We start from the raw sequence: 57671 nt of genomic DNA, 5'->3' as shown, positions 1-57671 counted from the left end.
TTCCGCCATAGATCCTGCTCCTATAAAGGCTACTTTCTTTTGATCAAAGATCGGTAACATCTCCTTTGTTCGCTTTTTTGTTCGCATTTTCACACGTTTAAAATGTTACCACGTGAGGAAATGATGTCAAGTTTGAAGGTCATCATTGATTTGTATTGTTTCTTTTCGACAAATATGTATAATGAAAAGCAGAAAACACCCGGTTCACACTGCTGCGCCGGGTGTTTGTTTCTATTAAAAATTATCTGAGAGAGCTTTTTCAATCAGTTTTTTACAGCGATCCAGCTCTACCTTCAGCTGTTTTTTATATAGCTTGGCAGCTTCGTAATCTTTAAATTGATAGAGGACGACTTCCTGGAGCTTAGCCCCTTCTTTTTTTACTTTAATTTGTTTTAATATCCCGTCATCAAGAAGCTCATGCAAAGACCGGTATACTTCTGTATGATTTGGTTTAAAACCAATCTCTTTAAATTCAGACCGAAGTACTTCAAGCAGCTTTAACCCATAGAGTCTCTCTTGCTCTGTCATCGTTATCATATAAAGCTTCAAAAATGCGCGCTGTTTCACTAAAAAGCCTGTTGAACTCCTTTTTTCTTCTTTCATCATATGCACTCCTTCTTCTGTCACTGACAACACTATGTACTAAATATTCAATTTTCTTTTATTGTTTTCCTTCTTTATATTAAAGACTGATAGTCCAGTCATTTCATGTTTACTGATTATAGGTGTAGCGGAAAAAATAAATTTCGACTGAACATTTGGTACATAGTTTTCTTAGTTCTATTATAGCCTGCATTCACTGCTATCTTCAATTTAAACGATTGCCAGGGTTTACATATCTCATTTTACCGGTACGGATTTCACTCAAATAAACAAATAAAAAAACCTGTCGAAAGACAGGTTTTCATTTTTAAGGATTTGTTGACCATAATCCCGCTGTTTTGATGAAAATACGAGGATCTAATTTCAATTGTGCCACCATGTACTCAGCAAGATCCTCAGGCTGCATCACTTTTTCAGGATTACCGTCTGTTAAGTTCAATTCGATAGACATATCACTAGCGACAGTGCTCGGCGTTAACGCGCTGACTCTGATATTATGTTTTCTCACTTCTTGCATAAGAGACTCTGTTAACCCGAGAACGGCAAATTTAGAAGCGCTGTAAGCACTTGTTACAGCAGCTCCTCTTTGACCCGCTGTAGACGAAATATTAATGATGTCTCCGGCTTTGCGTTCGATCATTTCCGGAAGCACCGCGCGCGTGACATGGTACACACCCATTAGGTTGACTTGAATAATATTTTCCCACTCATCGGCTGACAGATCTAAGAAACCGCCAAATTTGCTGATGCCGGCATTATTAATGAGAATATCGATATCACCGAGCTGTTCCTTCACTTGAGCTACAGCTTGGTTAACCTGATCGGCATCTTTTACATCTGCAGCAGCAAATGCAGCTTTTACACCAAGCGCTTTGACTTCTTCAGCCACTTTTTCTACATTAGCGGAAGTCCGGCCAATTAATCCGATATTCACGCCTTCTTTGGCAAGCGCCAAAGCAGTAGCGCGGCCAATTCCTCTGCCTCCGCCTGTGATTAGTGCAGTTTTATGTTGTAAATTTTGCAATTGAAGCACCCTTTCTTTGTTTACATATGTACGATATCACATTATAAGTACAATACATCCAATACGCAAATCAAACGAACTGTGTAAATATCATTTCTTCTGATTAAAAAAACGGATACAGGGTAATGACATAAGAAAAGGAGTGAACATATGATTATTGTTTATATCAGTCTTGCAGTATTAGCAGTTTCTATTATCTTCTTAGGAGTTACCGTGATTCAAAACAAGAAAAAAATGGACCCTGCACTAAAGGAGCTTTCCTCTGTTACGCAGGCTATGCAAAAACAAATCGAAGGATTAAAAACAGAAACAGAGCTGCTGACGCAAAAACAAAAGAAGATTCAGCAGGATGTCCAAATGAAAAAATCCGCGTTTCAGCAGACCGCAGCTGAAGTAAAAGAAGTTCCTAAAGCTGTTAAAGAGGTGTGGCAGGCTGGTCATTTAAATAGCAGGTCATGATGAATGATATCCCGTTGTTTCGATCAGAATGGACAATGGGATATCATTTTTTGAGGAGGCTTTCGCATGATTGTAAACCACAGTTGCTTAAAGGAGTTCGCAGAAAAACTACATTCTCTTCCCTCTTCACTTACAAAGTCGGATTTACTTATTTCTCCATTTCATCTCCATCAAGAAAATGAACTTGACATCTACTATTCACCTCATAATGAATATATCAATCGGACTGCTACGATTGTGATTGCCGGGATCACGCCGGGTTTTTCCCAGATGAAAACAGCGTACGAAACAGCAGTCGAAAGTCTGCGGCAAGGCCGCACTCTTGAGCAAATGGCGGTAGATACAAAAATAGCAGCGGGTTTCTCCGGGTCGATGAGACATAACCTTATCACCATGCTGGATTTATGCGGGCTGCCGCAAGCTTTTGGCATTCAAAGCGCCGCAAAGCTTTTTGGAGAATTACGGCATATGCTCCATACAACTTCCGTTATTAAATATCCTGTCTTTATCCAGCAAAAAAACTATACCGGATACAAACCGGCTATCACTCATTCTCCTATCCTAAGCACCTATGCTTTTGGGCACTTCCCTGCGGAGCTTAATCATGTGACGGGACCAGCTCTTCTCATTCCGTTAGGAAAAGCGGCCGAAACAGTATGTGAAACATTGATCAGACAACACAGCCTCCAGAATTTGATTTGCCTTAACGGCTTTCCCCATCCATCAGGCGCGAACGGCCATCGTTTGAAACAATTCAGCAAAAACAAAGAGCAACTAGAAACACAAATTCGTTCCTTTGCTGCATTGGTTGATTTCGCTATAGAAAAGAGGAAATAAAAGGGATATGATAAACAAAAACACAAACGCGGGGAGTGGTTGAATGTTTCCTATATTAGAAACGGATCGGCTTATACTTAGGCAAATCACAGATCAGGACGCGGAAGCCATTTTTGCTTGTTTCTCAAACGATGAGGTGACACGCTATTATGGGCTTGAAAACATGGAATCTAAAGAACAGGCCATTTCAATGATTCAAACGTTTGCTGCCCTCTATCAAGAAAAACGCGGTATACGGTGGGGAATTGAAAGACTGGACACTAAAGAACTGATCGGAACAATAGGCTTTCACGCTCTGGCCCAAAAGCATAGGCGCGCGGAAATCGGTTATGAAATCATCCCGGAGCATTGGCAAAACGGATTTGCATCAGAAGTCCTTTCAAAGGTCGTATCTTACGGATTTTCTGCCCTTGGACTGACGCGTATTGGCGCAGTTGTATTTATCGCTAATGAAGCATCAAATCGTCTGCTTCTAAAAATGGGGTTTCAAAAAGAAGGTGTTTTAAGACAGTACATGTATCAAAATGGGACTCCATATGATACAAATGTGTACTCTATTGTGAAACCAAGAGAATGACGGTATTCTCTTGGTCTGTGCCACATCCCTTTTCCTTTAAAATGTCCGATTCATGACCTGCATCAGCTATGACGTTTTGATTCTTGATCAATCCCTACAAGATTTTCATCTCTTAAAACAATGCTAATAACTTTTTCCCCTACTCATAAATCCCTTTATTGGTTCTTCTTCTTGTGATAAAATCCCCAAGGAAACAAAACGCAGCCGACCACATCAAAATATAAATAACCTGAGTTTTGTATTCCCACATTGAATCCCCCATTTCTACCCCGTGAATGAAAGTCATATACGCTTTTTGTGGCAGTATCGCACAAAGAGCATTTAATATTGGATGATGTGGAGCAAAAGAAATAAAACAGCCTGACAATACACACGTGATCACACTGATACCACTCGTCATCAAACTGATGTTTCGATCCATCACAGAAGCCATAAAGATAGCGAATGCTGTTGCAAGCACTGTAAGAACACCCAGTAACCCAGCAAGAATATTTAAACGGAAACCAATTTCAGCATGAAAGAGTACATTTGTAATTAGGATGGCCAAGTAAGTGGGTATGTATAAACATAAAAAAGTAAAGATAAACTGAACCAACAAATATTTCCCCACATGCACGGGAGACACTAAAATCCTTTTGAAGGTTTTGAGCATCCGGTCTTCTGGATATAACGCAGCTAATGCCACACCTTGCATCAATACAAGCATCATGATAAAGCCTAATATATTCGTTCCCGTTCCCCGTTCAGTCCTTAATTCATCCTCTCCCCGGTAGCTGCCTGGCATTTCTCCAGTCTCAAAAAATTGCTGAATCATTTTTTGATCCGCTTTACTTTTCAACGTGGTTACTTTGTAATCAAGTTGATTTTTTTCTACAATGGCTGCATATTTCCCTAACATCAGATCAGAAAACTTCGGCTTCTGATCTACCGTTACCACTCTAAATGCAGAATCACTCGGCAAATGATGAACTTCGTCCAGTTCTGTAACAAAAGCGATTGTTTCTTTGAAAACCGGCTTCCCGGAAAACATAATCGCAACGCCAATCATCAGAGGGATAATGATTAATGCAATGATAATAATGTCTTTTTTGGTCAGGATTCGCTCCCACCTGTTTTGGAATAAACTCAGCATATATATCCCTCCGGCTTAAATACAACATGAGAAACGGCAATACAAATGATTGAAGCCAATATTAGTCCTGACATAACAGGCTGCAGCATACTGAAATCATGATCATAAATGAGACGAAATGAACATTCTGTTACCCATTTAATCGGAGAAAGAATCGATATCTGATTGACGGTATCTCCAAATCTATGAATTCCGAAAAATACGCCACCAAAGAAAACAAAAAAAGCTATCGGAATTTGCATAATCCCATTCGCCTGTTCTTCATTCTTGAACAAACTGCAGAACATTGTGCCTAAACAGCAACCGAAAAATAAAAATACATACAATAAAAGCATGAAATACGTAAGATATTGTCCTCCAAAGTTCAAATGAAAAATCGTTTGGGCTATCAACACATTCATGCTGTACATAATGACACTGAATATAAAGGTTGATAGTAATTTAGAAAGATAAATACTAGTTGTCGAAACCGGCGCATACACAATACGAAGGTTCGCTTTCTTCACCTTTTCCTCCATAAACGTATTAGAGGTCGTCATAGCAATCAGAGCTGCAGTGAAAATCATCATATTCACTCCGTAATAATCATAAGAACTTACCCCGCCTGCTCCAAAGCTGCTTTTCGTAACAAAGCCCATGACCAGAATGAGAACGAAAGGAAAGGCCGTATTGGCTATTACAAGAACCGGATTCCTTAAAATATTCATAAAATCAAATGTTATCAATTTTAACAAACTCATTTTGCTCTCCTAATCTCTTAAATTTCTTCCCGTCAGCTCTAAAAATACCGTTTCTAACGATGCCTCTTTTTTGTTCATGTTTAGGATGCTGCAGCCTTGGGCACTCAATTCTAATATGATTTCACTCAAATGATCTTGGTTCTTTTGAACGGTAACATTTAGTTGATGGTCAGAGAAATCCACTCCTGTCACTCCTATGATTTCTCTAATCGAGTTTTTATTTAATCGCTGAACATGCGCCAGTTGAAAAGCGTATGTTATTTCTTTATTGACTTCTCTGTACAGCTCTTCTTTTGTTCCATTGGCAATAATTCTTCCTTCATTCATGATCATAATACGATCTGAAATTGCCTCGACTTCTTCCATATAGTGTGTAGAGTAAATGATGCTTGCGCCTTTTGTTTTCAGCTCTTTTATCGATTCCAAAATGTGATGCCGGGATTGCGGATCGATTCCTACCGTGGGCTCATCCATGATAATCAGTTTCGGCTGATGGGCAATGGCGCACGCAATGTTTAATCTTCTTTTCATCCCGCCTGAAAACGTCTTTGGCTTGTCATCTTTCCGGTCATATAGCTGTACGAGCTCCAAAGCCTCTTTGACTCGGGCTTTCAGTTCTTCTCCTTTAAGAGAATAAAGACTGGCAAAAAAACGAACATTTTTCTCAGCGGAAATCTCCTCATAAATCGCGATATCTTGAGGCACAATCCCGATGCCTTTCTTCATTTCCTTGGACCCTTTTTTCACACTATGGCCCAATATCGAAACATTTCCGGAACTGGCCGACAATACTCCTGATAAAATATGAATGGTTGTGCTTTTCCCTGCACCATTTGGACCTAGTAAGCCAAGCACTTCCCCCTCTCTCACTTCGAACGAAATCCCATCTACTGCCGTTTTGTTTTCATACTGCATTTTCAAGTTTTCTACTGTTGCTACGTTGTTCATAGTTGGTTCTCCTTTTTACTTTCTCCGTTTTGCGAATTCCTGCAATAAATTTGTTTTCAAATTGTCTCGATTTTGTTCAATGTCAAAATCAGCAGCGTCTTCTTCAAAACCATCCTGTTCTTCTCCGTCAAAACTGTACAGTTTCTTCAATAAAACCCACAATGTTTCCAGCTCTTCCGTCGAAAAGCCTTTAAATAGATCGGCCATAAAATACACCGCTTTTTCACCGCATTCCTCCATGACACGCTTTCCTGAATCAGTAATCTTCACATTAACTGCACGCTTGTCGTGTTTACTTGGTACAGTGATGACATAACCTCTTTTTTCAATACCGCTGACAAGTCTGTTGATGTTTTGTTTTGATGTGCCTAATTTTTTTGCAATGTTGTTGAATGTCGTTTCCTCTTCCGGTAAATGCAGTATGGCAACCATTGTCATAAATTGCCTCGACGTTAAGCTTTCATAATAATCGTCTCCACGTGATTGAATTTTGTTTAAAGTGGAAAAAAGTGTAGCATAAGACTGTTGCATTAAAAATAAATCTTTCAGTTCCTTAGAATAATCCACGATGTTCCCTCCTCAAATAGACAACTTATTGTCTATTCATCATAACATTTCTCATTATATTGTCAATATGTTGTCTATTTTTCTTTAGAATCCCTCGATTATTCATAGAATAGTAATATACTGATCGATTCAGAAAGAGGTAATGTTGATGGCTCGTCATCGAGAATTCAATGAAGAATAAAGCGTTATGAATCTGTTTTGAGTGAACATTCATGACGAGCTAAGACGTGAAATTAACGTGGAACAAACGGCTCAGACTTATTTTCTGTTTCTTATCGGCTGACTGTGATGGTGAAATCCCGTTCAGATCAATCATTTTTGCGTCATTCCGTATCGGAAATCCTTACATTGCTGAACAAATGATAAAAAGCGCCCCGGAAAATGGGCGCTTTCTAATTAAGATGCATATTGAGGAGATGTTTCCTCCTTAACTGCTTTTTCCTCAGGTATATGAATACATTTCGTCAAGACCGCACTTGCAAGGTAAAGGGCCGCAAAGATCCAGACGACACCTTGCGCGCCGACGAGACCAATGAACAGCCAAGCGAGTGCGGGGCCGACAAACGCTGATAAACCTGCAGCCAAATTTAATACAGACATGGCTGCCCCTTTATCTTTTCCTGCCACCGTCGGCACAATTGCACCAATCGGCACATAGCCTGCCAGCAAACCGCCCCAAATAAAGCCGATCACGCTGACAACCGCTAAGCTTCCGCCGGAGAAAACAGGTGCGTAGTATAATAAGAGGGTGAAAATGCCGCAGCCGACTCCGCCGAACCAAATAACAGTATTTTTCCAGCCGAATTTATCGCCGACAATACCAAAGATAAGGTTAAACACAATGTTCCCCAGGAAAATCGTTCCCCAAATTTGCAGCCACACATTGGTTGAAATTCCATGCTGGGCCATGTGCATCGGCAAAAAGACTGGAAAACCATATGTACCAATGCTGTTGATGATTCTGATGATTCCGCCTGTAAGCACGCGCGGATTTGTAAATAGAATCGTAACCCCTTTTAAAAGCTCCTCGGCTGTTTCTGATCTTTTTCTTTTCTTCTTTTCAAAACGGTCTTTATTGATAAACAATGCAAAAAATGCACCGAGACATACCCAGAAAATAGAGCTCCAAAGCGTATTCAAATAACCGAACGCTTTGATCGCGTAGCTTGAGTACCAAGCGCCGAACACAAACATGCCGAGGCAATATGCAATCCAAAACCAGCCGACAGCAGTGCTCAGTTTGCTTTGCGGTGTTCTGTAAATGACCCATGTCAAGAAAGAGTAAGCAAAAAGCGGGTAACCTAACCCTTTTACGAAGTAAGTCACATACATCACTGGCAGGTTCAGCTGTTCAAATCCAAATACGATAAAAGCAGCTGTACCGATCACATAAAACAACAGCCCCATAAACATCGTTCGTTTTGCGCCAAATGCTTCGAGACATACACCCGAAAACCAGGAAGCTATGGCAAGCGCAATTCCGTATATACTAAAAATGGAAGCGGACTGCTGAACGGTGAGCCCGTTTTCGATCAAAAAAGGACTGAGCCAGCCTTGTTCAAGGCCATCTCCCATCATAAACAAAACAACCCCTAAAAATCCCCAGGCAAGCCGCTTCGGTATTCCTATTTTATCCAACATATCTGTCTCCTCCTTAGATGCTTATATTCATTACCGTATTACCTTATTAAAGTTGAAAATTAAATGATTCCTCAAAACAGCAAAAATGCCGCCTTAAATCAATACTTTGCTTTCTGAACCTGAAAAAAAGCGCTGTGTTTGCTTCCATTTCTCATATAAAGCCAATTCTGTCTGACAGTCCTTCGGTTCGATCACCCGGACATTTGCTGACATCTCCTCCGTTAATTGAAAGGTTTCATTGCAAATGACTGCAGCTCCAACAACAGATGCCTGATGATATCCCTCTTGGACATAGACCTTTTTTTGAAGAAGATCCGCGATATATTGAGTGAGCGCTTTGCTTTGGAATCCCCCTCCGCACACCCAAACATAGTCACGTTCAAACGGAGTAACCTCTGTTAAAATGTCAAAGTTCCATTTAATTGAAAATGCGATCTCTTCTAGCGCTGCACGTACAAAATGTGCCCTCTTTAAATGTGCTGACAGCGGGGCATCAAAAAGAAAACCGCCTCTCGTTAACGCATTCTTTTCAGCCGATAAATAAGAGCCGAGAGCCGCTACACATGCATGGTCTTCTTTTGCAAGTGCAGAAATCTCCTCCTCCATTACTTCGTACGTTTCATTCGGATAAAAAATCTGTTTTAATTTTTGATAATTCAAGCCGGTAATTCCCGGATTCGTTTCCACAAGCCAATGCCCTTGATCCGTATGACAGTTCAGCCAGGCTTTATGTTTTGTGTCGCCATGATCCGCAGTAATTTTGGTTATTGGCGTTGTTGTCCCTGATACAATGACAATGTCCTCAAGTCCAGCTCCGGTGCTTTTGACAGCTAGCTGTGTATCCCCGCCCCCTGCTATAACCTTAGCATCTATTGAAAGGCCTAATTCGGATGCATATTCATTTGCTATCGTTCCAATTGCTGTTCCCGCTCTTACAAGAGGCGGAAGGATAGATGGAGAAAAGCCGAATATGTCGCACATCTCTTCTGACCAAGTGTTTTGCTTCACATCAAACAGCAGGGTTTCTGTTGCCTGTGATGGTTCATATGTTAATATTCCGCTCAGTTGGTACGTCACCCAATCACTGATGCTAGTAAAGCTTGCAGTCTTTTCCCATAAAGAGGGCTGGCGCTGTTTTAATCCATAAAGCTTGAGCGCGGAAAAAAGTGCGGTTGGCAGGCGGCCTGTGCGGCTGTATATCTCTTCCCGATCGGGAATGCTCGCCTCCCACTCTCGACCGCGGTTATCGATGTTCGGCAGCCCAAGAAAAGAATCGCCGTTTTGATCGATCAGAACAATCCCCTGTCTTTGACTCGTCGATGTCAAACCAATGATGTCAATATCACACGAACGGGATAGCACACGTTTTGCCAAATTCATCACCTGCTTCCACAGCACCTGAGGAGAAAAATAACGGCTGTCCGGGTAAAGCGTCTCTGTGGAATACACGATGTCCTCCCGTTCAACTGTTAGAACACTGCCAGTTACACTCACGACCGCTACCCTCGCATTGCCTGTGCCAATATCAAAAACGAGATAGCCTTTTTGTTTTTTCATTCTGTTAGCCTCCTTTCTTATACCCCTGTTTTCAGTTCGTCCTTGTTATACATTGTCGGAATATTAAGAGTTTTTTCACCCTTCCACTTTTTGAGGGCTTTATTCAGTATCGTCACGTGATGATCCTCCACTTCAAATGTTGCTCCAGCGAGATGCGGTGTTGCCAGAACATTAGGCAATGAAATCAATTCATAATCTGATTCCTCTGGAGGTTCATGATAAAAAACGTCTAATATCGCACCTCTGATTTTATGTTCTTTTAATACAGATAAAAGATCTTCACGGTTTACAACAACTGCTCTTGAAGTATTGACGAAAATCGCACTCTGTTTCATCAGATCAAAATACTTCCGATCAATAAGTCCAAGTGTTTCCTCAGTACGAGGCAGATGGACAGAAACGATATCACTGTCTGAAAACACCGTTTTAAGAGATACTTTTTCATACAGCGGATGATCGTCTTGAATGAATGGATCGTAATACTTTATTTTACAGTCAAACGCAGTCAGCAGTTTTGCAATCCTTTGACCAACCGCCCCGAACCCAATCATGCCAACCGTTTTTCCTGTTAATTCATTTCCTTTAAATTTGACATAAGCCTGCAGGTAATCACTGTTCCACTTTCCATCCTTCAGCCATTGATTCGAGGCGCTGGTATGGCGCAGAAAGGAAATCACATTTCCAATAAACATTTCAGCAACGGCTTGTGCATTCCGCCCTGGTGTATAAAAAACAGGTATGCCTCTTTTTGAGGCAGCTGCCACATCCACATTGGAGGGCATTCCCCTGCAAACACCGACAAATGAAAGTTCGGGAACAGAAGCAAATACGCTGTCTGTTACCTGATCAAGTTCAGTAATCAAGCCTGTCGCATTTGTTGCTTTTAGCAGCTGAATGAGTTCATCCTCCCGATATGCCCGGCCTTGTTCCTTCCAAGATTGATAAGCAACTGAGTCAAACAAGTTTTCTAGCTCTTTTCGTCCTTCTTCGTTGTACGGTGCTGTAACCAAAACCGTCATGGTGCAAAACATCCTTTTCATCGTATTTTTTCATAAAAAAAATCTCTTTCCGCAGATGGAAAGAGATTCATATATAGGCGCGCTCTGTTACAGGCAGACGCCGGTATAAACCTTGCTTTCCTATCTTTCAAGCTGACGCTTGCTGGAATTGGCACAATAATGTTGCCGAGGTTTCATAGGGCCAGTCCCTCCACCTCTCTGGATAGAAAATGTTGAGTATGTAATTTTCAGAATGAAGAATACGTTTATCATAAAGAAGTCTCAGATTGATGTCAATCTCTTTTTTCAGAATTGACGTTATCATCCGAAATGTTATAATTCTTACAAAATATCTAACTAGAGAGAGGAACTGGGCCATGAAATCTTTTGCCACACAACAAAACGGCATTTTCAAATCCGTTTGCTCGCTGGACTGCCCGGATCAGTGCGGATTGTTAATACATAAAAAAGACGGGAAAATCGTAAAAATGCAAGGAGACCCTGATCATCCTGTCACAGCCGGAAACATATGCAACAAAGTCCGGAATATGACGGAGCGCATATATGATGAAAAGCGGCTGACTACACCGCTCAAACGAACAGGTGCGAAAGGCCAAGCGATATTTGAACCGATTTCCTGGGAAGAGGCAATCGATACGATCACCTCCCGCTGGAAACAGCTGATTGATGCAGAGGGAGCTGAAAGCATACTTCCTTACAGCTTTTACGGAAATATGGGGAAATTGACAGCTGAAGGAATGGACCGCCGCTTTTTTTACCGCATGGGGTCAAGCCAGCTTGAACGGACGATTTGCAGCAAAGCGGGATCTGAAGGCTATAAATATACAATGGGCATAAGCGCGGGAATCGATCCTGAGGAAACCGTTCATACAAAACTATTTATTTTTTGGGGAATCAACGCGGTCAGCACAAATATGCACCAAATTACGATCGCCCAAAAAGCGCGAAAACAAGGTGCCAAAATTGTCGTGATCGATGTGCATAAAAATCAAACAGGACGTCTTGCAGATTGGTTTATCCCAATAAAACCGGGAACCGACAGTGCACTTGCTCTTGGCATCATGCACATTTTATTTAAAGAAAACCTTCATGATGAAGCATTTCTGTCCGAGTACACGGTTGGCTATGAAGAGCTCCGTGAACACGTGAAACAATATGATCCTGAAAAGGTATCGACGATCACCGGTGTCAGTACCGAAGATATTTACCGACTGGCAAAAATGTACGGGAAAACCTCCCCTTCTTTTATCAGAATCGGAAACGGACCCCAGCATCACGATAACGGCGGGATGATTGTAAGGACGATTGCCTGTCTTCCGGCGATTACCGGCCAATGGCTGCACACAGGGGGCGGCGCAATTAAGCATAACAGCGGAATTTTAGAATATAACACAAATGCCTTGCAGCGGCCCGACTTATTGAAAGGGCGCACCCCGAGGTCGTTTAATATGAATCAGCTTGGCAGGGTGCTTTTGGAAACAGACCCGCCGATTCGCTCTCTATTTATTTACGGAACGAACCCTGCCGTCGTCGCGCCCGAAGCAAACAAAGTCAGACATGGATTACTGCGGGAAGACTTGTTTACTGTGGTTCATGATTTGTTTTTAACGGAAACGGCTGCATATGCGGACATTGTACTGCCTGCAACATCCGCTTTTGAAAATACTGATTTTTACACCTCCTACTGGCACCATTACATTCAGCTTCAGCAGCCGGTGATTGAGAGATATGGGGAAAGCAAGTCTAACACTGAGGTTTTCCGATTACTGGCTGAAGCCATGGGATTCACAGACCAGGAGCTTAAAGATTCAGATGAAGAATTAATCCGCCAGGCGCTTGACCATCCAGATAATCCACATTTGGCAGAGATTGATTACGATGCACTTGCTAAGCATTCATTTATGAAAGCGAAACGCGAAAAGCGACTGTTTCCGGGCGAACTTCCAACGCCAAGCGGAAAAATAGAATTATATTCAGAACAAATGAAACAAGACGGCTTCCCTGCTTTACCGACATATACACCTCTTGTAACCGATAATGAACATCCGTTTATGTATGTTCCGGGGCCAAACCATAATTTCTTAAACTCAACATTTTCCAATAATGAAAAACACATCAAGCTTGAAAAGACGCCAAAGCTCTTTATCAACACAAAAGATGCTGAAGAGCTCGGAATCGTTGATGGGGCACCTGTACGAATTTGGAACAGCCGGGGAGAATGCCAGCTGACCGCTGCAGTTGGAGAACAAGTGCTGCCAGGTGTCGTTGTCAGCCAAGGATTATGGGCGGATGAACAAGGAAAAAAACAGCTTGTAAACGCGCTAACCCCAGACCGATTGTCCGATATGGGCGGCGGCGCCACCTTTTTTTCAGGACGCGTGCAGATTGAAAAGGTTTGAAAAAATAATGAAACCCCTAGTATGCCAAGCCCGTATAACATAACATCGACATAATGGAGGCATACACATGGACGTTTTTTTAGGAATTGGTATTGCTTTGGCTGGATATTTTATCGGTGAAGGCTTAAAGCAGATGAACCATCCAAAAGCATATGAAAAAAGTGATACCTTGCTTATAAAAGAACGAGATATTTACTTTTACATCGGACATTTTTTAGGAATAACGACAACTGAGGCAAAACAGTTAGCCGGAGACATGACAGACCTGCCTTACATTAAAATCAACGGGAAAAAGTATGTGCAAAAACAAAGTTTAATAGAATGGATATTTGCATTAGTCAAAAAGCAACAGGATGAAGTTAGTATTAAGAAAAACGGGATTTGCTAGTTGTTTAATGGAAAACATTTGAAAGTAAAGGCTTGCTTCAAAAGCAACGCCTTTTTAATCATAATAAAAGAGAGCGTTTACATATTTATTTCTCCTTTGCCCGATGATGCTTTTCGAACACCTTGATTGCTTCTAAAGTCGTTTTCAAGCTCTTCTAGAGTACGACCTTTTGTTTCCGGCAGATACTTTTTCACGTAAAGAATCGCAGAAGCCCCCAGAACAACGAAGACGAAGAACGTTGACGACATCCCCAATTGATCTAGTAACACAGGAAACGTTAAGCCGATAAGAAAATTCATCATCCAAAGGAAAAACACTGAAATCCCCATTCCGAGCCCTCGCAATCTGAGCGGGAATATTTCTGAAATCATGAGCCACGTAACCACGGATACCGCTGACTGCTGAAAAGCCAGGAACGTAATTGTCAGGCCAATCACGATAAACGGCAGCACGGGAGTTCCTTGAAGTGTGATGGAACAAATCGCTATAAGCAAAATAGAAGCTGTTGTGCCTGCAAGTCCTGTAAGGAGAAGAGGCCGCCTCCCGACTTTACCTACAATCCAGATGCCGAATGTACAGGCTATCACTGAAATAACGCCATTTCCAATGTTTGCGACAAGTGCTGCGTCTCTGGCAAAACCAGCTTTCTGCAAAATTTGCGTGCCATAGAACATAATGGAGTTAACACCGGTTATTTGCTGCACTACAGCGATTCCTATTCCAAGACCTACAAGTCGGCGAATCCATGGGACTGACAAGTCTTTCAGTGTCGCCCGATTTATTTCAGTCTCTCGATTGATTGAAGCTTTGATTTCAGTCAGCTCAGCTTTGGCACAATTTTCTTCCCTTACATACTTAAGAACTCTGAACGCCTCCCCCACCTTCCCTTTCGATGCCAGCCAGCGCGGGCTCTCTGGTACAATAAGCATCCCGAACCACAGAAAAATGGCCGGCAGTGTTGCCAAGATAAGCATAAATCGCCAAACGTGCGCATATTCACCCATTGATGTACCAATGACTGCATTACATGTAAATGCAAGAAGCTGACCTAAAATAATCATCAGATCGTTCTGAGTAATTGTTTTGCCCCGCTGTTCCGCTGGCGACATTTCAGCTAAAAAGGCCGGTACCGTGACAGATGCTGCCCCTACTGCAAGACCAAGTAAACTTCGGCAGATTATCATAACAGATGTGTTTGGTGCGAACGAACAACCAATCGTAGCAATTAAAAACAAGAAAGCTAGATTTAAGATGGTTTTCCGCCTGCCAATACGATCTGCTAACCGTCCTCCAGCCAGGGAGCCAAATGCGGCTCCGAAAAGGAGGGAACTTGTGATGAGACCTTCGGTGAAGGGAGTTAGATCAAGCTGATCTCTTTGTGCCATAAAAGGCAACGCTCCATTGATTACTCCAGTGTCATAACCAAAGAGAAGGCCTCCGAATGTAGAAATGATGGTAATCTTGCGGAAAAATTTTTTATGTTTACACGAGGTATTTCCGCCTGCAGTATCCATTTTTTCACGCTGGTCCATTTTTCTCCTCCTTTTAAAAGGACTTACAATCGCTACATGTTATTGATAGTCCACCCATACTGCGCCTTTATCCGCGGATCGAACGCAGTTTTCCACCCAGCGTACACCTCCCACACCCGCTTCAATTCCTGGATACCACATGTGCTCCAATTCTTTCCCTCGATCAGCAGCTTCCATAGCAACAGCGAATCGGGAATAAAGATTCGACCACGCTTCAAATAGACCTTCTGGATGGCCGCCTCCAATACGGTCATCTTGTAATGCTTCTGGGTATAAATATCCCATTCCGCGCTCTAAAATCTGTACAGGTTTTCCCTGTATTTCAAAACGCAGCTGGTTAGGCTGTTCATCCCACCATTCAATACTTGCTTTGGAACCGATCACACGAATTTTCTGGCCATGCATTGATCCGGCATTTACACATGAAGACCACACCGTGCCGACCGCCCCATTATCGTATTCCATAATCGTATAAGCATTATCTTCAAGAGGCGCTCTGCTTTTTACAAAGCTCTGGCGAGTACATAACAGTTTGTTTATTTTCAGTTCCGGAATCATGATTTCCGATAAAAATAACGGATGAGTTCCTAAATCTCCTAACACGTAGCTCGGACCGGCAAATTTCGGGTCTACACGCCATTTCGTGCTTGGATTATTCATTTCTACAGGATCTGAGTGAAAACCATGTGCAAATTGCATATTAATAATTCTGATGTCACCCAACTCTCCATTTGCGATCATCTGGCGCGCCTGTTCAATCATTTGATGCCCAGAATAACCATATGTAATGCCGACAACTCTGTTCTTTTTCTTTGCCAAATTCTCAAGCTCTTTTGCTTCTTCAAACGTGAAACAAAGAGGCTTTTCACATACAACATGCAAACCGACATTCAGGGCCGCCTTACAAATTTCATAATGAGTGCCGTTTGGAGTTGCGATAGAAACAGCTTCAATACCGTCTTCTCGTTTTGCTTCTTCTTCAAACATTTGCTGGAAATCCAAGTAGCAGCGTTCCGGAGTAACATGAAGATTCATCCCAAAATCTTTTCCCCGTTCCGGATTGATGTCAAATGCCCCTGCAACCAACTGAAAGTGATGATCACGCAAGGCAGCCGAGCGATGAATGTATCCAATTTGACTTCCCCGGCCGCCTCCTACCATTGCCCAGCGTATCGGTCTATCTACCTTTTTTTCACCATTAATCATTTTTGATTCCTCCCTCACTAGTAACCAACATTTTTTAAATAGGCAAGGCTTTGACTGACATCTCTTAAACTAGTATCAGAGTTTCTCGGATCACGTTCTTGCTCAATCGTAATATAGCCGTGATAGTGAATGTCTTTTAGCAACTTGTAAATCGCTTCATAATCAATAATTCCTTGGCCTATCGGACACATGACTCCCTTTGCGCAAGCATCAAAAAAGCGGATATGCTCACCCATTACTTGTTGATAAACATGTTCATCAATGTCTTTAAAATGGATATAGTCTACACGGTCCGCATAGTCCCGCAGCCATTGTTCCGGATCCATCTTTGAATAATATAAATGTCCTGTATCAAGACAAAGCCCCGCAATATCGTATGGTATATCTTTTAGTAATTGCTGAATCTCATCCTCGAATTCAATATATCCCCCTGCATGAGGATGGATGACGGCTCGTACGCCATATTGCTTCCACGCCCGTTCCGCAATTGTCCGAATATGAGACATCATACGGTTCCATTCCTTTTTAGATAACCGTTTCGCTTGATCAGGACGCCCCGCCTTATAATCTCTTTCGTCATGCCCCCAGTCAATCAGGACCAAATAAGGAGGTGAAAAGCGAAAGCGCTCCTCTTTATCCTGAAAAGAGAAAGGTAGTTTTGTAATCAGAGAACAAATCTCATCAACTTGCTCCAGCAAATTTCCTAAGTGCGACTCTGATACTAAATCATCAAAAATCGTACCGGCAATAATGGATAAATTGTTTTTCAAAAGCTCTGCTTGGACACGTTCGATATCCATCGGAATATAGCCGTATGGACCTAACTCAATCCCTTTATAACCAGCTTGTGATGCTTCTTGCAGCACTCTCTCCCATGGAGGAAGATAAGGATTTTTCGGATCGTCAACGCCCCAGCAGCACGGCGCGCCAGCAATGTGAATACTCATCCAAGACACCTCTAATCAAATGAATTATGAATCGCAACCAAAAAATAAAGCGCTTTCTTTTAACTGGATTTAAAAGTACGTTTATTTCGGTTCTCCGAGTTGATCTTCTCTTCTTAATCGTGCACTTTATCTAAAACCGGAAACAAATCATATAAAGCGCTTTACACTCCGTTTTTAAAAGCAAATAGATTTCTTTTTTACTAATTATATCCCTGCATATAGAAAGCGCTTTATATTTTGTGAGTTGATTGTATAATATTCAATATATTTTGTAAACGTTTTTTTGAAATTCCTTTCAGAAAATAATCAACAATATACCAATATATATACACCTTCCACTTTAAAAAAGGATATTCCGACCTATCAATGTTGTTTTTTGAGTTTTTCTTGCTTCCCTTTTGTCATTCTATGGTGAAACACAAAAAAGCAGCGGGGACTTTCCAGCTGCTAAACAAATATTATTGATTTGGAACACACGTCTTTAATGAAAACGGCTTGTTGATTTTCGGACAATTAATTTCGGCAATACTAAAATTTTTTGTTTTTCAGAGGCTTTTCCTTCTATTTCATCAATTAGTAAATCCACTGCCTGTGAACACATGCTTTGCACAGGCACTTCAACTGTTGTCAAAGGGGGATCACTACTTTTTGATATCAGTGTATTATCAAAGCCTGTGATAGAAAGTTCTTCAGGAACCAACACATGTTCCTCCCTTGCTGCAAGGAGCGCACCAATTGCTAAGATATCATTACAACAAATCATAGCTGTGGGCGGATTTGAAGATTGTAATAATGAAGAGGCCAAAGACTGTGCAGACTCGGCCGTTGAATCTGTTACAACAATCAGATCTTCGTGAATATCAAGATCAGACTCTTGTAATGCCTGTGAATATCCGCGAATTCGTTCTCTGCTGCTTGAATTGTCTTCTGCAATCACCGCAATCCTTGAGTGGCCAAGCGAAATTAAATATGCTGTTAATTCATACCCTCCCAAGAAATTATCAACTGTAACCGTTGTAAGAGATGAGTATGGCTGTGATTCCGAAAGAAGGATAACAGGAATGTTATCGCTGATTAACTCATGAATAACCTGTTTATTCCTAAACCCCCCAGCTAAAATAAACCCGTCAACACGCTTCTGCCTTAATAATGAGACGTATCTCTCTTCCTTCTCTGACTTGAAATCCGTACTGCAAATGACGACATTGAATCCATATTCGTGTGCCCGATCCTCTACTCTCCGTGCCATTTCTGCAATCAGAGGATTAGCTATGTCCGGTAAAAGAAATCCTATTGTCGAAGTCCGTTTCCCTGTTAATGCTGAAGCGAGCACACTTGGTTTATAATTCAGCTCTTGCATGGCATCTAGCACTTTTTGTTTCGATTTCATCCCGACCGGCTGATGATTGATCACTTTTGAAACTGTTGAAATGGACACGCCGGCTTTTTCTGCAACATCGTAGATTGTAGTTTTCATTTTGCTAAAAACCTCTTTCTCCATACAAGTAACCAGCTAAAAAATGCACGATTTGGAAAGCGCTCTATATAGGCTATTGTAAAGATAACTGTGAAGATTTCAATAATCTTTTTTAACTTTATGAAGCATTGCAATATCTTGTCCAGCCCCTATCTAACCCATTAACGGATAAAGACACATTAAGCAAATAATATCGCTGCTAATCCTCTCAATCAAAACACCATTTTCTATTTTAAGTAAACTTGCAAAGATACATGACGATTGATGTAAGACCAAACGGTGTTTTCAATTTTGAGGTTCTGGCTGAATGTTTCGATTCATACCTGTTTTGAGTGTAATAAAGCAGACAGCTGCGCTGAGTTAAGCTCAACTTCTTCAATCTGTTCGTTTTTTTGAAACACAAATACAACCTTTATCGAATCTCCATTTTTCACCAGACTCATCTCCCATATCTCCCCTTTATGATAAGAAAGAATGTTACTCACCTTAACAAATTTGTTCCCAGTTCTATACAGCCTCTTCATATACGCAATATACTAACAAAAGGTTTCAAAAATCAAATGCACGCCTGGCATAACTGGCTCTTTTCCTAATGGGGAAGAGTCAACGAAAAAAAGCGAATGAATACCTGCCTAACAGACAGAATAAGAAGAGTTGATATTCAACACTTTTCGTAAAGGAGTGAAACCAATGAGTAAAAAGGGAATTCAAAATTCAAGTATTGAACAAATAAGAAATGACCATGAGACTGAAACAGCTTTTAAAGCAGATGATCCTAAAAAACATGGTTCTGATCCTAAAAGAACGAAATAAGTTCTTACCCCCACTAAAATATCAATAATCTGGAGGAAGTAAAGTGACTCAAAAAAACGGTGCAGACAGACCTGATGATTATAAAAGATTTTCTTCATTAGACAAGGAATATGATTTTCAGCAATCTATAAGCAGCAATACTGAGACAGAAAGTGTAAACACTGAAACACAAACTCATAACAAAGAAAACAAAAATGACACAACAGATGTAGCCGGGAAATACTTTGAGCCCTCAGATTATAAAGGAAGCACGCAATTGGAAAAAGGATTGGCTGAAACTCATGAACAGGTGAGCGATGACTATTTTGAAGGAACGATCGATCAAAATTTGGACTAGCCATACAAACGGAGCTAACTTAAAAGAAGTCAGTTAGCTCCGTTTGTAGAAACAACCACAGTAAAAGTAGCCAACCCCCACCGAATAAGATGGGGGTTGCACGTAAGTAGCCTGTTTAATATTTAAAACGATTAATGACGGTTTGAAGCTCTTCTGCCAACTGAGATAGAGATTCTGCGGCATAGGAGATTTCCTCCATTGAATGTAGCTGTTCCTCTGATGATTTTGCAACCGCTTCTGTATTTGCTGACGTTTCTTTTGTACCAGCAGCCAATGTATGAACTGTGTGCTGAATCACTTCAACGCCTGAAGTAAGCTGTTGAGTTGCTGCTGCAACTTCTTGTATTTGAGAAGTGACCTGTTCCACCAGGTTCAGTATTTCATTGAAATTTCCTGTTGTCTCTTGAGAAAGAACAATACCTGAGCTCACATTTTCTTGAACAACTTTAATATTATTTACCGTTTCTATCGATTCGTTTTGGATGGTCGCTACCACCGATTGGATGTGGTTTGCTGATTTATTTGTTTCATCCGCTAATTTCCGAACTTCTTCAGCCACCACGGCAAATCCTTTTCCTTGCTCTCCGGCTCTGGCCGCCTCGATCGCTGCGTTTAGGGCCAGCAAATTGGTCTGCTCTGAAATCGTCGTGATAAGCGAGGAAATATCACTGATTTCTGCTGTGCTCGCTACCAATGCCTGTAATCCATTGCCGGCTGAATCTACAGATTTATCAATGAATTTCATCTGATCTAACATCTTGTTGACGGACTTAGAGCCTATTTCAGCCTTGTCTCTCATCGAAGAAGAGAGATCCGCTATGTTCCCTGTATTTGAAGCAACAGATGATATACTGTCTAATAATTCAGTAATGGATTCCGCACTCTTTTCTGTCATTGAGCTTTGTTTCACATTGCTTTCGGCAGCCATCTGCATGGCTCGGGAAATATGTTCAGATGTTGATTTTGATTCTTCTGCGCTTGCCGATAATTCTTCGGAGGAAGCGGCGACTTGTTCAGATGAACTGCTGATTTGCTTCACAATTTGAGATAATGAATGAGTAAAAGAATTAAAAGATTTGGCAAGCTGGCCAAATTCATCTTTATTTTTCACTATGACTTTTTTGGTTAAATCAGCCTCGCCATGAGCAATTTCCTCTAGCTGCTTATTTATGCTTCTTAGTGGCACCATAATGGACTTTAACAGCATTATGCTTAGAACAATGCCTAACATTACTGATATCCCTGTGACAATGATAATGAGCGATTGACTCATTTTCCCATTGCCCCGTATTTCATCCTTTAGATCCTCTACCTCTTGATCCAGGCGATCAGACAGCTTATTGACAGCCGGATCTACGACTTCTTTTCTTAATGTTCTTTCTTCTCCAAAATGGATGGTTTCTGCTTTTTTAGGATTTGAAGAGTAGGCTGTTACTACCTGCTGATTCAAAGCTCTATACTGAGTAAAACTTGTCTTAATGTCTTCAATATTGGATTGATACTTCTCTTCATCAATCAAGTCATTAACCCGGTCAAGGCTCTTTAAGACATCGTCTGCTTTTTCCTTCATACCCTCGTCGTATTCTTTGTCTCCGGTAATCAAGAAGCCTCTTTCATCATTTGATAACCCGGTCAATTCATATTGGATGTGTTTTATCTCTTTTTGGAATTCCATTTTGTCTTTAAGTTCTTCATTCTTTTTCACAGTAGAAGAAATCATAAATACTGAGGAGCCTCCAATTCCAATAATTGAAACAACTAATATTGATATAATCCCCAGCAATTTTGTTTTCACTTTCATGTGTCGTTTTCCCTTTCCGCACAATGTAATGGCTGAAATAAAATATGTTCAAGCGCGTTTGAATCCAATTCGCTTACGCTCATGTCCATAATATCGACACGTGTTATCAAGTTTTATAGTGCTATTTTCATATGAATAAGCAAATTCTTTACGGCTCTAAATCTTCAGAAAGGCTTCACGAAAAATTGACTGTCTTTTGTCGTATAAGTCACTCTTATTCTCATTTTCTATTAGGCATACAAAAAAGGCTTTTCCCACCTCAAATTGGCTGAACCGGCTGTTTTCTCGAAAATATAATACAATACGCAGCATAATATGAAGGAGCGAAACTTAAATGGGGATCATCAATGGTAAAGAATTCATTGACCGATTGAATAAACTAGAAAACGAAATATGGTATGATGGCGAAAAAATAAAGGGTAACATTTCTGAGCATCCTGCATTTAAAGGAATAATCAAAACAAAAAGCTCACTTTATGAATTGCAAACAAAGGATGAGTTAATACATGAAATGACTTATTGCCTTCCTGGAGATCATAATCGAATCGGCCTTTCCTATCTCCAGCCTAAAACCAAAAATGATTTGAAAAAAAGAAGGACCATGATTGAACATTGGGCTAGACATACTCACGGAATGATGGGGAGAAGTCCGGATTACATGAATACGGTTATGATGAGCTTTGCTTCGTCAGCGGAGCTTCTAAAAGATAAAGAGAATTGCTTTCCTGAACATATACTAGATATGTATGAACAAGCTGCTAAGCATGACCTTTCTTTTACCCATACATTCATTACTCCGCAAGTGAACCGGTCACAGTCCTATTTTGGGCTAAGTGAAAAACCGATATCTGCTAAAGTCATTGATAGAACCGAAAAAGGTTTAATGATTCATGGCGCACGACTGCTTGCAACACAAGGCGGATTGACCGATGAAATCTTGGTTTTTTCAGCGCCTAAATTTTTCTTTGAAACAGATGAAGCTTATGCTTTTTCAATCCCTTCTAATACAAAAGGCGTAAAATTCATCACAAGAGAATCATTTGTATTAAGCGACTCTTCCTTTAATCATCCCTTAAGCTCAAGGTATGAAGAAATGGATTCAATTGTGGTTTTTGATCATGTGTTAGTGCCGTGGAATCGTGTGTTTTTTTACGATAATGTGGAAGCAGCTAAAGATTTTATGACAAAAAGCTCTTTTCATGCCTTTACCTTTCACCAGGTTGTCATTAGGCAAATGATAAAAATTGAATTTCTATTAGGTGTTGCACAGCTTCTTGTCGACACCATTAATGTTTCCGAATATCAGCACATCCAAGAAAAGCTCTCAGAAATCATTGTGGGATTGGAAACAATCAAAGCCCTCATTGACAAATCGGAAAATGATGCTCAGTTAGATGAATTCGGCTATATGCGCCCCTGTTTAATTCCTCTTCAAGTCATCAGTACGATCATTCCTAAGCTATATCCTCGATTTACTGAAATCATACAATTAATTGGAGCTAGCGGAATGGTGACACTGCCTACCGAAAATGCATTTGACTCAGAGATACGGGAAGATCTTGACCAATATCTTCAAGCAACCAATACAAATGCTGAAGAACGTGTGAAAATTTTCCGTTTGGCATGGGATTTAACAATGAGTTCATTCGGAACTAGACAAACTCACTATGAAAGATACTTTTTCGGAGATCCTATTCGGATTTCAAGCAGGCTGTATACCAGTTATCCAAAGCAGGAGCAGTTGAACATGATTAAAACATTTTTACATGCAGATGCAGAACAATGAAAAAACAGCGGGAAAAGATCCGCTGTTTCGTATTTTTTATTCAGGAAACTGAACATGGCCCGGTACAGTATAGGCTTTGGACGTTCCGCTTTCAGGCAGCTTTGGAATGGTGTCTTTCACAACTTTTCCGCGGATGTCAGTCATTCTGACTTTGAGAGAGCCTGTACCTAAATTCGTACTCACAAAATGGTTATAGTCCATTTTCTCCATGTTGATCCACTTACCATCCTTTTCATATTCCATTTTCATAACAGGATACTTGTGATTTCTGACTTGGATTGCTGCCCACCACCTGCTGCTGCCTTCTTTGATCCGGTAGGTGAAATTGCCGGTGATTGGGGCTTTGACAACACGCCATTTAATATTGATTTTTCCGTCTTTCATATTGCCGATTTTACGGAAGGCATTAGGTGACAGATCAAGAGCTCCCCGAGCGCCTTCGGGATAAAGATCAGTAACATATACGGTTGTTTTCCCTTTTGGCCCTTCAACTTCCAAATAAGAGCCGGCAAGTGCTGCTTTTACTCCTCCGTAATTGAGATCCGCCGGATTTATTGCAGTAATCTCCATATCGGAAGGAATGGGATCCAGCAGGAAAGCTCCTCCTGAATAACCTGACCCTGTATACGTTGCATAACCTTCATGCAGGTCGTCATATGCTGCCGAAGCTTGCGGGGAAAAACAGAAGATCGTCAACAAAACCATACCAACAAATGCACTCATGATCTTTTTCATATTTGGTCCTCCTCAAACCAGACTTCAAATGAGAATCATTATCATTATAAGACTCAATCCATCTGGTTTGAAAGAGGAAATAGATTCATAGATGATTTTAAGGCAAATTCACTATCATTCATATATCAAATGTAGGTACTTATGAAAAAGCCAATACAAATGAACGAATGTGCACTTCAGCCGAATGTCTTATTTTCCCCTCTCAAAATTCGCACTTCAATAACGAAATGAAACAGGCTGTTGGCCTGATACCAGCTATACAGGAAAAGCTATTTTTCCCCGCTCAGTTTCAACTTAGCTGTCATCATGATGCCAAAGATCAGCACAATCGGAACCCAAATAATGAAGTGATAAAAATCAGGCTCAGCCAGAGCAACAATAATAGCCCCTACACAATACAAAATAATAGCCAGTGCTCTTAACACAGTATCTCTTAAGAAAGTCTTCTTTTGCTTCTTAAAAAACAAACGGCCGGATATATCCTCTAAAAGAGAAGCCAAAGTGCCGGTCAACACAGTTGAAGAAATACCTGCAATCCCCAGTTTTTTTGCTGCTGTAGTTTGAATCCCCATAGAAATGCTCATGAGTATAATCAGAATGTGCACAGGAACAAATGCCCGGTAAAAAGAAAGACAAGCAAAGACAAACAAAATGAATGCTTCAAGTGCGAGGGCTTTTGTCACAGCAGAAGGCCAAAGGGTATTTTCCGCCTTTCCGACCATCAATGTAGCAATGATCACGCCGCATATAAATCCGATTAGCGCAGTCAAGGAATTAAAAACAGTGACCTGAATGGATTTGCCTATAGCTAACCCCAATAATACAATGTTTCCAGTCATATTAGCTGTGAACACATGTCCCAGGCTTAAATACCCGATTACATCCACGATTCCAGCTGTTAAACATAAAAGTGATAGCAAGGTGTTTCGATAAGCTGCTGCAGTCAACGGTGTATCAATCCTTTCTTCTATTTCAATTGTTAGTATGTCTTTTGGCGCAATCTCTATTTTTTAAGTAACCCAACATTAATTAGGAAGATAGAACCTATCATTCCTTTCCATTAACTGTAATAATAATCCCGCAAGGAAATGATTAAAATTGAAAGGAAGCATATTGTGATGAAACGACTTTGTTTATGGTTCACCGTCTTTAGCTTGTTTTTGGTTCTCTTGCCTGGAAAAGCATTAGGTGCAGTCGATTTTCCGAATACCTCAACAAATGGCCTTTTAGGTTTTGCCGGAAATGCCAAAAATGAAAAAGGCATCTCTAAAACGGGCACAACGGGTGGAAAAAACGGGCAGATTGTTTACATTCAAAGCGTAAATGATTTAAAAACCCATCTAGGAGGATCCACTCCGAAAATTTTAGTGCTTCAAAATGATCTTTCCGCATCTGCGAAAACAACAGTTACCATTGGCTCAAATAAAACACTCGTGGGCTCTTACGCGAAAAAAACGCTGAAAAATATTTATTTAACAACTTCATCAGCTTCTGGAAATGTCATTTTTCAAAATTTAACGTTTGAACACAGTCCGCAGATTAACGGAAATAATGATATCCAGCTTTATTTAGATTCCGGTATGAACTATTGGATTGATCACGTCACATTCTCAGGTCATAGCTATAATGCAAGCGGAAGCGATTTGGATAAACTCGTGTATATCGGAAAATCCGCAGATTATATCACGATCAGCAACTCAAAATTTGCGAATCATAAATACGGTTTGATTTTAGGATACCCGGATGATTCTCAGCATCAATATGACGGCTACCCCCACATGACAATCGCCAATAATTATTTTGAGAACTTGTATGTTAGAGGCCCAGGTCTGATGAGATACGGTTACTTTCATGTTAAAAACAATTACAGCAATAATTTTAACCAGGCGATTACAATTGCTACAAAAGCAAAAATATATTCCGAATATAATTACTTTGGGAAAGGCAGTGAAAAAGGCGGCATCCTTGACGACAAGGGCACTGGTTATTTCAAAGACATAGGCAGCTATCCATCACTCAACAAGCAAACCTCTCCGCTGACTTCTTGGAATCCCGGTTCAAACTATAGCTATCGTGTCCAAACGCCGGAATATACAAAAGAATTTGTCACGAAATATGCCGGATCACAAAGTACAACTCTGGTATTTGGCTACTGATATAAAAGAGGCCATGCGTTAAAAACGCTGTGCCTCTTTTTATACTATAGGCTATTTTTAAGCGATCCTTGTAATTCCATCAAGATCCAGCGTCGGTCAAACTAAAAAGCATATGTTCTATTCCACAATAACTTCTTAACTGGCTTTCTTATTATACCAGTTTATCGCAAGTGAAAAGAAATCATTGTTCTGGACCTGTATTAAATGAACGTTCGTCCCACAAACTATTCAAAAACCCCTAAAAAGGATGATGGATATGTGCGGCAGGTTTACTTTGTACTCTGCATTTGATGATATTATTGACCAATTTGACATCGATCAATTTTTTCCTAAAGGTGAATACCAGCCAAGCTATAATGTCGCACCATCACAAAACATCCTTGCAATCATCAATGATGGATCAAATAATCGCTTAGGCAAGCTTAGATGGGGACTTATTCCACCTTGGGCAAAAGATGAAAAGATCGGTTATAAAATGATCAATGCTCGAGCCGAAACAATTACCGAGAAACCGGCCTTTCGAAGACCGCTTGTCAGCAAACGCTGCATCATACCAGCAGACAGTTTTTATGAATGGAAACGGCTTGATTCCAAAACCAAAATCCCAATGCGGATCAAATTGAAATCATCTGCTCTTTTTGCGTTTGCTGGCTTATATGAAAAGTGGAGCACACATCAAGGATACCCTCTTTATACCTGCACTATCATAACAACTGAGCCTAATGAGTTCATGAAAGATATACACGACCGAATGCCGGTTATATTGGCCCATGATCATGAAAAGGAGTGGCTTAACCCCAAAAATACAAGCCCTGATTATCTGCAAAGTTTGCTGCTGCCTTATGATGCTGATGACATGGAAGCATACCAGGTTTCATCATTAGTAAATTCACCCAAAAATAATTCAGCTGAGCTTCTTGATGCAGAAAATCATATGTAGTGATTGAAATTCTCTAGCAAGAACTTGTCAAATAGCTTTGTTCCTTAGGTGCCAATCCCTCTAGTAATTATGAATATTTAGTACATAGATCAATTAGTTATTTTAGCATCAGTTTGAAATAATTTTATTATGTAAACTTAAATAAGCATGTTATCCCTTTCATATAAAATAGTTTACATTTTTATAAAATCGCTTCACTTTTCTATTTTGTCAGTAAAAAAACTGAACCACATTAAACTTATGAAACCTGCCGCACCTGTGATTGCAAATATGATATAAGCCCATAGAGGTAAATCCATACACTTTCCCTCCTAAGAATTAAATGAAATTTCTTTCATCTTACATGAAGGTCTTCTTTCTTTTGTTTATCCAGTGTAATACTTAATAATATGTTGATGAATGCAGCTGGAAAATATATAAATCCCACTCCAAGAATGCCTAGTATCGTACTTAAACTTACTATGTAATTCTTTGTCATCGTTTGACTATCAATCAATATTAGAAGTGAAATCAATCCAGCTAAAACACCTATAAACCAAGCATCGCCAAACAGCATAAGAATCATCCAGCATCCCTAACCATCGCCCCAATATAGAGCTCCCAATGGCAGTCAAACTGGATAAAAATATGAGTGCTTTCATTTCTTGTCCTCCTTTAAAGCCAATCAAACTGATAGAAATCGGCCATTGAATTCCCATTATCGAATGGTTATCATTTCCACATTAACATTTTAAAGCTCATTACAATACGATTCAAGCAGAAAAACCCTACATAACGTATATATAGGGATTTAATAAAACACAGGCCAAAATTCAGCTCTAGTTACTTTAAGACCACTGTGTGATCGGTTCAGTCTTTACGTACCGGGATATTTCACAACAGGCACTTTCTTCTTACGCAGAGAATCAAGCATGACTGATCCAGCATTCAAGTTGCTTTGCACTAATTCTTTAGGCGTCAATGCCATCCACTGATTGAGTGACACATCTGCATAACGGTCACTTTTGAACATTTCTAAAAACCATAATGTTTCTGTACCAGTGTTTTGTATATAGTGTCCAGCATTAGAAGGCACGTATCCAACGTCGCCTGCTCTATAATCAAATGTGCGGGCAGTCCCATTTCCGATAAATACCGTCATTCGTCCCTGTCCTGTTAGATAATATTGCCACTCATCGCTATTGGGATGCCAATGAAGCTCTCTCATCGCGCCAGGCTCAATCTGAACAAGTGCAGCGGCTATCGTTTTTGAAATTGGGAAGTTAGAAGAATCCACAATTCGTACACTCCCCCCTGGCATTTGAATTGGGGGTTGATTTAACAACTCGTGTTTAAAGGTCATGGGGACTTTTCCATATGGTGACTGAATGTCTTCACTGGCGACTGATCCCGGCACATTCCCTTGGTAGATATAGACTTGCTCAGACGGAAGAGAGTTAAAAGCATTCACCGGGACACCGAAATTTGCAGACAGAACGTCTTTTGGTGTGTGTGCAAGCCAATCTGAAATGGTTAACGTTGAAAACTCAGAAAAGTTTCCATCATCGAATACGAGCAGAAACTCGCAGTGTTCCAATCCCTGTATGGAATGCGGAATTCCTGCTGGGAAGTACCAAAGGTCGCCGGGACCAACATCAGCAATGAAATTTCGTCCGTCTTGGTCAACAGCGGTGATACGTGCCCGTCCCAAAAGCATATAAGCCCACTCCGCTTGCTTATGCCAATGAAGCTCACGGACGCCTCCCGCAGTTAAGCTCATGTTTACACCTGCAATCGCAGTTGAAATCGGAAGCTGTCTTACGGTGATTTCTCTTGACCAGCCGCCATGATCTAATTTCATAGGAGCGTCTGAGAATGAAAATCTCAAGTTAGGAATCATACCCTCATCTGTAACAGGCGGAACAAGTATATTCGGATTTTGAATATCCCGCATTATATTTCGCGGGCCTGCATCAATAGCTCCAGCTCCATCACTTCGAATAGGCTGCGGCACGTTTCTGTCTTCATGATTGATTGGTTGTTGTTCCAACAGCATGCACCTCGTTTTAGAAATGAACAAGATTTTATTTCAGCCTATGCAGAATCTTAGATTGCTGTGCCTAGGAATCCGCAAATAAAAAAGTGACCACCAATGTGATCACAAATACATCAAATAAGCTATTTTTTATACCATGGCTTCTTATGTAATTTGATTTCTTCTGTCTGTTTTTTCTGGCCTGTCTTCCACTCCACTTTCACTAATACATCATGTCCTATCACTTCATCTTCAGGCATATAATCAAAGGTGGCAATATGGTCCTCATGCGTCCCCCACCTGGCATTTCATCACCTGTGTATTCTGACAAATCATAATTTTCCCTGTCATCATACATTTTACCATCTATGTATAAGGTGATTTTTTCTATGACAGTCCTCTTTTCGTCCTTCTTACTCCCCTGCCAATATAGATTTAGAAAATAATTAGGTCCAATTGAAGTTTTGTCTGATTTTTCAAGGTTAGACATCCACAGTCCGCTTTTCCCGCTGCCCTCATATTTCACTTTGTTTCCTGATACCATTACAAATAATGTGATGATGCAGATGATCAAGAATCCAGCAATGATCAATAGCCATTTCTTAATATTGTTCTTTTTTCTCATGCTTTTCCCCACTTCCCTAACTCGTTAGTAGGAAAATATGATCAAAATGTTACTAAAAAGAAAATTAAAAACTTCGAATTTAAATTAAAGCTCTTTCAGAGACAAAATTTAACCGTATATCACGCCTTACATACAATTTTGTTTTAAAATGGGCTTTTTATTTTGAAAAATCAAGCTAACAAGAGTTTATTAAGTAATTTTTCAAATTTATTTATACTCATGATCTCGTGAGTCACAAATCTCCCATCAAAAAAAACGCTAAAAGTTGTCCAAATAGCTGGTGACTTTTGTTCCTCTTCTTTCGATGATAACTGAATTGACTGAAATTGAACTGTGAAAATTTCGAAATTAAAGATTTTTAATAATGAAACGGGCTGCACTTGTTTAGGTGTCACTGTCATTATCAGTAAAATGTTACGCTGAAATGCGCAGTCAGTCACAAAGTCTCTATTCGTATTCCATAAAGACTTTGTGATCATCGACAAACATTTCACTCCCATCGGATAAGTGTATCCAAAAAGCCTCCTCTGGTTCTTCTCTATAGTCATAAATCACAGTCACTTTGACATTTGACTCAGCTACAATTGGTTTTCCAACAATTATCCTCGTTTTTTCCTCAGGCAAAGTAAGAGATCGAATCATCAAAGCCATTCTATCTTTACTGTCTAATTAACGCCATCTTCAGTGAATTTAAAGGTCTGTTTTAAATTGCGTCCTTCTTGCCCCTTCTGTGTCCAAATTATAACAACTTCTAATTCAGAGGCTTTATCTGCCAGCATAAAATGATTGAACTTCAGCGGTGAGCCATCATTTAAACTTTCAGCTAACATTTTAGAATCTTCTTTTGGTTTGACACAATTTGCATCGGGACATCCAAAAAGTGAAAACCTTGTGATTGAATCAGGGTCATTTCTATACAATTGCACATCCACTGTAGCTGCTTTTTCCCCTATATTTTTGACTTCCAAGGAATATACTTGATATTCTCCTTTTTGAGGTCTCGCAAATTCCTTTACATTTTTTGCTTCACTTACTTTTACTGACCACTGGTCTGTTTTTTGTGTAATAGGCAACACCGTAAAAGTCAGGGCATGCGCTTTTGATTGGCAAAACGTAAATCCAACTGCTGTAAAAACAATTACAGAAAATAATACCCTTTTCACTTCATTTATCCCTCCTTCCTTTCACTGGCTGCTCCTTAAAGAATTGATTTTGAGCAATCTACAAGCTCTCTTAACCAAAACCTTACCTGAGGTTTTGTCTTTTACTGCTCTGCATTTATTTCTTTCGGTATCCGAGATGGAGCCTTGGGGATTTTTCTCAATTTGCTGTTTATCACATCAGAAGAGTATAGCGTAATAATCATACTTCCCCCATACCTTTTTGCCCGAATTAAGATTGGTTGGTTATATTGGTTTTGAAAGCGAAAGTCAGGACCTCCCCAGCTTACCGTCGCATCCCGTCCGGGCGGTACATATGGTACACTTCTAGTATGAGAATAGCGCTGAACGATCTGCAGTCCTGCACGATCAACGGCATTAAATAGAGTTGAGGACACCTGACAAATTCCTCCTCCTACACCTTCAGACAACTCCCCTTTTACAATAATGGGTGCACTTTTATATCCTTTGTTCCGAGTTCTCATTCCCACAACTTGGTTAAACGAAAACGTCTCATTAGGGAAAACAACGTGATTGTCGATTGCTTTTGCAGAAAGAGAAATATTGTGTGAACGACTTTTATTGCTTGAGTTAAAATACGTCACGTACTGACCAAGCTGCTGCGTACTGATGTGAGCTAGCAGCTCGCTGTCAACTTTCGGATAAATGTTCATTTCTGGCACTTCTATCTTGGAGGGACCTTGGCCATAAAAATACGCATAAAACTTTTCCATAAACGCCTGTTGATACAGTTTGTAGCCAACCCTGCCCGGGACGATGCTTCCATGATCGTTAAGGACAGCATTTATCGGCTCACGGTACACTTTCTGATCAAGCTGTTTGATGAATTTACTGTATTTTTCATAGTCAACCATTGGAGTGCCGGGAAGAGGCATTGTAAAGTCTTCACGGTTAACAGTGGCAATCGTCCGTCCTTGCTGTGTGACCGTTAAACTGTCCTGCGGCTCACTCGGCTGAGCCAATAAAAAAAGACCAGTGATCAAAATTTGTATCATAAGTCGGTTTACCTCCCGATCATTAGTATGAACAGCCGCTTATCCTTTGATGTATTTCTTCCCATCGTTTGTTTGAATCTTTAGACGTTGATAAAAGCCTTCATAAAAGAGCTTAGCTTTATGTTCACACCGATCCCTGAGTTCACTGAGGTACACGGTTCATTCAGTCGGCAAAGTTTAAAATAGTTGAGCATCTCCAGTGATGAGGGATGCTTTTTTGTCTTGTCAAAAATGAAAAGGGTCTCCTATAACAACAACAAATCAATCCATTTCAATATTTTTTTATTGAGAAACGATAACTTTTTTGTTATATTCAATTAGACAACAAATAAATGAGGTGCTTGTTATGAATCGAATGTCGACAATTTTTTTAAAGATAGCTTTGGTTCTTATTGGAATTCCAATTCTTGCTTTATGCATTTTTTTAGTGCCTAAGATAGCCAACTATTCAGCAGAATTATTTCCAAATATCGCTTATATAAAATATCTCGTTTTCATCTATTTGTATGTAACGGCGATACCTTTTTACTTTGCTCTTTATCAAGCGTTCAAACTTTTAAGCTATATTGACAAAAACAAAGCTTTCTCGGGTTTGTCTGTAAGAGCTTTGAAGAATATAAAATACTGCGCAGTCACTATCAGTATCTTTTACGCAGCAGGCATGCCTGTCTTTTATCTGATGGCCGAGATAGACGACGCCCCGGGTATCATTGTGATCGGATTGGTTATTATTTTTGCTTCAATGGTGATTGCGGTCTTTGCTGCTGTTCTTCAAAAACTGTTAAAAGAAGCGATAGATATAAAATCAGAAAATGACTTAACGGTCTGAGGTGATGACATGGCGATTATTATCAACATTGATGTGATGCTTGCTAAGAGGAAAATGAGCGTAACAGAGCTTTCAGAGAGAGTTGGCATCACCATGGCTAATCTTTCGATATTGAAAAACGGAAAAGCAAAGGCTATTCGATTATCAACTTTAGAAGCGATTTGCAAGGCTTTAGAATGTCAGCCCGGGGATATATTGGAATACCGAAGTGATGAAGACACACAGGATTCGCAAAAAAATATGTAAGATCAACAGAAAAATAAAGTGATTGGCGGTGAGCTTTTGGACATAAACTTATATCCATCTAGCTGCTATACTAAGCGTCCCTTCCATACACGAAGAACACAACTATGGAGGAGGCATACATCATGAGAGCAATAAAACAAATCGTTCATTTTGGCTGGGAACAAGCCCTTTCATGTTTGTTTCCTGCCGTTATTTTTGCCTCTTTGGCTATTACGCAAATCATCCCACTGCCCTTCTTGCCGCGATATGACTGGCTGCTCATTATCTGCGTTCTCATGCAATTGTGGATGGTGCGTTCCGGTCTTGAAACACGGGATGAATTAAAAGTGATCACATTATTCCACCTTATTGGGCTTGCTCTGGAACTTTTTAAAGTCCATATGGGCTCCTGGTCTTATCCAGAAGAAGGATACTCCAAAATATTTGGAGTACCTTTGTATAGCGGCTTTATGTACGCAAGTGTAGCCAGTTATTTGTGCCAGGCATGGAGAAGGCTTAAGGTTGAACTGGTTAAGTGGCCGCCTTTTTTTGCAGTTGTTCCGCTTGCCGCAGCGATTTATTTGAATTTTTTCACCCACCATTTTTCTATAGACTTTCGATGGTGGTTATCTGGGCTTGTCATCATTGTCTTTTGGCAAACATGGGTTACATACGAGGTGAATGGAGCTCGTTACCGTATGCCGCTCGCACTTTCTTTTGTACTCATCGGATTTTTTATATGGATAGCGGAAAATATCGCTACGTTTTTTGGAGCTTGGAAATATCCAAACCAAATCGATACATGGAGTCTCGTACACCTTGGAAAGGTAAGTTCATGGCTCTTGCTAGTGATTGTTAGCTTTCTTATAGTAGCATCATTAAAACAAGTTAAGGAGCAGAGTCCCACAAAGGCAGAGATGGATGAATCTTTTTCTTAGCATACGCATACAAGGTCCCAAATAGAGTGAAAAGCAACGTTCAAATGGTTGCTTTTTTCTTTTATGTAACTCTGCCGGTGAGTATTCATCTTCTTCAAATTTCATCGCAACACGATAACTGATTCAGATTACAACTGCTTTCAACACTTTGACAAACTCATGCGCCGCCGGCGTTATCTCTTCAAATGAATGTACGATGACGCCAATATCGCGTGTAACCCTAGGAAAGATGTCCTTTTTAATCAATTGATGCGGGACGGATGAAAGTGTAAAGTTTGAAATGATGCCGATACCCAAGTTATTTTTGACCATATTAATCAAGGTTTCGGCATTTTGCACAGTTAAGTTTTCCTTTAATTCGATGTTGTATTGCGAAAATGCGTTTGACATCGCGATTTCATGACCGCCTTTACAAAAAATGAGGTCATCTTGATATGTTTCAAGGTCGACATGCTTTTCAAGTTTTAATTCGTCACGCTGCGGCGGGATGACGGCCACCATATAGTCGTTACACAATAGCTGATTTTCAAACGGTTCAAATGGAGATGCTGCGATCCCGATATCAACCGTCCGATCTTCAACCCATCCTTTTATTTGGTCAGAGGTTCCTTCGATCAATTCTATGCGGATCAGCGGGTAGTTTGATCTGAATGCCGCAATCGCCTGTGGCATGATATTTGTTGAAACTGCAGGAAATGAACCAATTTTCACCTTCCCGTTTAACAGCTTGTTTTCCCGGTTGGCTACTTGATATATTTTGCTTTCAATTCCCTTCATTTGCCTCGCCAGCAGCAATATTTCTTTTCCGATGTCAGTCAGCATTAAACCATGATGTTTATCCCTGATCAATAATTTGAGCTGCAGTGAGCTCTCCAGGTTTTTTATCGCTTTACTTACCGCCGGCTGAGAGATGAACAATTCTTTTGCCGCTTCTGTAATATTTAATTTCTCCCCGACTTTTACAAATATGTGAAGATGGTTCATGTTCATAACCATTTGGTTATACCCCCAATAATAAAAATGTATTTCAGTTATACATAAATGTAACATATGATAGAAACCAGCACGATATTTTAACAAGAAAGGCGGCTTCATTATGGTAAAAGTTATGCTGGGAATCATATCTGTCACACTTATTTGGGGTTATACTTGGGTTGCGATGAAAGTAGGAATTCATGACATCCCCCCGCTTTTATTTTCGGGTTTGCGCCTGTTCATCGGAGCGGTTCCTTTATTTCTCATTCTCTTCATCCAAAGAAAAAAGCTTTCAATTCAAAAAGAACATCTCAAAAGCTATATCATCATGAGCCTGTTGATGGGGCTGGGCTATATGGGGATTTTGACGTATGGAATGCAGTTTGTCGATTCAGGGAAAACCTCTGTTTTGGTATATACGATGCCTATATTTGTTACGGTGATCAGCCATTTTTCATTAAACGAGAAAATGAATGTGTATAAAACGATGGGACTGGTCTGCGGCCTCTTCGGACTGTTATTTATATTTGGAAAGGAAATGCTCAATATCGATCAAAGTGCTTTATTTGGGGAGCTGTGCGTACTTGCGGCAGCGCTTAGCTGGGGAATCGCGAATGTGTTCAGCAAGCTACAATTCAAACATATCGATATTATTCACATGAATGCCTGGCACCTTATGATGGGAGCCGTCATGTTATTGGTGTTTTCCTTTATATTTGAGCCGGTCCCTTCAGCCGAGTGGACATATCAGGCGGTGTGGTCATTGCTGTTTAATGGCTTGCTTTCCACCGGCTTTACCTTTGTCGTATGGTTTTGGGTGCTCAATCAAATCCAAGCGTCAAAAGCATCCATGGCATTAATGTTTGTTCCCGTATTGGCCCTATTCTTTGGATGGCTGCAATTGCACGAACAGATCACCATCCACATTATCCTCGGCGCACTGCTGATATGCTGCGGGATTTTTATGAATACATTTACATTTTCACGACGGAAAGTGTGAATGTATAAAGATATACATTTCCCCTGTCATTTGGGCTTCATGTGACAGGTGACGACTATTACGAGAAAGTCTTCTAGAATCCTGACGACAGCCTATAAAACAATGGAAAAAGCTAATGTCTGCATGTGAGACATTAGCTTGGCTGGCGTTTAGGCTGGTGAGAATCCAGATTCTTTTTTATTACCATTCTGGCTGATCAAACTGAAAACCGTATAGACCTTTTACTTTAACATCTCCGCAATCTGGATCTTTCGTCAAAATCAAATAATGAGTCTTATAAGGCATCGTCTCAACTCGATCAGTTGCACTCAAATCAAAATGATCCCCCGAGAAGTTTTTTTCACTAACGGTTATTTCATATCCTGACAAAGTCATTCGCATGATTCTTGCGTTAATTGTACATCCTTCAGTATCGAAAATGGTGAATCTGTACCCAAAGTGAGATGTCCAATGGTTTGAATTTAGGTTATCAGACTTCATAAACCATTTTTCATTCTCTGTCATTGTAAAACTCACTTTCTCCTCATCTTTCACGATAACGGCCGAAGCTTCCCCTACATGGATAGTCAAAGCCAAAAGAAATGTAAAAGCTAACATCAACATCTTTTTCAAAAGAGTTCCTCCCGATATCTTTTACTTCAATATATTGGAAGGGTCTTTTCTGATCAAGACAGTCTTCTCCAAATGAATCTTTAGCACCATGAAATGAGCCTTAATAAGAACAGTTTTAACCCAAATCAAACTCTATTCGAAATAAGGCTTACCAATCTATATTCTTTTTAAAAGTTTCTGCATTTCTTTATATAGCTCCTAGACACATATAAAAAATGCTCCCATAAGTTCAGGAGCACTACAAAAAACTGCTAAAGTGTTTTCTATCGATTTATTGTATTCATTAGCTCAAAGAAGTATTCAGGCTTTTGAGTCTTATTCAGCTTATACCATGAACGCAATGTATCTGGTGCAAATACATCTAATTTTTTCAATACTTCTACTGCAAATTCCAGAGGAGCAATTCCTGATGCAGTAACCAAATTTTTATCAGATACTGCTGGTTCCTTTTCATATAGTGTTTCTCCTTTGTAATTAGGGCAGACCATTTTCATATACTCTAGGTCATTGCTTGTGTGCTTTCTCGAATCTAAGTATCCTTCATTCGCGAGGCCCAAGGTTGCCCCACAAATTGCAGCAATAGTCGTGCCGAGCTTTAAAGCGTCGCCAACTTTTTTCAAGATCGGCTGATGAATATCTTCTCCCCAAGTGTTTCCTCCGGGTAAAATGATAAGATCTTGACTCCCAAGAGTACATTCGTCAAGAGAAATATCTGGTTTTATGCTTAATCCTCCCAACGTAGTTATCATTTCTTTATTAACCCCTACTGTAACTACTTTTAAAGATGCTGCATCTTGTTTAAAGTATCTCCCTGAGTTTAGTTCCGCAATTAAATATCCATATTCCCAGTCTGACATTGTGTGAAATACGTAGAGATAAACTTTTCTCGTTTGCATCCAATAACACTCCAATCACAATTGATAAAGCTTTCTAATAGATGACTTTGCTGACAGCCATTGTCAGCTTTTTTGTTGATTCTATTCTTATGTCCTTGTTCTCCCAACTTATAAAAATATAAGATAAATTGATTCTATGTTTACTAGCGCAAAGGGGTTTGTTACACTAACTGTCATGGGAAACATTTCAAAGGTAATACAAAATCATTTGAATGAGGAGGCCTGATGAAGTTGAAAAATAAAGCGTCAATAAAATTCGGAATATGTGTTGGGCTTTTATGTTTAAGCATTACTGGTTTCACACCTTTTTTCAACTCAACACATGCCGAAGCAAAATCCATAGAAGACACAAACATGGCAAGCTGTATAACGAATAAAAAATTTGTTCAACTTGAGAAAAAATTTGATGCCAGGCTTGGTGTTTATGCAATTGATACAGGTTCAAACAAGACAATCGCCTATCGGCCGAATGAACGATTTGCTTACGCATCAACCTATAAAGTTCTAGCCGCAGCTGCTGTCCTGAAGAAAAACTCAATTGAAAAACTTAATGAAGTCATCCACTACAGCAAGGACGATCTTGTTACATATTCTCCAATCACAGAGAAACACCTAGATACAGGCATGAGCCTAAAAGAAATCTCGGAAGCGGCTATCCGTTACAGCGATAATACCGCTGGGAACATCTTGTTGCAACAGCTTGGCGGCCCTAAAGGTTTTGAAAAGTCACTGAAACAGATTGGGGATCATGTAACGAAAGCTAAACGATTTGAGACGGATCTAAACTCTGCGATTCCTGGTGATATTCGTGACACAAGCACCGCAAAAGCACTGGCAACCGATCTTAAAGCCTTCACTTTAGATAACACTCTCACGACTGACAAACGCACGATCTTAACCGATTGGATGCGAGGCAATGCTACTGGTGACGAACTGATTCGGGCAGGCGCTCCAATAGGATGGGAAGTCGGCGATAAATCCGGAGCCGGAAGTTACGGGACACGAAACGACATTGCTATCGTTTGGCCGCCAAACAGAGCTCCTATTGTTGTGGCAATTCTGTCAAACTGCTTTACGAAAGATGCTAATTATGATAATGCTCTTATCGCTGAGGCTGCAAAAGTCGTCCTTAACGATCTCAAATAAATGTTTAGCCTTTTGCCACAAAGGAAAAGACATTACTTTTTTAACTCCTACCGTTCATTTTTTGATGAACGGTTCTTTCATAAGACCTCTAGAATCATATATTTAAACACCACAAAATTAAACGTTATTATAATTAACGGCAAGTTTTCATTTTATGGAACAAGTAAAGTTTGACCTGACAAGAATTAAGATTAAGCACCCTAAAATCCGTTTTCTTTCCTTCCAAGAATATACTCCTTAGTGCAAGCCATTATAAAGAAGTGAACATACAATGCAGACAACTCCCTTAAGTCTCTTATTCTGTGACCAATTTGTAATACTCATGAATATCCGGACTCACTTCCAATATTTCGTCTCGAAGACACTAACATATCAAACCACTTGAATTAACATAACTGAACTTGATATTGGTCACTGGCAGTTTCAATGCAATAGAACAACATTTGTTGACTCAGAGGTTATCTATATGAGAATTCAACAATTTTTTTATAATATTTCATATTTTTGTATCGTTGCACTTGGTGGATTTGACTCTTTTCGTGTATGGAACCACACTTTTATTTTTTCACCTCTTTTGAGATCATCTGTGTTATCAATCTCACTTAATCCTACAATTACTATGTTATTTTTAAACTTGTTCATAAGTTGTCCTTCAGAAAGATCGTAATCTTCTTTTACTGGAGCTTTTGTATCGGTAATGAGAATTGCCCTTTCATTGTCTTTAAGCACGACATAGCCTACTAGGCTCTGCATCTTTGTTTCTTCTCCGTGTTGTTCATTTTTATTGCAGCCTGCAAGAAAAATAATGAGCACTATCAAGCTTACTCCAATTTTCGGCAACCTTTCTCCCTCCCGTCATGTTAAACAATCTCACTCCATAACTACATATCAAAAAACTGTAGTGTAAAAATCTATCCAGAAACTTCTTCATTTTCTCATATTGAATCTTTTACAAGCTGGTAATACACAGACTAAATCGGGTAAAAATTCGTAGAGGTGATTTCATTGAATAATGATCATAAAGTAACTCATTACTCTTCATTTATTTTTTCAACAATCATGGTATTGGCGGTCGCCATCTTTCCACAATATACTTCTTGGTTTGTAACAGTTTTCTTCTTGGGTTTTGCACTTATCTATACATTCCAAAAACATAAAACAAGTTCTTCAAAAGCAATATCTTATATTTCGTATTTTTTATTCATTGTTTCATTGATTTACACTTTAGTTAATATGTAATAGTAATCCTCCCTTTTTGGGAGGATTTTTTGTTTAAGCTTATTTCTAGGCTGCTTTTGGGCCACCTCTATCTATAATGATAAAACTATCTGAACCAATTTTTTCTTCCGATCTTTGTCTTCGTAAATAGCAACATTGTGGCGTGTCATTAATGTAATACCGCCCATTTTAAACTCTTTTTGATCTTTAAAATAAACAACAGGGACATTCACCAAACGGATCTACTTCTTTTTGTTCTTTCTCAAATGTTTATATGTGGTTGCCTTCGAACCATACCCTTACTCTTATTCCGCTAAAATCGAGATTTTTTACTTTTTACGATCCATTATTCACTTTCGAAACAACTTCCAATCACAGCATAATATATGTATAAATTGTAAATGGAGTTGATGTAATTGAAGATTAAGAAAATCTTATTGAGTTCTGCTTTATCCTTTGGCATGCTAATATCCGCGGTTCCCGCATTGGCTGCTGGCACTTCGTCTGAGGTTGCAGTAAAAAGTGATGAATATGATTATGACACTATATACCGCATTAGTCCTCTGCCAATGGACTTCCAGCCAACAATAGAATACAACGGTTATACTTATACGCTTACACGTCATTATTTTGATTACTCAATCGGGTTTTACACGGCTATTTATACAAAAGTTGTTTAAATTTATAAAGGAGCATTTTAGCTCCTTTTTCTCTTGTTTTAAGCACAAATACAAGTTTAAATGCTGGTAATAAACAATTCACTTTAAAGAAGCGCCGCCCGCAAAATGCGGCTTTTGCACACTACGCCAATTTTATATAGAAAAGCCAGACCTCCTCCAAGAGGTTCCAGCTTTTCTTAATGTGCTATCGATCTTCGTTAGTTCAACGGGAACTTTATCATTCGGTACAATTGCAGCCTCCCAACTTCTAGTTAGGGCTGGTGGGGAATATCTGATGGCTCTCTACACACATCAGACATTATAAGATTTCAATGTAGCCTTCTGTACCATGAACGCGAATTCGTTGCCCATCTTTTATCAGCTTGGCAGCATTTTCAACGCCAACAACTGCAGGTAAGCCATATTCACGGGCTATAACAGCTCCATGGGTCATCAGCCCCCCAACTTCGGTGACTAGGCCTTTTATGGATACAAACAATGGTGTCCAGCTTGGATCGGTAAAGGAGGTAACTAATATATCTCCATCTTCTAAATCAGCATCTTCCATGTTTAAAATGACACGCGCTCGCCCCTCTATCACTCCGGAGGAAACAGGTAGACCTACAATCGCTCCGGCTGGGAGATTTTCTCGTTTATACTCACCTGTAACGATTTCACCATCAGACGTGATAACACGTGGTGGAGATAGTTTTTCATATAATTTGTACTCGTCTTGTCGTGTACTGATGATTTGATAATCCAGTTTATGTGTGTGTACGACTTCGTGAAGTTCTTCAAAAGTGAGATAGTATATATCTTCTTTTTCTTGAATAACGCCCGCTTCTACGAGTCGTTCGGCTTCTTCCAGTAAAGCCTGCTTATAAACGAAGTATCGATTAATCATGCCGTATTTTGGATATTCCCTAAACCCGCTGAAATTTCGGATGATATCTATCATTCGTTTTGTTTCTTTGGCTTTTTGTTCACCATCCGGTAATTGCTTCAATCGATCTAATAACTCTTGTTCTTTCTTCAAAGCTTCCTGTCGCCCTTGCTCAAATTTCCGATGGCCGACATTAGGCTCAAAATTTTTAATATTATTAAGAATCATTGGGACAAGTGTAGTTGGTTTTTCGCTCCATCGAGTTCTTGTAATATCAATTTCTCCGGTACATCGCATTCCGTATTTGCTGAGATAATCAGAGATCGCGTCTCGGGTTTTGCTTCCGCCATCAAACTTAGCCAGTTCATCCAAAAAATTATCATCTTTTACATGTTGTAAGTAATCAATTACCTCTGGATAAGGACGAATCACATCTGCGACGTCTAATAGCGCAAGACCCATTTCTGAAGTAATATTATGGGGTACAGATTGAGAAAGCGTATCTGCTGCGTTTTTTTCACCTAACCACTCGTTCATTTTTTCGTTAATCCATAATGAAGCATTCATAGCAGTTCGAATCACAACAGAACTTTCTGGGTTAAATAAAATCTTCTTTAATTCCTGGATATCTTCCAGAATAAAACGAAATAAATCTGATCCTGATTTCGTTTGGATGTTTTGTTTTAACTCTTCTATCGATGTTTGACTGCTCTCAATCAAATCAGACACGATTGTCGGATCGTTTTCAACTTGAGCCGGCATATCTGCATTGCCTCTGCTGGGATTTGGTGCTGTTTTATCATTTGGTATCGACTTTATGAAATCTCGTCGCTTTATTATGGTCATAAGTGCGTCTTTTAAGAGCTGATCGTGCTGCCCCATGCCTTTTAAGAAAACTTCTCTGCTGTCAGGGGATGCCAGATGATGTGTGACATCAACAAATAGCCTTCCACCGGCTTTACGCATGGGTGCAGCAGTCGTCAACAGAAAAAAAGACAATCCCAGTGGTTTTATGGGATCCGTCATCATTTGTTGATGACCAACAGAAATATAGACGTGATTTTCTTGGTCACTCGCTTCAGGGATGGGGAATAAAGTAGTGATTGGACGACTCTGTACAATATAAAAAGTATCGCGGGTCAAACACCATTCGATATCTTGCGGCTGGCCGAAATGAGCTTCGATCTCTCTTCCAATGCGTGCCAGCTGTAAAATTTGTTCATCAGTCAGTGTTTGAGCCTTTTGCTGATCAGAATCGATCTGCTGTGTTTCTGTTCCGCCTTCTTTTCGTCCGTAGATAGCCAATTTTTTAGTTGCTAATCTCTTATCGATGATTTGCCCATCCTGTACTTTATAACAATCGGCAGATACCAAGCCGGAAACCAGTGCTTCACCAAGTCCAAAACCGGCATCGATGGATAACACCTTTCGGCTTGAGGTAATCGGATCAGCGGTAAATAAAATCCCCGAAGCCTGAGGGAAAACCATCCTTTGAACGATAACGGATAAATAGACTTGGCTGTGGTCAAATCCATTTTGCATACGGTAAATAACCGCGCGATCCGTAAATAGGGACGCCCAGCATTTACTGATATGCTGCAAGATTGCATCGACGCCGATAATATTTAAATAGGTGTCTTGTTGACCGGCAAAAGAAGCATGAGGTAAATCTTCAGCAGTCGCACTAGAACGCACGGCATAGGCATGTTCCTCGCCAAACTGGGAGAGATATTGAGCCACTGCTTTCACAACATCGGAAGGGATGTCTACTTCCATAATGATTTGCCGAATCTTTCTGCTGATGTTACCAACTTGATCTCGGTCCTCAACTTTTAGCATGGTCAATTGATCCAACAACACTTGTAACGTTTCGTTTTGTTCGATGGCTTTTTGATATCCTACTGTTGTGACACAAAATCCTTCTGGTACTTGTATACCTTGAATTTTTGATAATTCCCCTAAATGTAACCCTTTTCCTCCAACGAGCGAAAGCTGTGTTTTTTCAATTTCATGTAAACCGAGAACCAAAGAACTCATTCTACATCTCCCCTTCAAAAAAAATATTGACAAGAGCTTCCTAGCAGGATATAATAAAATTATAAGATGGATATCTATAACCTTTTAACTAGAAATCGCACGTAGTGTGATTATATCACCGTGTCTGTTTTTGTGCAATATAAAAAGAACCTGGTGAAATTGCCCAGGTTCTTTTCTTAATTTCCATAGCTAGTCGCATTAAAAAACTTGGTTTGAGCTGATTCAATCCTCTAAGGAAATCCTAAAGTTGGGTTCTTTTTGAACTTACTTGCTTTGTTCGTAGAGTCCCCATTCATAAATTAGACTTTTTGTTCTTAACAGTCCCACCTTTAACTAGTGTAAAGTTATGAAGATTTGGTTAACTACTAGATATTTTTATTTTGAATAAGGCTTATGTTTGATAAAGAAGAGTTATGTAAAGGTGTCTGTTGTGAGCAAGCGCTGACTACAAAAAATTGTAGCATTCTCATTTAAATACCATTCTATTAACCTATAGGAAAAGTTATAAAACCAGATGGAGAATACCCTACCTCCAGCAATTGCAAGGCCGTTCACCTAGTAGAAAACAACCTTTAACCATTACTAACGATTTTAATAATCATTGATTATAAAACTTCTCAAGGAACGATCAGCAGCCCGTTAGCTACCCCTAATTAAAGATGATCTGTTACCACACTGTTACGTTAGAACTTCCACTACTTTGATATCCTTCTGTCGCCATGACTTGGTAAGCCCAATTACTGCCCAGATTCATTCCATGGCTCTTCCATGCGTTCACATGATTACTGAAAGTGATTGTAGCGTTGCTTCCAGTTGGTCTCTTCGTCTGACGAACACTCCAGTACTGCGTAAAAGTAGTGCGATCGCCATCAATGGAAGGTGCGTTATAACGTGTAGTTGTATATATGTCATATGTACCCCCATCACTTTTTACAGTACCTTTATACGTTCCAGTAGGTCTATAAGTACCCCATGAATCCACTACATAATATTCTATGAGAGGTGATCTCGTCCAACCATATAAAGTTAAATATCCATTACCATTCGGTGCCCAAACTCCGGCATTATAGTTTATCGTCCTAAATGGCGAACCTGTAGTCCAACCTTTACCAACAACAAAATTTCCGGTATTAGACCAATTAACACTGTAGTTCCCGCCAGACCCATTGACAGCGTTTACTATACCGCCCCCATCAGTCCAATTTTGCCAGTAGTCTGTGCTAGCTGCAGAGGCGGTTGCCGAAAACAAGCTAATACTCATTAAAGCTGCCGATAATCCAACTAAGAAATTCTTTTTAAACTTAAACATATGTTACCTCCTATAATATTTTTTCCGACTTTGAGGCAGCACTCGTATACATTTAAAACATTTTTAATTACTAACGCCAAAGCTTTTGATCGTCCCCTTCAGTATAATACCACGAATTCATGAGCAAATATTAAAAGTATTTGTAATTTAATTACAAATACCTAGAAACACATTATAAGTGGTCTTCTTCCACCATATCCTGATCCTTTTTTCGTAGGATCACAATTCTTGTTTCTAATTCAGATGGAGTAATATCTGTAATTAATCCCCATTGAACCATTGCGTATAAAGGAGATATACATTAGAGTTGTGAAATTATTGTAGCTGCCTCTTGTCTAATGAAGGGAAGCAAATTTATGAAGAATATGAAGAACTGAAGAAGAAAACAATTAAGGTTATACTAAGAAAGAACTGCTCAATTAGAATTATTGACCAAAAATTTGAGGATGATAGCTTAGATCAGTTTTACAAAGAGTTGCGAGATTGTTATTTGAAAGGGCTCTGAAAAAGAAAAATAAGAATTGACAATCAGGGTAACTGTGGAATGTAACCGAACCTCCAATTCAAAATAAATTTCTTTAACTTTCTTTTTTTATTTAAAGAGGGACTGTATTTCCCTCTTTAAAATTAAGCTTTAGATTGCTGCTGGAAGTAATAAAAATTGTACTTTTGATCAAACGCTTCTTCGCTTCCACAAAGAAAAATAATGAATTCAATAAATGCGATAATAGACGGGATACCAGTCCAGCAAAACAAAATATATAGAATACCTTGTCCTACTCTTCCCAAATAAAACTTATGTATTCCCAGACCCCCGAAGAAAAATGCTAATAATGCCGCTACAATTTTGTTCTTCTTGCTTACCATGACTTCCTCCTAGTTCATTGCTACCATTTTTAAAGTAATGCTTTCATATTATAATGCATTTCCACCAGAAATCGGGGGAATTTTTGAACTTCTGTTGAGATTTTTTATTTTATTGAGAAACGAAAGCTCAATAGATAGTATTCGGGTTCGTTATTCAAAATGTATGACCAAAGGTTACATCAATTAAGAAATCGCACTAATTAACCATGGAACAGTTAGGCGAGAAACCTATCTTAAATACCTCTTTTTCTTTTTCCAGATTCTTAAGGCGCTCTTTGGTTAAATGATCTGTAGTCATAATACAATTCTCCTTAAATCTTTAACTATTTGTATAATCAATCGATGACATCCACTGCAATAATTGCTGGTAAGGATAATAGACTGTTCCTTTTAATTCTAATTTTGGAGCACCCGGGAATTTTTCCAGCAATTCTTTGACTTCTGCTTTACTTAAACCAAGGTGATAATGAAGATCCGACTCCTTAATTAAAGTTGGATAGTCTGAATAACTTCCTTTAGGATTTTTGAAGTTTTTCAAACCATCGCTAATAAAGTATCCCAATGCAGCCAAACCAATTCCTATCCACATAAGATCCAAAGTGAACACCCTTCCCACTAATTTAATCAGAATAAAACAATTATTTTATTTGTAACCTGTTAAAAATTTTCATTTTCTTCTCTTGTTAGTTGTTCTTGTATCTCATTAAGAGTTGAAATGCATTCATCTACCATTTTTTGTAATGTTGTTGCTATGACTAGACTATCAAGGTTAGGTTCTAATAAAACAAGACTTGTAGTAATCTGACTTAATGAAATACCTGTAAGTTGTCCAGGTAAAGATAAACCATAGTTTGATCCTCCAAAAAGATAAAAGGATTGTTGATTCACAGTAGATACCATAGAAAGACTTTGAAATATTCCTTTTGGGCTAGCGTGAATTTGATAATTGGCTTGCTTATAGTAGGGAGTTAATCGATCTATCCCCACCAGTTTTTCAAAATCTGAAAAATATAGAGGTTTGTTATTTATATTAGAAAACAAAGGTCTAGCCCAATTATTTGGTTTTTCAAATTCTTTACCGTATTTCTTTAAAATACTTTCTTTTTTTGCTTTATATTCTTTTTCTTCTTCTTGTGAAATTGGATTTAAATTAAGAACATTAGTTGCTTTTTTATATGTATAGATTTCTTTAATTCTTTCTATTTCACTATAATCAAGAAATCTACTTACCAAATCATGAGTAAATTCTATATCCTTAAATTTATAGGATAAGGTTTTGAAAATAACATTTAATTCATGTAGACTCCTCCACCTAGCCATAGCACCATCTGAATAACCTGATTTTAACAAAACTAAAACTTCTTTACCGGCTTGTATACTTTTAGAATGCAATTTAAAAAGAACACTTAAAATCAGTTTGCTTTTTTCATCAACATGCTCTTTTTCATAATGCTTATCAAGCAAATCTATTGATATTTCTTCACAGACCTTAATAATACCTTGTAATATTAAAAATCCTTCATACCAACGTTGGTGTAAACGTGATTTAAATTCTTTTGCAATGTCTTCTTCTTCAGAATACATTCTAGCCATATCGGCTTTTAAACTTTCATATACATGTTTAGAAATACTTGATGGGGCCTCTTTAGTAAGATCAATAATTCTTTTGTTTAGTTTTTCTTTATCTAATTCCTTTCCTGCTTCAGCCTCTTCTTTTAAAATTTTCATTATTGCTTCATCGAGCATCTTTTGATAAGTATCCATATTTTTCCACCCCGAGATCAAAAGTTTCTTGTATTGTAATTTACCTTACTCATTAGGTATATTTTATATAAAAGGATTCTTTTATCTCAATGGATCTCCTGAAGCTATATGCCAATGCAGATGCTTTGAGTCCTGATAATCTCCTAAGTTTGTAAGCACCCTGCAAGAACCACTTTCTTTTGTCACCTTCGCTGCAACCTTTTTAATCACACCCATCAACTCGAGTAAAAGTTCGTTGTCGTCTTCTTCCAAAGTGATTAAAGAAGAGATATGTTTTTTAGGAATAGCAACAATATGCACCGGCCAAAAAGGTCTTGTATGATGATACGCCAATACATTCTCGGTTTCTAAAACTTTATTTACTTTTGTTTTTCCGCTTAATACTTCACCGCAATAAAAGTCTTCTGTCATCATTAATCCCCCCCTTACTTTTTAGCTTTGGATCATCATAATCAATATACAGATTAACCCAATGCTCTGCTTTATATTTCACCTTTATCATTAAAATAAGAGAACCACAATAAACTAATGAACCCAGCAGCTCCTATAATTGTAGATATAATGTAAGTCTAATTAAGTAAATCCATAAGCTTACTCCTTTAAGAAATAATGTCTAAATAAAATGATTATTTTATTACTATTATACTACAATTTTCCACGGTCACACTAAACAAAAAGCAGTCTATTCAGATCTGCTTTTTATTATTGTTTTCTTCTTTTAACTTTTTGTTTAGTTTGAACCCAATTAAGATATTGACAATAGCCGCTGGAAGATATAAAACTCCTGCACCTATTATTCCTAATGCAGTACTTGAGCTCACTATAAATGTCTGCATTTCTGTGTTTCTGGACTTCAAGCAAAGTAATACTAGGAGGCCAGCTAAAACCCCCATAAGCCTTGCAATACCTGGAATAAAGAAATCTGTTAGGACTCCAAATAATTGCCCTATAATTGATAGCACAATTCCTAAAAAGCTGGACAATAAAACTAAATTTTTAATTGCATTTCACCCCTTTTCAAAGCCGCTTCCAATCAACATAATCAAACCGCTTCTGATACAAGTCTTCAAGTATAACAGCCCCTTCAATCCAACCTTCTGCAACAATGCTTTTCTTTTCTCCATTTTCAATCCACTCTATCCAATACATCTGAACACTCCTAACGCTTTACGACTTGGATTTCCCTTACCTCACATTGCACATTGCACATTGCACTTTGTTTTGAGTTCACTGGCTACCTCAATGACTTCATACATTGTTTGCAATTTAGAAGCGCCGTGGAGGTCGCTAGATGTTAAATAACCGTCCTCATCTAACTTAAATGATTTGAAGTATTCCTTGTTTTCAAACTGCAGTACATAAAAATAATCAAGCAAAGGCATAAATCAACCTCTTTTAAATAATTTTGTAATCCTCATTGCTAATGGCAGCAAACCAATTAACATGAAAAAAGCAATAACATTAAGCTTATCTTTGAAAAACAGGCTGGCCAAATTCCTTTCCATGCCCGCTGCTGTTTCTTTATCCATGAGTTCTTTAAACTCTTCATCATAGACCTGATCAACAAAAATAAACTTAATGCCAGTCAATAATCCAACTCCAAGCCAGATTATTAAAAAATAACCTAATCCAATCATTTGTTCCCTCCCTATATCGAACGAAATTTGGTATTCTTGAGTATGTGAATAAATTATGTAGGTGATCTTGTGGAAGAGAAATACGAAACTAATGGATATGACACTTCAATCGTTTATGATTACAAAGAGTATCCTGATGTAAAATATGGCCGCTGCGACAATTGTGATTACACTTTGTTCAAAAGCTCTGTGAAGAGTGGAATATTCTTGCGTGAATGTCGGCGATGCGGTATGAAAAAGAGCATTTAGTTTAATGCGCTTTTTGTTTAAAACACTTCTTTTATCTTGATTCTTTATGCTCTCGGATTAAGACGCGTAATCGTGTTAAGGTTAATTCATGACCGCATAAGGAGTGATACCTTGCTAAAAGTTGCAAAAATTTCGGTTTCTTGCATTGCATTAGTCTTGTGCGTATACTCATTGTTCAATCAAAATGAATTATTGTTGATTGTTGTGCAATTATTTGTTGCCGCCCTTTTATCATTAGTCGGAGTTGAAGCGATATTAAGCAAACAAAAACTGTCCGGATATTTACTGTTTGGATCAGAAGCCTTCTTACTTGTTGTAAACGGTGTGAAATTCATAATTTAATTTAATGTGTTAATTTCGTAGGAATATGGAGTCCCAAAACCAATAAATAAGACCTGCAACAATACTCATAATGTAATAATTTAAGCTTCTGAATACAGTAAGAGCATTTGGCGGATAATCAACAGTCCAGAACAAAAACACAGCTAAAAAGGCTACTGCAATATAAATTAAAAAATTGTTCAAACTGAATTTTCTGGGCCTTCTTCTAAGCCACACTTGCAAAGGGACAGCAAATACCAAGTAAGTGATTAAAGCATAAACTCCTATGATGCCAATAGTGACTAATGCGAATGCCATAAAACCAGAGTAAGCAAACATATACAGACCAAAGATTAAACCAAATGATAAACTAGAGATAATTAGAGTATAAACATAACTGTTTAACAATCTATTAGGTAGCAAAAGTCTATCCTCCTGTCTTCAAAAAACCTTATTAATACAAAACTTTACTTAAGCCAAATAGCCTTAGTCGCATCAACTACTCTAGATTTTTCATCAAGATATGCATATTTTCTCTCCCACTCGCTTTTTCTCCAAGCCTCTTGATTTGCAAACGATGATTTAATTGGTTTTGGGTACTCATTCTTTGACCAGCCGTCTTCAATATGGTTTAACTTAGGGTCATTATCATCGTAATACTTATACCAAACAGTAATCATTTTTAACATTATTGCCCCCTGCTTCTCTTTAAAATCGTAGTTTTATTTAGTCTTGAGAAAGTTTGTCAAAATCTCTTTCTTTCATTTCAGGTAAAGTTAGATTAATCGCTAACATATTTATTAATTCTTGTACATATCTTTTAATTGCAAGCATATCAAATGGAAAATCGAAATCAAATTCCTCTTTAACGCTTAGAATATCCATTGAATACGAACAATTATGCTTCATATCCAAAAGATCATCATTAAAGCTTAGTACATCTTTATATGATTGATCAGATAACTCAAAGTGAGTAACTAAATAAACACTAATATGGTTACCACCTTGAGAATCAAAATCCTCTAATCTTTCCTCAAGTACTAATAAAAATGCAGATCTCTCATCATCACTTAAGACCAACTGAAAAAATTCTAAGTTTCTTAGTTTCAATAACCGTTTAAATCTTGTATGTAGTGCCCTCATAATCTAATTCTGCCTTTCCTGGTATAAATCGTTTTAGAAAGAGTATTATATGTATTTATATGTATTTATATTCTTCTACCCAGTTGTGATATTTTTCATTAAGTGGACGTATTCGTTTGAAATCAAGAGCTATGACTTCACATCCTCGGTCATCATAGATAAAGAAAATAATGTCTTTTGTAATGTTCACAAAGAAAACATCAGGGTAATCAATAGAGTAACCCCCGAATCTCGGTTTCAATGGAAAATCTTCATTACTGGCTGCTTTAAGTAGTTCAGCTACATGTAAGTCTCGAGGTTTGCATAACAAGGAAAATTGTTGCATCTCGTATTCTTCAGCTTCATCTATCTCAAACGGGTAGGAATATGTCTTTACTTGAATTTGATTTAAATAATTTTTACACTTTAGAAACGGTTGGTACACCTTCAATTTTTTTATAAATTTGTCATTGGTTTTGTGCTTATACATATTCGTCACAAGGAATATGTCATCGTTTTGTTCAAATAATTGATTGAAAATGGTTGAGATTTGCTCATATACAAACCGAAATCTCTTAAGATTCAATTCTTCATTCTCTTTGAGTTGGTAAATATTTCCCCCGAGATAGAAATGGATTCCTATGCTCCACTGATTATAGATGCTAGGAATTAATTCGAGTCTTGGAAACCTTTCCTCCATATACCCCATTAAATTCATTCACACATTCTCACTTTCGGTTAATCGAATCTTTTTCCTTTTAGATAACAATTATGAAACAACAAATCATTTTATTTAAATAACAAAATACCCTTTTGGATAAAAGTACGATTTTATTTAGACCTAGAAAACTTGTAATTCTTTCCTAACCTTATAACTTTAGTATACCATTTTCATCCTGAGTGTTCGATATGGTTATGATTTTTTGGAAAATCAATAACTCATGCAGCTCGATGTTTAAATATGTACAGACTTTATCTAACAGCTCTCTTGGATACCGCTCCATTTCATCTCTGTATAGCTTTCTGACAGTCGGATACTCATGATTAATTTCTCTGGATAGCTGCCTGATGCTGATCTTCCTCTCGTCTAATAAGGGCTTTAAATTTGATTTAATCACGTTCTCACCTCTTAGTTTATTTCTGATCACTTAAAATGATCATTAACTAAATAATAATGGCCAAGGCTTTTTTCTCCTTGGCCTCGCTGAATTTAATACTCATCAGGCTCTTCATGTTCAAATCCATAAATACCGTTTATCCAAACATCTCCACAACCTGGATTCTTTGTAATCTCTAACACGTGATTACGATTAGCATCTCCCTCTACTCGGTCTGCAGCAGTATAATCTAAATAATTTCCGGTAAATTCTTTCTCACTACGTGGGAATACCCAGCCAGCAAGAGTAATTCTGCTGATTTTCATATTTAGAGTACAACCTTCAGCATTGCGAATTGTGAATTTGTAAAATAGCCAAGTACGGTCATAATCACGATCAAAATAATCTGCCATAGAAAAACTTTCTGAATCCTCACTCATGTGAAAGTTAACATTTTTGTACTCTAATGTAAGCTTTGCCTCGGCATTTGGAATACTAAAACTCGACATAAAGCCAAGGCAAATCATAGTCAGAACGATTAATTTTTTCATTCCCTCTCCCCCCTTTTATTCCAATTATAATATAAATTGGTAATTAAAGGACGGTCTTTTTTCTTAATAAGGAAGAAATTTTATGACGTTCTTACTTAGCTGCTTTCTTTGCCTTGTTTTGCAGAAAAACTGAATCCCAGATCCAAAAGATTACAGCAAATGAAATGCTAAATAAGTAAATTTCATATCCCATTAGAAAGTCTATTGTGGTTTTTGGGTCAGTAGTTATAGCAAAGATTAACCACACTAAGAAGGAAAAGAATATGTATGTAAGCAAATATTTCAGGCTAAACCTTTTTGGATTGCGATTCAAGAAATATTGAACAGGTGCAGCAAAGATTAAATAGAAGATAAAGAGAATAACACTTATTAAGAAGTATGGAATGTAGCCATCATAATCAATGCCCAAAACATAAACAACAGCAGCTGATAACGCAGACAAGACATGAACAATAAAGATCCTTAAAAGTTGCATGTTTATAACCCCTTTCATGTTAAAAGCTTCTTCAACATTGTCTAGACGCCTCCTTAAAATCACTTTAAAATCCATGTTTTAACTTAAATTATTTGAAATATCACAAACATTGCAACTTCAGCTACAAGCAAATAAATCATATATCTGGCATAATTAAACACATCTTCATCAGCATTTTTTTCTTTTTTAAATGTCAAAGCAAATAATCCTAATATAGTTGCCACTAACACGATTTCAATTATTGTTAAAATTGACATACTTTCCTCCCAAATAAGAGCCAATATAGATCAGAATTTCTTATGACAAATATTTACTTAGTTTCTCCAAAGCAATAACGGCAATAAACTGAGTTGTTATCTTCATCTCTAATGTATGTATCCTGGATTAAGAAATTTTAAAGCCAGCTGTTTTGAGTATCGATTTACTCATCATGAGCAAATCCATCTGGATATCATAATCAGTTTAAAGATCCAAATTAGTAGTAAACGCTGCATGTAATTTAAATATAGAATTATCAAATTTAATGTTTAAGAGTATCAAGATTTCCTTTATTATACAAATATTACACAAAAAAGATTGCTTCAACTTAGACTAATACTGTAAATCAACCTCAATTGCCTTTTCATATGCTGAATGGAAAATTATTTTGTTATTTATCCATTCGACATTACCTACTCCTAATACACTAAGGTCGTCTTTATCCTCGATATTTCGAGTCATAATACGTATGGTGTCCTTATTCACTTTTTTCATTAAACCAGGGTATAAACTAGGAACATGAACATAAAAATCGTAAAAATGATTCGTTTCCCCTAAGGTGGCATTATTATGTTCTATAGTTATTGTTACATTTTTAGTTGGCGAAGAAATGGTATCGTATGAATCACCAGTTAACGCAAACCACGCAACTGAAAGTATCAGTGGAATTGTTATGCAAGTTACATATAATTGTCGAATTTTAAACCTCCAAGCTAACACAAAAAAACCGGCTAAAGTAAGTAGTATAGGGAAAATATAATTTGTTTGTACAAAAAAGCTTAAGTAATAATCATCAAAAGACAATAAGAAAACAGTTAGATCAAAAATTAAAACCAAGACAAAGAAGATTGTTGCTCCGTCTATTTTGCGTAATACTTTGTTTACCATATTCATTCCCCCTGTTAATACACCACTATCGATAATTTGTATCTACAACCTTTGAGTTGTATTATAGCAAAGTAAAAGGGGTATCCGTAATCAAGAAACAGAATAAAACAAAAGGACGAATGTCTATTTTGAGGAAAATTTAATCTCTCCTTTCTATTTATAATTCAATGTTCCCTGTTATATCCTGGATAAAATCAATATTACAGTAAACACACAAGTTTCGTGACCTTCCCCACGGTCTGAGAATTGAAGGTTATCCAATATTTCTTCAGGCTTAGTTAACCTCCCTTCTCTTTAAACTGCTGTTTATTCAAAACTTAATGTCCTTTGTTCCTTTCCCTCTTCCGACCATTGCGGATGCTAGCCACTTCATAGTTTCTTTAATAATTTTAATATAATAAAAGCTTCATGAGAAAAGGTCATTTTTTGCCCGCTTGCACGCCCCCCAACATTTTTAGTTATAATTATTATAAAAATCAATAGGAACTATAAATATATTAAAGAGGGATTGCTATGACTAAATTATATACATGTTTAATTTGCGGATATAAAGGATTAAGTGAAAACCCATTAAACAATGATGGTGAATATCAAAAAACATTTGAAATCTGTCCTTGTTGCGATTTTGAATACGGCTACAGTGAAGATCATGAAGTAAGCTTAGGTTTTATTGTAACTCCAGATTATTTAATTGACGCTGCAATTCAGTTATACCGAAAACAGTGGATTGAGAATGGAATGAAAATTGCAAATCCTGAAGATATTCCAGAAGAATTAAGAAACGGTGACTGCTTAAAATTTGAGGTTTTGTTAAAGCAATTGAATAGCCTAAATCTCGATACAGAAAACTTTGAAATCAAGGGATTTAATGGTTATTAGGCCGCTTCAAGCCCCCGGTATGGGGGCTTTCTTATTATTGTAAAGACTATCAGAAGACTGTTTAAGTATTAATATCATTGATTATTCTTTCTCCATATTCCCCTGACCAACACTTCAACTTCTTTAACCTCAACTGTTTGCTGCATCACATCCCTCCTTTTTGTTTTTCGTGTATCAAGCTTGTACAATGACATCATCAAGCAATTCAACATAGATCAATTCTTACCTGAAGGTGAATTTCACCTCCAATAACCGTCTGGGCAAGCTTAGATGGGGCCTTATCCCTCCTTGGGCTAAAGATGAAAAGATCGGATACAAGATGATTAATGCTCGTGCCGAAACACTGGCCGAGAAACCAAGCTTTCGAAAGCCACTTGTCAGCAAACGTTGTATCATACCCGCTGGCAGGTATACAGAATACCGTTCTGCATTTTCTTCCCGAGCTTCCACCCACTCATAGTCACCCACCGTCCAGAAACGCGGTGAAGCTTGACCGTCGCTGTCTTGATATTTCAACTTTTGCTGAAGTTCTTTTAAAAACTGAATATCTTGATTCATTCATTTCCTCCTATCTGTTTAAAATCTCGATTTTAAGTTAACTTTAAAGTACATGGTCTTGAGAAATTCCCCTTTAATTGGTAAGCTGGCACCTAGGATCATACAAAGCAGGTGATACCTTGAAAAAAATAATCGGAATAATTGGATTAATTGCTTCCTTAATTGTGCAAGGATTTTCAGCAAGCGGTTCGTTGACTCATGAGATTGCTATGGCTTGTCTATTTGTATTTCTAATAATTTATAATTTTGAACATGCTAAGGATTTCTCTAAAAAATCTCTAATTGTTTTAGGAGCAATCTTTATAGCTCTAATGCTAGGTATTTATCAACTCATTTCCTTTAGCGGTGATTACTTTGATAGGCTTGACTTAAATATTGGACTTATCATCTTACTTGAGATCGCTTTGATCATTGTTTTGGTATCTATTGCAGTAAATTTAATGAAACTTATTGCGAATTGGTTAAGGAAAACACCTCATGGTAAAGAGTCTTAACTTTTTGCCTTGTGGTCTCTTATGTATGAAATCACATGCTTTCCCTAATTCCTTCTCTTCTGTTACCGCTGAGTAATAACAATTACTTGGCCAAATCTTATATTGCATATAAGGATTAATCAGTCGAGATCATTAAGGGATCAAAATATGGCCAAATAAAAAAACGATGGATGCTCCATTTCCATTAAAAAGACAAGATTGAATATATGTAGTACTTCACTCAGAACATTTTGCTTATTAAGGCTATAATAAGTGTTCGTATTAATTTTTCCTGTTACGATAACGATCAAAAACAGAGTTATCTATCCCATTTCAAGCCAGAAATTATTCTGCTTTTTTTAAAAATGTTCTTGATTTTCACTTTTGTATATATCCATAAAGCATTCGGACATAACCCATTATATGTAACTGAAATGCAGGTATAAGACTTATTATATAGAGATTTAACTACCAATATGTGGGGGTCTATTAACATCCAAATAACTCAAAAGCAAGAACAAATGTACTCATAGCACTTCCATTTCCACACCCTATCCAAATTTTCATTTTCCTAATTTCACTTTAAATCGCCCTATTTCACATCGTAATCGCTATCGTAAAAGCCTATATTATCAACGTTTTTCCTTCTGAAAATTTTCCCTTTTTATCAATATCTCCTTAAAACAACCACTTTTCCCTACTCCCGCTTACGTTTTAACGTTTACCCCCTATTCACTAATTAAAGTTTCAAAAATCCTTATGTTTACTGTCTTTTTTAACTCATTTTAAATTTTTACGATAAGCATTTTATTCGTGTACGTTATACGACTTGACTGTATTTGGTGACGATTTAACAGAGAAATTTAATGCACTTCTAACTTTTTAAACTGCAATGGGTATCATTGTTGACTCAACAACTCAAGGTATTTCTGATAGTAAAAAAGCAATGGATTATGATTCACCGAGAAAAAACCCCTGCCCTTCTCTTGAAGAGGGTATTTTTTTCGCTTTTTAAGAAAATATTAATCTTCCTTAAACACTTAAATATGATAAAATATTACATATTTAGTCTATTTGATACATAGAGGGAGGGATTTCAATGGAGCAATTAATTCCGTCATCCACGGTTGGAGTTAAAATCAATGAGTGGTATAAATACATACGGATGTTCGCCGTTCCAGATGCTGAGATATTAAAAGCAGAAGTTGAAGAAGAAATAAAACATATGAAGGAAGATCAAGACTTATTGTTGTATTATTCTCTAATGTGTTTTCGTCATCAGCTAATGCTGGATTACCTTGAACCTAAGTCATTGAATGAAGAACGCCCTAAAATTTCAGACTTATTAGAAAAGATCGAAAGCAGTCAA

64 protein-coding genes, 8 pseudogenes and 1 riboswitch (2 of these 73 cut by a window edge) are annotated in these 57671 nt (G+C 38.4%); of the genes and pseudogenes, 24 read left to right on the top strand and 48 right to left on the bottom strand.

Annotated features, from left to right (window positions below):
- The 3 genes from proC to M1D94_RS11385 form a co-directional block, all read right to left on the bottom strand.
- Positions 1-87, bottom strand: the 5' end (the start) of a protein-coding gene (proC, locus tag M1D94_RS11395; RefSeq protein ID WP_010886524.1) for a pyrroline-5-carboxylate reductase. Its footprint begins 807 nt before the window's first position; 87 of the gene's 894 nt are visible here — the first part of the coding sequence; the start codon lies at positions 85-87; the stop codon falls past the left edge of the window.
- Between the two features lie 147 nt (positions 88-234).
- Complete coding sequence (gene rtp / locus M1D94_RS11390) at positions 235-603, bottom strand: replication termination protein (protein ID WP_003220337.1); 369 nt, start codon at positions 601-603, stop codon at positions 235-237.
- Positions 604-910: 307 nt separating this feature from the next.
- The gene (locus M1D94_RS11385) at positions 911-1627 is read right to left on the bottom strand and encodes a 3-ketoacyl-ACP reductase (protein WP_015483302.1); all 717 of its coding nucleotides are present in this window, start codon (positions 1625-1627) and stop codon (positions 911-913) included.
- A gap of 150 nt (positions 1628-1777) precedes the next feature.
- On the opposite strand from M1D94_RS11385, the gene M1D94_RS11380 reads away from it, so the two are divergent.
- The 3 genes from M1D94_RS11380 to M1D94_RS11370 all read left to right on the top strand — a co-directional run bounded on the left by M1D94_RS11380 (position 1778) and on the right by M1D94_RS11370 (position 3500).
- Positions 1778-2086, top strand: a complete 309-nt coding sequence (locus M1D94_RS11380) for a DUF948 domain-containing protein (protein WP_021481395.1) — start codon at positions 1778-1780, stop codon at positions 2084-2086.
- Between the two features lie 66 nt (positions 2087-2152).
- A complete protein-coding gene (locus tag M1D94_RS11375; RefSeq protein ID WP_021481396.1) occupies positions 2153-2923 on the top strand; it encodes a hypothetical protein in 771 nt (256 codons plus the stop codon).
- 43 nt (positions 2924-2966) lie between these two features.
- A complete protein-coding gene (locus M1D94_RS11370; protein WP_049141140.1) occupies positions 2967-3500 on the top strand; it encodes a GNAT family N-acetyltransferase in 534 nt (177 codons plus the stop codon).
- Positions 3501-3639: 139 nt separating this feature from the next.
- Here M1D94_RS11370 and M1D94_RS11365 read toward each other — a convergent pair whose 3' ends face one another.
- The 7 genes from M1D94_RS11365 to M1D94_RS11335 form a co-directional block, all read right to left on the bottom strand.
- Positions 3640-4632: an ABC transporter permease gene (locus tag M1D94_RS11365; protein WP_049141141.1), complete on the bottom strand. Its 993-nt coding sequence runs from the start codon at positions 4630-4632 to the stop codon at positions 3640-3642.
- Positions 4626-5372: an ABC transporter permease gene (locus M1D94_RS11360; RefSeq protein ID WP_041849908.1), complete on the bottom strand. Its 747-nt coding sequence runs from the start codon at positions 5370-5372 to the stop codon at positions 4626-4628. Before M1D94_RS11360 ends, M1D94_RS11365 begins: the two co-directional genes overlap by 7 nt.
- Positions 5373-5381: 9 nt before the next feature.
- Entirely contained in the window at positions 5382-6320 is a 939-nt protein-coding gene (locus M1D94_RS11355) for an ABC transporter ATP-binding protein (RefSeq protein WP_014479987.1), read from the bottom strand.
- 15 nt (positions 6321-6335) lie between these two features.
- Complete coding sequence (locus M1D94_RS11350; protein WP_049141142.1) at positions 6336-6887, bottom strand: MarR family winged helix-turn-helix transcriptional regulator; 552 nt, start codon at positions 6885-6887, stop codon at positions 6336-6338.
- Between the two features lie 396 nt (positions 6888-7283).
- On the bottom strand, positions 7284-8528 hold the full coding sequence (locus M1D94_RS11345; RefSeq protein ID WP_021481398.1) for an MFS transporter: 1245 nt from the start codon (positions 8526-8528) through the stop codon (positions 7284-7286).
- 93 nt (positions 8529-8621) lie between these two features.
- A complete protein-coding gene (locus tag M1D94_RS11340; RefSeq protein ID WP_163116722.1) occupies positions 8622-10085 on the bottom strand; it encodes an FGGY-family carbohydrate kinase in 1464 nt (487 codons plus the stop codon).
- Positions 10086-10102: 17 nt separating this feature from the next.
- Positions 10103-11125 (bottom strand): 2-hydroxyacid dehydrogenase, encoded by a 1023-nt coding sequence (locus M1D94_RS11335; protein WP_080121384.1) that lies wholly within the window; start codon positions 11123-11125, stop codon positions 10103-10105.
- Between the two features lie 96 nt (positions 11126-11221).
- Positions 11222-11313: riboswitch (SAM riboswitch) on the bottom strand.
- 147 nt (positions 11314-11460) lie between these two features.
- Between M1D94_RS11335 and M1D94_RS11330 the strand changes: the two genes are divergently transcribed.
- A complete protein-coding gene (locus M1D94_RS11330; RefSeq protein ID WP_282627229.1) occupies positions 11461-13503 on the top strand; it encodes a molybdopterin oxidoreductase family protein in 2043 nt (680 codons plus the stop codon).
- Between the two features lie 67 nt (positions 13504-13570).
- Entirely contained in the window at positions 13571-13891 is a 321-nt protein-coding gene (locus tag M1D94_RS11325) for a hypothetical protein (protein ID WP_003241898.1), read from the top strand.
- 77 nt (positions 13892-13968) lie between these two features.
- Here M1D94_RS11325 and M1D94_RS11320 read toward each other — a convergent pair whose 3' ends face one another.
- The 5 genes from M1D94_RS11320 to M1D94_RS11300 all read right to left on the bottom strand — a co-directional run bounded on the left by M1D94_RS11320 (position 13969) and on the right by M1D94_RS11300 (position 19496).
- The gene (locus tag M1D94_RS11320; RefSeq protein ID WP_077671326.1) at positions 13969-15423 is read right to left on the bottom strand and encodes a sugar porter family MFS transporter; all 1455 of its coding nucleotides are present in this window, start codon (positions 15421-15423) and stop codon (positions 13969-13971) included.
- A gap of 39 nt (positions 15424-15462) precedes the next feature.
- Positions 15463-16629 (bottom strand): Gfo/Idh/MocA family protein, encoded by a 1167-nt coding sequence (locus M1D94_RS11315; protein ID WP_038829982.1) that lies wholly within the window; start codon positions 16627-16629, stop codon positions 15463-15465.
- Positions 16630-16646: 17 nt separating this feature from the next.
- On the bottom strand, positions 16647-17576 hold the full coding sequence (locus tag M1D94_RS11310) for a sugar phosphate isomerase/epimerase family protein (RefSeq protein ID WP_038829981.1): 930 nt from the start codon (positions 17574-17576) through the stop codon (positions 16647-16649).
- A 481-nt stretch (positions 17577-18057) separates the two neighbouring features.
- Positions 18058-19053: a LacI family DNA-binding transcriptional regulator gene (locus M1D94_RS11305; protein ID WP_046160535.1), complete on the bottom strand. Its 996-nt coding sequence runs from the start codon at positions 19051-19053 to the stop codon at positions 18058-18060.
- A gap of 317 nt (positions 19054-19370) precedes the next feature.
- A complete protein-coding gene (locus tag M1D94_RS11300; RefSeq protein WP_257475318.1) occupies positions 19371-19496 on the bottom strand; it encodes a hypothetical protein in 126 nt (41 codons plus the stop codon).
- 247 nt (positions 19497-19743) lie between these two features.
- On the opposite strand from M1D94_RS11300, the gene M1D94_RS11295 reads away from it, so the two are divergent.
- Together M1D94_RS11295 and M1D94_RS11290 are read left to right on the top strand one after the other, a co-directional pair.
- Positions 19744-19866 (top strand): hypothetical protein, encoded by a 123-nt coding sequence (locus M1D94_RS11295; protein WP_003241887.1) that lies wholly within the window; start codon positions 19744-19746, stop codon positions 19864-19866.
- 43 nt (positions 19867-19909) lie between these two features.
- On the top strand, positions 19910-20203 hold the full coding sequence (locus M1D94_RS11290) for a YozQ family protein (protein ID WP_014477001.1): 294 nt from the start codon (positions 19910-19912) through the stop codon (positions 20201-20203).
- Between the two features lie 115 nt (positions 20204-20318).
- Here the strand turns inward: M1D94_RS11290 and M1D94_RS11285 are convergent, their stop codons facing one another.
- A complete protein-coding gene (locus tag M1D94_RS11285) occupies positions 20319-22004 on the bottom strand; it encodes a methyl-accepting chemotaxis protein (RefSeq protein ID WP_064911703.1) in 1686 nt (561 codons plus the stop codon).
- A gap of 334 nt (positions 22005-22338) precedes the next feature.
- On the opposite strand from M1D94_RS11285, the gene hpaB reads away from it, so the two are divergent.
- Positions 22339-23790, top strand: coding sequence for a 4-hydroxyphenylacetate 3-monooxygenase, oxygenase component (hpaB, locus tag M1D94_RS11280; protein WP_015714054.1), 1452 nt, complete (start codon positions 22339-22341; stop codon positions 23788-23790).
- A gap of 36 nt (positions 23791-23826) precedes the next feature.
- Here hpaB and exlX read toward each other — a convergent pair whose 3' ends face one another.
- Both exlX and M1D94_RS11270 read right to left on the bottom strand, forming a co-directional pair.
- Entirely contained in the window at positions 23827-24525 is a 699-nt protein-coding gene (gene exlX, locus M1D94_RS11275; protein ID WP_003231419.1) for an expansin ExlX, read from the bottom strand.
- Positions 24526-24794: 269 nt separating this feature from the next.
- Positions 24795-25472 (bottom strand): YoaK family protein, encoded by a 678-nt coding sequence (locus M1D94_RS11270; protein ID WP_004399503.1) that lies wholly within the window; start codon positions 25470-25472, stop codon positions 24795-24797.
- Between the two features lie 171 nt (positions 25473-25643).
- On the opposite strand from M1D94_RS11270, the gene M1D94_RS11265 reads away from it, so the two are divergent.
- Positions 25644-26681, top strand: coding sequence for a polysaccharide lyase family 1 protein (locus M1D94_RS11265; RefSeq protein ID WP_004399365.1), 1038 nt, complete (start codon positions 25644-25646; stop codon positions 26679-26681).
- 256 nt (positions 26682-26937) lie between these two features.
- Complete coding sequence (locus M1D94_RS11260) at positions 26938-27621, top strand: SOS response-associated peptidase (protein ID WP_004399422.1); 684 nt, start codon at positions 26938-26940, stop codon at positions 27619-27621.
- A gap of 334 nt (positions 27622-27955) precedes the next feature.
- On the opposite strand, the pseudogene M1D94_RS11255 reads toward M1D94_RS11260, so the two are convergent.
- From M1D94_RS11255 to M1D94_RS11225, 7 genes and pseudogenes are all read right to left on the bottom strand, one after another.
- Positions 27956-28262, bottom strand: a pseudogene (locus tag M1D94_RS11255) (hypothetical protein).
- A gap of 215 nt (positions 28263-28477) precedes the next feature.
- On the bottom strand, positions 28478-29656 hold the full coding sequence (gene oxdD, locus M1D94_RS11250; protein WP_038829977.1) for an oxalate decarboxylase: 1179 nt from the start codon (positions 29654-29656) through the stop codon (positions 28478-28480).
- Between the two features lie 122 nt (positions 29657-29778).
- Positions 29779-30260: pseudogene (locus M1D94_RS11245) on the bottom strand (DUF4944 domain-containing protein).
- Positions 30261-30430: 170 nt separating this feature from the next.
- Positions 30431-30592: pseudogene (locus M1D94_RS11240) on the bottom strand (YoaP domain-containing protein); the annotation flags it as partial.
- A pseudogene (locus M1D94_RS11235) lies at positions 30587-30821 on the bottom strand (hypothetical protein); the annotation flags it as partial. The pseudogenes M1D94_RS11235 and M1D94_RS11240, both read right to left, overlap by 6 nt.
- Before the next feature lie 104 nt (positions 30822-30925).
- Positions 30926-31423, bottom strand: a complete 498-nt coding sequence (locus M1D94_RS11230; protein ID WP_072175723.1) for a hypothetical protein — start codon at positions 31421-31423, stop codon at positions 30926-30928.
- A gap of 101 nt (positions 31424-31524) precedes the next feature.
- A complete protein-coding gene (locus tag M1D94_RS11225; RefSeq protein WP_015714063.1) occupies positions 31525-32436 on the bottom strand; it encodes a VanW family protein in 912 nt (303 codons plus the stop codon).
- Between the two features lie 346 nt (positions 32437-32782).
- On the opposite strand from M1D94_RS11225, the gene M1D94_RS11220 reads away from it, so the two are divergent.
- The 3 genes and pseudogenes from M1D94_RS11220 to M1D94_RS11210 all read left to right on the top strand — a co-directional run bounded on the left by M1D94_RS11220 (position 32783) and on the right by M1D94_RS11210 (position 34428).
- Positions 32783-33265, top strand: a complete 483-nt coding sequence (locus tag M1D94_RS11220; protein ID WP_015251949.1) for a DUF2975 domain-containing protein — start codon at positions 32783-32785, stop codon at positions 33263-33265.
- Between the two features lie 9 nt (positions 33266-33274).
- Positions 33275-33528: pseudogene (locus M1D94_RS11215) on the top strand (helix-turn-helix domain-containing protein).
- A gap of 105 nt (positions 33529-33633) precedes the next feature.
- The gene (locus tag M1D94_RS11210) at positions 33634-34428 is read left to right on the top strand and encodes a DUF817 domain-containing protein (protein WP_049141152.1); all 795 of its coding nucleotides are present in this window, start codon (positions 33634-33636) and stop codon (positions 34426-34428) included.
- A gap of 123 nt (positions 34429-34551) precedes the next feature.
- Here M1D94_RS11210 and M1D94_RS11205 read toward each other — a convergent pair whose 3' ends face one another.
- A complete protein-coding gene (locus M1D94_RS11205; RefSeq protein ID WP_021481419.1) occupies positions 34552-35424 on the bottom strand; it encodes a LysR family transcriptional regulator in 873 nt (290 codons plus the stop codon).
- Positions 35425-35524: 100 nt separating this feature from the next.
- Between M1D94_RS11205 and M1D94_RS11200 the strand changes: the two genes are divergently transcribed.
- Positions 35525-36403 carry a DMT family transporter gene (locus M1D94_RS11200; RefSeq protein ID WP_070549133.1) on the top strand — a complete coding sequence of 293 codons (879 nt, stop codon included), beginning with the start codon at positions 35525-35527 and terminating at the stop codon, positions 36401-36403.
- 180 nt (positions 36404-36583) lie between these two features.
- Here M1D94_RS11200 and M1D94_RS11195 read toward each other — a convergent pair whose 3' ends face one another.
- Positions 36584-37015, bottom strand: a complete 432-nt coding sequence (locus tag M1D94_RS11195) for a hypothetical protein (RefSeq protein ID WP_064671128.1) — start codon at positions 37013-37015, stop codon at positions 36584-36586.
- Positions 37016-37278: 263 nt separating this feature from the next.
- The gene (locus tag M1D94_RS11190; protein WP_038829972.1) at positions 37279-37911 is read right to left on the bottom strand and encodes a type 1 glutamine amidotransferase family protein; all 633 of its coding nucleotides are present in this window, start codon (positions 37909-37911) and stop codon (positions 37279-37281) included.
- A gap of 225 nt (positions 37912-38136) precedes the next feature.
- Between M1D94_RS11190 and bla the strand changes: the two genes are divergently transcribed.
- Positions 38137-39057: a class A beta-lactamase gene (gene bla, locus M1D94_RS11185; protein ID WP_072175725.1), complete on the top strand. Its 921-nt coding sequence runs from the start codon at positions 38137-38139 to the stop codon at positions 39055-39057.
- A 486-nt stretch (positions 39058-39543) separates the two neighbouring features.
- Here bla and M1D94_RS11180 read toward each other — a convergent pair whose 3' ends face one another.
- A complete protein-coding gene (locus tag M1D94_RS11180; RefSeq protein ID WP_032725893.1) occupies positions 39544-39897 on the bottom strand; it encodes a DUF3221 domain-containing protein in 354 nt (117 codons plus the stop codon).
- A gap of 165 nt (positions 39898-40062) precedes the next feature.
- Between M1D94_RS11180 and M1D94_RS11175 the strand changes: the two genes are divergently transcribed.
- Positions 40063-40296: a hypothetical protein gene (locus tag M1D94_RS11175; RefSeq protein ID WP_085187566.1), complete on the top strand. Its 234-nt coding sequence runs from the start codon at positions 40063-40065 to the stop codon at positions 40294-40296.
- Positions 40297-40691: 395 nt separating this feature from the next.
- The gene (locus M1D94_RS11170; protein WP_021481426.1) at positions 40692-40955 is read left to right on the top strand and encodes a hypothetical protein; all 264 of its coding nucleotides are present in this window, start codon (positions 40692-40694) and stop codon (positions 40953-40955) included.
- A 298-nt stretch (positions 40956-41253) separates the two neighbouring features.
- On the opposite strand, the gene ppsA is transcribed toward M1D94_RS11170, so the two are convergent.
- The 10 genes and pseudogenes from ppsA to M1D94_RS11120 all read right to left on the bottom strand — a co-directional run bounded on the left by ppsA (position 41254) and on the right by M1D94_RS11120 (position 49431).
- Positions 41254-43854 (bottom strand): phosphoenolpyruvate synthase, encoded by a 2601-nt coding sequence (ppsA, locus tag M1D94_RS11165; RefSeq protein ID WP_424935092.1) that lies wholly within the window; start codon positions 43852-43854, stop codon positions 41254-41256.
- A gap of 667 nt (positions 43855-44521) precedes the next feature.
- Positions 44522-45163: an endo-1,4-beta-xylanase XynA gene (gene xynA / locus M1D94_RS11160; protein ID WP_015251938.1), complete on the bottom strand. Its 642-nt coding sequence runs from the start codon at positions 45161-45163 to the stop codon at positions 44522-44524.
- A 627-nt stretch (positions 45164-45790) separates the two neighbouring features.
- Positions 45791-46030, bottom strand: coding sequence for a TM2 domain-containing protein (locus M1D94_RS11155; protein ID WP_014477028.1), 240 nt, complete (start codon positions 46028-46030; stop codon positions 45791-45793).
- A gap of 319 nt (positions 46031-46349) precedes the next feature.
- A complete protein-coding gene (locus tag M1D94_RS11150) occupies positions 46350-46619 on the bottom strand; it encodes a DNA-binding protein (RefSeq protein ID WP_072176397.1) in 270 nt (89 codons plus the stop codon).
- Positions 46620-46687: 68 nt separating this feature from the next.
- On the bottom strand, positions 46688-47794 hold the full coding sequence (locus M1D94_RS11145) for a DUF5677 domain-containing protein (protein WP_072176390.1): 1107 nt from the start codon (positions 47792-47794) through the stop codon (positions 46688-46690).
- 81 nt (positions 47795-47875) lie between these two features.
- Positions 47876-48208: an HIT domain-containing protein gene (locus M1D94_RS11140; protein WP_080375754.1), complete on the bottom strand. Its 333-nt coding sequence runs from the start codon at positions 48206-48208 to the stop codon at positions 47876-47878.
- Positions 48209-48480: 272 nt separating this feature from the next.
- Positions 48481-48795 (bottom strand): hypothetical protein, encoded by a 315-nt coding sequence (locus M1D94_RS11135; RefSeq protein ID WP_043857646.1) that lies wholly within the window; start codon positions 48793-48795, stop codon positions 48481-48483.
- Positions 48796-48811: 16 nt separating this feature from the next.
- Entirely contained in the window at positions 48812-48943 is a 132-nt protein-coding gene (locus tag M1D94_RS11130) for a hypothetical protein (protein ID WP_072176391.1), read from the bottom strand.
- 10 nt (positions 48944-48953) lie between these two features.
- Positions 48954-49176: pseudogene (locus M1D94_RS11125) on the bottom strand (hypothetical protein).
- Between the two features lie 3 nt (positions 49177-49179).
- The gene (locus tag M1D94_RS11120) at positions 49180-49431 is read right to left on the bottom strand and encodes a hypothetical protein (RefSeq protein ID WP_072176392.1); all 252 of its coding nucleotides are present in this window, start codon (positions 49429-49431) and stop codon (positions 49180-49182) included.
- A gap of 69 nt (positions 49432-49500) precedes the next feature.
- Between M1D94_RS11120 and M1D94_RS11115 the strand changes: the two genes are divergently transcribed.
- Together M1D94_RS11115 and M1D94_RS11110 are read left to right on the top strand one after the other, a co-directional pair.
- Positions 49501-49680 (top strand): hypothetical protein, encoded by a 180-nt coding sequence (locus tag M1D94_RS11115; protein WP_003231000.1) that lies wholly within the window; start codon positions 49501-49503, stop codon positions 49678-49680.
- A 111-nt stretch (positions 49681-49791) separates the two neighbouring features.
- Positions 49792-50022, top strand: coding sequence for a hypothetical protein (locus M1D94_RS11110; protein ID WP_424935090.1), 231 nt, complete (start codon positions 49792-49794; stop codon positions 50020-50022).
- A gap of 9 nt (positions 50023-50031) precedes the next feature.
- Here the strand turns inward: M1D94_RS11110 and M1D94_RS11105 are convergent, their stop codons facing one another.
- The 9 genes and pseudogenes from M1D94_RS11105 to M1D94_RS11065 form a co-directional block, all read right to left on the bottom strand.
- Positions 50032-50424 carry a UPF0715 family protein gene (locus M1D94_RS11105; protein ID WP_072176394.1) on the bottom strand — a complete coding sequence of 131 codons (393 nt, stop codon included), beginning with the start codon at positions 50422-50424 and terminating at the stop codon, positions 50032-50034.
- A 44-nt stretch (positions 50425-50468) separates the two neighbouring features.
- The gene (locus tag M1D94_RS11100; RefSeq protein ID WP_116315615.1) at positions 50469-50690 is read right to left on the bottom strand and encodes a hypothetical protein; all 222 of its coding nucleotides are present in this window, start codon (positions 50688-50690) and stop codon (positions 50469-50471) included.
- A gap of 37 nt (positions 50691-50727) precedes the next feature.
- Positions 50728-51081 carry a hypothetical protein gene (locus tag M1D94_RS11095; RefSeq protein ID WP_072176398.1) on the bottom strand — a complete coding sequence of 118 codons (354 nt, stop codon included), beginning with the start codon at positions 51079-51081 and terminating at the stop codon, positions 50728-50730.
- 118 nt (positions 51082-51199) lie between these two features.
- Positions 51200-51841, bottom strand: coding sequence for a DUF3885 domain-containing protein (locus M1D94_RS11090; RefSeq protein WP_085187557.1), 642 nt, complete (start codon positions 51839-51841; stop codon positions 51200-51202).
- A 173-nt stretch (positions 51842-52014) separates the two neighbouring features.
- Positions 52015-52241: pseudogene (locus M1D94_RS11085) on the bottom strand (helix-turn-helix domain-containing protein).
- 92 nt (positions 52242-52333) lie between these two features.
- Positions 52334-52771, bottom strand: coding sequence for a hypothetical protein (locus M1D94_RS11080; protein ID WP_101502346.1), 438 nt, complete (start codon positions 52769-52771; stop codon positions 52334-52336).
- Between the two features lie 91 nt (positions 52772-52862).
- Complete coding sequence (locus tag M1D94_RS11075) at positions 52863-53246, bottom strand: UPF0715 family protein (RefSeq protein ID WP_101502483.1); 384 nt, start codon at positions 53244-53246, stop codon at positions 52863-52865.
- Positions 53247-53329: 83 nt separating this feature from the next.
- Entirely contained in the window at positions 53330-53503 is a 174-nt protein-coding gene (locus M1D94_RS11070) for a hypothetical protein (RefSeq protein ID WP_164971710.1), read from the bottom strand.
- Between the two features lie 334 nt (positions 53504-53837).
- On the bottom strand, positions 53838-54392 hold the full coding sequence (locus tag M1D94_RS11065; protein ID WP_101502347.1) for a hypothetical protein: 555 nt from the start codon (positions 54390-54392) through the stop codon (positions 53838-53840).
- Between the two features lie 513 nt (positions 54393-54905).
- On the opposite strand from M1D94_RS11065, the gene M1D94_RS11060 reads away from it, so the two are divergent.
- The 5 genes and pseudogenes from M1D94_RS11060 to M1D94_RS11040 all read left to right on the top strand — a co-directional run.
- Positions 54906-55271 carry a hypothetical protein gene (locus M1D94_RS11060; protein WP_021481443.1) on the top strand — a complete coding sequence of 122 codons (366 nt, stop codon included), beginning with the start codon at positions 54906-54908 and terminating at the stop codon, positions 55269-55271.
- A gap of 144 nt (positions 55272-55415) precedes the next feature.
- Positions 55416-55695: pseudogene (locus M1D94_RS11055) on the top strand (SOS response-associated peptidase family protein); the annotation flags it as partial.
- Between the two features lie 253 nt (positions 55696-55948).
- Positions 55949-56323: a YoqO family protein gene (locus tag M1D94_RS11050; protein ID WP_021481445.1), complete on the top strand. Its 375-nt coding sequence runs from the start codon at positions 55949-55951 to the stop codon at positions 56321-56323.
- Between the two features lie 871 nt (positions 56324-57194).
- On the top strand, positions 57195-57317 hold the full coding sequence (locus M1D94_RS11045; protein ID WP_250620812.1) for a phage holin: 123 nt from the start codon (positions 57195-57197) through the stop codon (positions 57315-57317).
- 84 nt (positions 57318-57401) lie between these two features.
- A protein-coding gene (locus M1D94_RS11040; protein WP_021481447.1) for a response regulator aspartate phosphatase crosses the window boundary here: on the top strand, positions 57402-57671 show its start. It continues 861 nt past the right edge of the window; 270 of the gene's 1131 nt are visible here — the first part of the coding sequence; its start codon is at positions 57402-57404; its stop codon lies off the right edge, out of view.

Source organism: Bacillus sp. JZ109, assembly GCF_053903135.1.
Note: the sequence above shows the minus strand (reverse complement) of the source record. Positions and strands in the feature narration are given on the sequence as shown.

Excerpts from the sequence above, each read along its gene's own strand:
- M1D94_RS11200 (WP_070549133.1), top strand. The coding sequence starts at position 35,525 with ATGGTAAAAGTTATGCTGGGAATCATATCTGTCACACTTATTTGGGGT.
- M1D94_RS11365 (WP_049141141.1), bottom strand. The coding sequence starts at position 4,632 with ATGCTGAGTTTATTCCAAAACAGGTGGGAGCGAATCCTGACCAAAAAA.
- M1D94_RS11210 (WP_049141152.1), top strand. The coding sequence starts at position 33,634 with ATGAGAGCAATAAAACAAATCGTTCATTTTGGCTGGGAACAAGCCCTT.
- M1D94_RS11375 (WP_021481396.1), top strand. The coding sequence starts at position 2,153 with ATGATTGTAAACCACAGTTGCTTAAAGGAGTTCGCAGAAAAACTACAT.
- M1D94_RS11265 (WP_004399365.1), top strand. The coding sequence starts at position 25,644 with ATGAAACGACTTTGTTTATGGTTCACCGTCTTTAGCTTGTTTTTGGTT.
- M1D94_RS11100 (WP_116315615.1), bottom strand. The coding sequence starts at position 50,690 with ATGTTAAAAATGATTACTGTTTGGTATAAGTATTACGATGATAATGAC.
- M1D94_RS11070 (WP_164971710.1), bottom strand. The coding sequence starts at position 53,503 with ATGTCAATTTTAACAATAATTGAAATCGTGTTAGTGGCAACTATATTA.
- M1D94_RS11370 (WP_049141140.1), top strand. The coding sequence starts at position 2,967 with ATGTTTCCTATATTAGAAACGGATCGGCTTATACTTAGGCAAATCACA.
- bla (WP_072175725.1), top strand. The coding sequence starts at position 38,137 with ATGAAGTTGAAAAATAAAGCGTCAATAAAATTCGGAATATGTGTTGGG.
- M1D94_RS11190 (WP_038829972.1), bottom strand. The coding sequence starts at position 37,911 with ATGCAAACGAGAAAAGTTTATCTCTACGTATTTCACACAATGTCAGAC.
- exlX (WP_003231419.1), bottom strand. The coding sequence starts at position 24,525 with ATGAAAAAGATCATGAGTGCATTTGTTGGTATGGTTTTGTTGACGATC.
- M1D94_RS11295 (WP_003241887.1), top strand. The coding sequence starts at position 19,744 with ATGAGTAAAAAGGGAATTCAAAATTCAAGTATTGAACAAATAAGAAAT.
- M1D94_RS11380 (WP_021481395.1), top strand. The coding sequence starts at position 1,778 with ATGATTATTGTTTATATCAGTCTTGCAGTATTAGCAGTTTCTATTATC.
- M1D94_RS11140 (WP_080375754.1), bottom strand. The coding sequence starts at position 48,208 with ATGATGACAGAAGACTTTTATTGCGGTGAAGTATTAAGCGGAAAAACA.
- M1D94_RS11325 (WP_003241898.1), top strand. The coding sequence starts at position 13,571 with ATGGACGTTTTTTTAGGAATTGGTATTGCTTTGGCTGGATATTTTATC.
- M1D94_RS11150 (WP_072176397.1), bottom strand. The coding sequence starts at position 46,619 with ATGTGGATAGGAATTGGTTTGGCTGCATTGGGATACTTTATTAGCGAT.
- M1D94_RS11345 (WP_021481398.1), bottom strand. The coding sequence starts at position 8,528 with ATGTTGGATAAAATAGGAATACCGAAGCGGCTTGCCTGGGGATTTTTA.
- M1D94_RS11045 (WP_250620812.1), top strand. The coding sequence starts at position 57,195 with ATGGGTATCATTGTTGACTCAACAACTCAAGGTATTTCTGATAGTAAA.
- M1D94_RS11315 (WP_038829982.1), bottom strand. The coding sequence starts at position 16,629 with ATGATTAATGGTGAAAAAAAGGTAGATAGACCGATACGCTGGGCAATG.
- M1D94_RS11145 (WP_072176390.1), bottom strand. The coding sequence starts at position 47,794 with ATGGATACTTATCAAAAGATGCTCGATGAAGCAATAATGAAAATTTTA.
- M1D94_RS11340 (WP_163116722.1), bottom strand. The coding sequence starts at position 10,085 with ATGAAAAAACAAAAAGGCTATCTCGTTTTTGATATTGGCACAGGCAAT.
- M1D94_RS11330 (WP_282627229.1), top strand. The coding sequence starts at position 11,461 with ATGAAATCTTTTGCCACACAACAAAACGGCATTTTCAAATCCGTTTGC.
- M1D94_RS11080 (WP_101502346.1), bottom strand. The coding sequence starts at position 52,771 with ATGAAAAAATTAATCGTTCTGACTATGATTTGCCTTGGCTTTATGTCG.
- M1D94_RS11120 (WP_072176392.1), bottom strand. The coding sequence starts at position 49,431 with ATGATTGGATTAGGTTATTTTTTAATAATCTGGCTTGGAGTTGGATTA.
- M1D94_RS11260 (WP_004399422.1), top strand. The coding sequence starts at position 26,938 with ATGTGCGGCAGGTTTACTTTGTACTCTGCATTTGATGATATTATTGAC.
- M1D94_RS11225 (WP_015714063.1), bottom strand. The coding sequence starts at position 32,436 with ATGATACAAATTTTGATCACTGGTCTTTTTTTATTGGCTCAGCCGAGT.
- M1D94_RS11310 (WP_038829981.1), bottom strand. The coding sequence starts at position 17,576 with ATGAGTATTCACATTGCTGGCGCGCCGTGCTGCTGGGGCGTTGACGAT.
- M1D94_RS11335 (WP_080121384.1), bottom strand. The coding sequence starts at position 11,125 with ATGAAAAGGATGTTTTGCACCATGACGGTTTTGGTTACAGCACCGTAC.
- M1D94_RS11075 (WP_101502483.1), bottom strand. The coding sequence starts at position 53,246 with ATGCAACTTTTAAGGATCTTTATTGTTCATGTCTTGTCTGCGTTATCA.
- M1D94_RS11060 (WP_021481443.1), top strand. The coding sequence starts at position 54,906 with ATGACTAAATTATATACATGTTTAATTTGCGGATATAAAGGATTAAGT.
- M1D94_RS11065 (WP_101502347.1), bottom strand. The coding sequence starts at position 54,392 with ATGGTAAACAAAGTATTACGCAAAATAGACGGAGCAACAATCTTCTTT.
- M1D94_RS11305 (WP_046160535.1), bottom strand. The coding sequence starts at position 19,053 with ATGAAAACTACAATCTACGATGTTGCAGAAAAAGCCGGCGTGTCCATT.
- M1D94_RS11090 (WP_085187557.1), bottom strand. The coding sequence starts at position 51,841 with ATGAATTTAATGGGGTATATGGAGGAAAGGTTTCCAAGACTCGAATTA.
- ppsA (WP_424935092.1), bottom strand. The coding sequence starts at position 43,854 with ATGAGTTCTTTGGTTCTCGGTTTACATGAAATTGAAAAAACACAGCTT.
- oxdD (WP_038829977.1), bottom strand. The coding sequence starts at position 29,656 with ATGCTGTTGGAACAACAACCAATCAATCATGAAGACAGAAACGTGCCG.
- M1D94_RS11320 (WP_077671326.1), bottom strand. The coding sequence starts at position 15,423 with ATGGACCAGCGTGAAAAAATGGATACTGCAGGCGGAAATACCTCGTGT.
- M1D94_RS11205 (WP_021481419.1), bottom strand. The coding sequence starts at position 35,424 with ATGGTTATGAACATGAACCATCTTCACATATTTGTAAAAGTCGGGGAG.
- M1D94_RS11155 (WP_014477028.1), bottom strand. The coding sequence starts at position 46,030 with ATGGTAAGCAAGAAGAACAAAATTGTAGCGGCATTATTAGCATTTTTC.
- M1D94_RS11355 (WP_014479987.1), bottom strand. The coding sequence starts at position 6,320 with ATGAACAACGTAGCAACAGTAGAAAACTTGAAAATGCAGTATGAAAAC.
- hpaB (WP_015714054.1), top strand. The coding sequence starts at position 22,339 with ATGGGGATCATCAATGGTAAAGAATTCATTGACCGATTGAATAAACTA.
- M1D94_RS11300 (WP_257475318.1), bottom strand. The coding sequence starts at position 19,496 with ATGAGTCTGGTGAAAAATGGAGATTCGATAAAGGTTGTATTTGTGTTT.
- M1D94_RS11220 (WP_015251949.1), top strand. The coding sequence starts at position 32,783 with ATGAATCGAATGTCGACAATTTTTTTAAAGATAGCTTTGGTTCTTATT.
- M1D94_RS11130 (WP_072176391.1), bottom strand. The coding sequence starts at position 48,943 with ATGTATTGGATAGAGTGGATTGAAAATGGAGAAAAGAAAAGCATTGTT.
- M1D94_RS11285 (WP_064911703.1), bottom strand. The coding sequence starts at position 22,004 with ATGAAAGTGAAAACAAAATTGCTGGGGATTATATCAATATTAGTTGTT.
- rtp (WP_003220337.1), bottom strand. The coding sequence starts at position 603 with ATGAAAGAAGAAAAAAGGAGTTCAACAGGCTTTTTAGTGAAACAGCGC.
- M1D94_RS11360 (WP_041849908.1), bottom strand. The coding sequence starts at position 5,372 with ATGAGTTTGTTAAAATTGATAACATTTGATTTTATGAATATTTTAAGG.
- xynA (WP_015251938.1), bottom strand. The coding sequence starts at position 45,163 with ATGTTTAAGTTTAAAAAGAATTTCTTAGTTGGATTATCGGCAGCTTTA.